Source organism: Williamsia maris, assembly GCF_024171815.1.
Lineage (GTDB): Bacteria > Actinomycetota > Actinomycetes > Mycobacteriales > Mycobacteriaceae > Williamsia_A > Williamsia_A maris.
On the sequence record NZ_JAMTCJ010000001.1, the window covers coordinates 1,261,124 to 1,317,927 of the forward strand.

Genomic DNA, 56,804 nt, shown 5'->3' on the forward strand with positions numbered 1-56,804 from the left:
TGTGAGCCTGCGACGCGCGTGGACCGGCCAGTGCCAACGCGAACTCCTCGCCACCCCATCGCGAGAACAACGCACCGGTGCCCGCCACCTCCGACGCCGCCGTCGCGAACTCCACCAGCAGCTGATCGCCGGCGGGGTGCCCGTGGGAGTCGTTGTACGCCTTGAACTGGTCGAGATCGAGGATGGCCAGCACCAGCGGCGAGTCGGTGCGCGACGACGGCGCGTCGAGCTCGGTCAGGCGCTCGAGCCACCCCCGTCGGTTGAGCAGACCGGTCAGCGGATCGGTGACCGCGGCGGCGAGCAGACGGTCCTCGGCCAGGCGGCGCTCGGTGGTGTCGTGGATGACCGCCATCGTCCAGGCTCGTCCACCCGGCCCCGACACCGCGCTCACCGAGACCCACCCCCAGCGAACGGTGCCGTCGGGGTGGACGTACCGCTTCTCGATCCGTAGGTCGTCACCCCTAGCGCGCGCCTGGGCCATCAACCCCTCGACCGCCGCGTGTTGGTCGAGATCGTCGGGGTGGGTGAACTCGCGCGACGACCGGCCCGCGATCTGCGGCCACGACCGCCCGACCATCGCGCAGTAGGCCGCGTTGGCGGCCCGCAGCAGGCCGTCCTCGTCGGCGAGTCCGATGGGGACGGTGCTGGCGTCGAACATGACCCGGAACCATCCGTCATCGACCCCGTCGAAGGTGGTGGCATCGATCACGTGTTCATTGTCCACCGCCGGCGAGAACGCGGTCACCGGAACGCGTCGCCCACAGCGATCGGCGCAGTCACTCCATCGGGTACGGGTGCTCGGCGTCGGATTCGTAGCAGATGGCGAACGGCTTGTTGGTGATGAAGAGAAACGTGACGTCGTTGTCGGCGGTGGCCCCGTGTTCCATCCACCCGCCCTCCGGGAACCAGACGAAGTTCCCGGGGCCGTATTCGCCCTCGTGGGTTTTGAGGACGCCGTCGAGAACGAACATCCCGTGCGCACAGGGATGGGTGTGCCAGGTGTTGGTGAATCCGGCCGCATAGCGGAGCATCATCACCTGCATGCCTGTGTCGGAATCGGCGAACAGCGACTTGAACGGTATCTGCGCGCCGATCTGCTCGACGGCCAAGGTCTCCCACGCCATCCTGCTGGTGTCGGCGACCTCGAGGGTCACGAGATTGGACGGGACTGTCATGGCGGTCTCCTCGATGTCGGGATGTCTCGACAACGTTATGCTGCAATCCATTTCGGACTGGTTGCCGCGAGAATACGACTGAGTTGCACGCCGATCGGGACGGGCACGGTGTGTGTCCGTCCCGATCGCGTGTGCGACGTGCGTCAGGTCAGCTTGTAGACCGTCTGACCGCCGACCGTCGTCGCGGTGTAGTTCGCCGCGACCCAGGTGGAGATCTCCGAGGCGCTCGAGCTCGAGCTGCCCGGCCCACCGCCCTGTCCGCCACCGATGTAGTAGCCGATCTTGCCGTCCTGCACGTACTGGATGAACTGCGCCAGCGTCGGGGTGGGGTCGCCACTCCACCCGCCGATCGCCATCACCGACGTGCCGCTGGCGATCTCGATCCCCGAGGCCGACTGCGAACCGTTGGTCGCCGCCGCCCACTTCGTGGTGGTCGCCTTGAGCAACGCGGTCAGCTCACTGCTGGTGGACTGGCCGCCCATGCCGCCGCCACCGCCGGTGCGGGCCGTGGCCTGACCGGAGGTCGACGTCGATGCCTGACCGGGGGTACCGGTCGGAGCCGTTCCGCCCGTGGGAGCAGTGCCGGTCGGAGCCGTTGCACCCGTGGGGGCCGTGCCGGTCGAGGTCGAGCCCTGCGCGCCTGCGGTTCCGCCGGGACGGTTGCCACCCATGCCGCCGCCGGGTCCGCCGCCCATCCCCATGCCGCCCGAGGAGTCGGACGTCTGGACCGCGGTCGGGATCGACCCGGTGTGCGCGGTGGCGGAGGTGGCGATGCCGAAGGCTGCGGTGGAGCCGAATCCGGCCAGTGCGCCGACGATCACGGCGGCGGCGACGGCCTTGCGGAAACCGAGACGTCCGCCGACGAGGATCACCAGGATGGCGAGGACGGCCACCGCACCGATCAGCCAGCGGGTCCACACGGGACCGAAGTCGGCGCGGTTCAGCAGGACGATCGACCAGCCCACGGCCAGCGCGATCATCGCGCTCATCCCGATCCGTCCGTCCCAGCGGTGCCGCAGGTTCCAGGCGAACACCGATCCGAGACCGACGAGCGCTGCGATGGCCGGGGCCAGGGCGACGGTGTAGTACGGGTGGATCGTGCCGCTCATGAAGCTGAAGATCAGCCCGGTGACGATGAGCCAGCCGGCCCACATCAGCAGTCCGGCCTTCTCGACGCGGCCCAGACGCTCGGTCTCACGGACCCGGATGAACTGTCGGACAACGAGGTACAGGCCGAAGACGATCACGAACAGTGCGACCGGGAGCAGCCAGGAGATCTCGTAACCCATCTCCGAACCGAACAGGCGGTTCAGACCGGTGGCGCCACCGAAGCTCGAGCCGGCGGCACCGTTGCCACCCATGCCGCCGCCTCCGCCACCACCGGTGTTGCCGAGGATGCGGCCGAGGCCGTTGTAGCCGAGGACCAGGTCCATGACGGTGTTGTCGGTGGAGCCGCCGATGTAGGGCCGCGATCCGGCCGGCCACAGTGCGACCACGAGGACCCACCATCCGGCACCGACGATCAGTGACGCCGCGGCGATGAGGAGGTGGCCGATCCGCTTGAGCCAGCCTGTGTTGGCCAGCAGCAGGTAGACGAGTGCGAACGCGGGCAGGACGAGCAGTCCCTGGAGCATCTTGGTGAGGAACGCGAAGCCGAGGGCGACACCGACGAGGGCGAGCCACTTCCACGACGCGGTCGGGACCGCACGGACCAGGCAGTAGGCCGCAGCGACCATCAGCAGCACCAGCAGAGCGTCCGGGTTGTTGAACCGGAACATCAGGGCGGCGGCCGGGGTGAAGGCCAGCACCGCGCCCGCGATCAGCCCGGCGGCGACACCACGCCGCGGATCGGAAACGCTACGACGGATCAGCGCGTAGAGCAGGGCGACGGCGGCCACACCCATCAGGGCCTGCGGCATCATCACCGCCCAGCTGTTCATCCCGAAGATCCGCACCGACAGCCCGGTCACCCACAGCGACGCCGGTGGCTTGTCGACAGTGATGAAGTTCTGCGCGTCGAGTGAGCCGAAGAACCAGGCCTTCCAGCTGGTGCCGCCGGCCTGCGCAGCCGCGGCGTAGAAGCTGTTGCCGTACCCGTTGATCGACAGGTTCCAGATGTAGAGGATTGCGGTGACGATCAACAGCACCGGCAGCGGTGCCTTCGTCAGCAGCCGCGACCGCATCGACGGTGTCGTGGATCCGTCCCGATGGCGACCACCGTCGGGGGCCGGATCGGCGCCCGCGGGTGCGGGAGCGAAAAGGGTGGTCATGATGCCTCCGTGTGAGCGTGGCGGTCGGCGGTTGTCCGACCGTGATGCTCATACGATGCGTCGACTTGCTCTTCTCACCCTGGGCAGAAGCTGGGAGAACCCTGGGAACGATTTGTTCGGTCGGTCCTGTCCACAACTGTCACCACTGGGGTCCGCCGCGTGGACTATCCACACCTCGAGCCGTGGCGGTGTCAGTGGTGGACGGCGTGGACGCCAGGCGGCGGGTCAGCTGTCGGCGATGGCGGCCTGGCCGCCCACACCGCTGACCGTGGTGCGCAGCGCGGCTGCGGTGACCGCGTACATGGACGACTTGATCTCGCCGATCGTCCGACCACGGGTGTTCTGATGCGTGCGGGCGTACTCCAGTGCCGCGGGCAGCACCTCGTCGAGCGTGACCGCGTTGTCGATGATGCCGAGCTCGTTCGCCTGCGCGCCGCCATAGCGACGGCCGGTCACGAGCATCTCGTGATTGACCCGCGCCGGGACCTTGTCGGCGACCAACATGACGCTGCCGGGTGCATAGCTGGCGCCGATGGTGACGCCGGGCATGCACAAATAGCCACGGTCGGAACGCATCACGACGTGGTCATGGGCGAGCGCGAACAGCGCCCCGCCACCGAACGCGTGGCCGGTGACCGCCGCGACCGTGGGCATCGGGAACGTCAGGATCCGGGCCAGCAGGATCTGCACGCTCTCCACATAGGGGTCGACGTCGTCGACGTTGGCCAGCACCCACGCGGTGTCGAGGCCGGTCGAGTAGAACTTCCCGAGCGCGGTGGTCACCAGCGCGGTCGGGCCGTCGCTCGCCTCCACCTCGTCGAGAAGTTCGTTGATCTTCGCGACCTGCGTCGGACCGAACACGTTCTCGTCGTCGCTCGCCCCCTCGTCGTTGAGGTGCAGGACGAAGATGCTGTCATCGCGTGTGAGGTGAGGCACTCCCGCACCATATGTCAGCGCAGAACCGCGTCGACCACCAACTCCGCCACTTGCTCGTCGGTCATCGAGCTCCCGGGGATCAACATGTGCGAATACACGATGCGCACCATGAACTCTGACGCTGCGCGCGCGTTGGGTCGCAGGGCGGCCGCGAGTTCCGGCTGGGCGTCGAGGTCGGGTAGGCACCGGGTGACGATCACGTCGACCAGAGTGGTGTCGGTGGTCCGGTCGTCGCCGCTGGCCACCAGCGTCGACACCAGTTCCGCGGGCTCGTTGCGCAGCAGATACTGCAACGCCTCGTGGTCCCGGATGTATCCGAGCACCCGCACGATCAGGGTGGTGATCTTCTCCCGCGGGTCGTCGACCGTGCCGATCCACGTGTCGATCTTGTCGTGCAGCACCGACACCTCGCGGTCGACGATGGCGGCCAGCAGTTCGTCGCGGCCGCCGAACACGCGGTAGGCCGTGGCCCGGCCGACCCCGGCGTGACGTGCGACCGACGTCAGGTTCAGTGCCTGCGCACCGAAGCGCGACACCACCGACACGGCGACGTCGACCAGACGTTCACGCTCCATGCGACGACGGTAGGCGATCGTCGCCGATCAGCCCGACACGGGCGAACTATCCAGGTCGACGACGGGTGTGGGCGCGACCTTCGGTCGGCGCCTGCTCCATGCGACGCCGCCCAGGCACAGCGCTCCGCCGACGAGGCCGATCGCGGTGGGCACCTCCCCGAGCGTGGCCCACGACAGCAGGATCGCGATGGCAGGGACCACCAGCGTCGTCGCCGCCATCTTCCCGGCGTCGGTCCGCGTGAGCGCATACGCCCAGGTGGTGAATGCGATCGCCGTCGGGCCGACACCGAGGAAGACGACACCGACGATCGCGCCCACGGGCGCATCGACGACCTCGCGCGCGGCCTGCGGCGCGAACGGGATGGTCGCGACGAGGCCGGCCAGGCACCCCACCCAGGTGGCGGTGACCGCGTCGACCGTCTTGAGCGCCACCTTCTGCATCAGCACACCCGCCGCGTAGAGCACCGCGGTGATCAGGCCGAGCACGACGCCGAGCATGTCGTTGGACCCGCCTCCGCTGCCCCCGAACGCGATGAGCAGGACGCCGGCGAAGGCGACCACCATGCCGATCACGAGCGGACGCGGAAAACCCTCACCCATGAACAGTCCGGCGAAGACGGCGACGAGGATCGGCGCGAAATTGACCAGGAGAGCGGCGGTTCCGGCGTCGAGATGTCGTTCGGCCCAGTTGAGCAGCACGGTGTAGGCGCCGAACCACAGCAGGCCGTAGCCGATCACCAATCCGAGCGCGCGTCCGCGCGGCAGTGGCCTGCGGAAGCGGAGCGCGATCACGGCGAGCCCGATGAACCCGACCAGCAGTCGGCCGAAGGCCAGCGCACCGGGCGAGAAGTGCTCGCCGACCGACCGGATCACGACGAACGACGATGCCCACAGCAGCACGGTGGTCAGCGCGGCCAGAAGAGCGAGGTTCACACGGTCGGTCACGCGCTGCATGATGCCCTTTCGTCGGTGTTCGTCGATCACAGCATCCCGCCCCTGACCGCAGTGGATCCGGCGGCTTTCGGACATGAGGCTGCCTGCACCGTGAGATAAGCACAAGCTGTTTGTTCTTGATGATGATTAAGTGCAGCTGTAGCGTCTGTCGGCATGATCGATGTGCACCGCCTCCGCGTGTTCCGGGCCGTGGTCGCCGACGGGTCGATCGCCGGCGCCGCCTCCGGACTCGGCTACACCTCGTCGGCCATCAGCCAACACGTCACCGCTCTTCAACGCGAGACCGGCCTGACGCTGCTCGAACGGCGGGGCCGCGGCCTCGTGCCCACGGAGGCCGGTCGCATCCTCGCCGAGCGCAGTGCGGTGGTGTTCGAGCGTCTGGCCGACGTCGAGGCGTTGATCGGCGATCTCCGACACGGCCGGGTCGGGACGTTGTCGGTGAGCTACTTCTCGTCTGCGGGCGCCGCATGGATCCCACCGATCGTCGCGGCACTCACCCGTGAGTTCCCGAAGCTCCGGCTGGACCTGCGATTGATCGAACTGCGCACCGAGGGCGCCGATCCTCCCGACGTCGAGATCGTCGTCGACGGGCCGGAGTCGTCTGATGTCACCGGTTACCGGACGTATCCGCTGCTGTCGGACCCCTACTTTGCGGTCGTCCCGCGGACGAACCCATTGGCCGGCCGAGCGTCGGTCGAGCTCGGCGAGCTCCGCGACGAGGCGTGGGTCGACAACGACGTGGCCCGCGGCCCGTGTCGTCAGGTGTTGCTCGACGCCTGTGCCGCAGCCGGTTTCACCCCGAGCTTCGGGGTCGAGACGCAGGACTATCCGACCGCGATCCGCTTCGTCGCCGAGGGGGTGGGCATCACGGTGCTCGCCGAACTCGGCCTCGGCACGCTCCCCGACGCCGTCGTCGCGATCCCGGTCACCGATCCCACGCCGACGCGTCGGATCTCGGTGCGTGTGCGCGAGGTGGTCGCCGACAACCCGGCGGTGGTGCGAGCACTCGAACTGCTGCGCGCACGGGCCGACGTCGGCCGCTCGGAAGCCGTCAGCTCGGGATGATGTTGCTCGACGTCAGGTCGGGGACAGTCGCGTATTCGTGCGACTCGTCGTCCCGGGTGACGAGGAACGCGGTCAACATGACCATCGACCACGTCGACAGCACGAAGGCTTGGATGATGACGAGCAACGGAACGATCGACATGGGTACTCCCGGGGGACGCGGGGCACGAGGCCCCAGGGATCCACACTGACCCACGAACGGTACGAAGCTCCCACCGTAGGTGTGCCGGACAGCCCGTGTCGACCAGACGTACCCCCGGTGTGAGCAGGTCGACAGTGCCCCTGAGCAGGTGCTCAGGGGCGGTCGACGACCGGACAGGTCAGACCGAGAGCTTGCGCAGACGCGGCTCGAGGTCGGACTGGAAGTTGGTGAGGAAGCGCTGCTGGTCGTGTCCGGGGGCGTGGAACACGAGGTGGTTCAGGCCGGCGTCGGTGTACTGCTTGACCGCCTCGACGGCCTCGTCCGGGTCGGAGGCGACGATCCAGCGCTTGGCGACCTGCTCGATCGGCAGCTCGTCGGCGAGACGTTCCATCTCCGTCGAGCTGTTCACGCTGTGCTTCTGCTCCTGCGTCAACGACAGCGGCGCCCAGAACCTGGTGTTCTCCAGGGCGAGGTCCGGGTCCGGATCGTAGGAGATCTTGATCTCGATCATCTTGTCGATCTCGGCGACGTCGCGCTCGGCCTTCTCGGCGCCCTCGGCGACCGCGGGCAGCAGTTTGTCGGTGTAGAGCTCCATGCCCTTGCCGGAGGTGCAGATGAAGCCGTCACCGGAGCGACCGGCGTAGCGGGCGACCACCGGGCCACCGGCCGCGACGTACACCGGGACTGGCTTTGCGGGGATGTCGTACATGTAGGCGCCCTGGGTCGTGTAGTACTCGCCCTCGAAGTCGACCTGCTCGCCGGTCCACAGTTCACGCATCAGCTTGATGGCCTCGCGCAGCCGGGCGAAACGCTCCTTGAACTCGGGCCATTCGCCCTGGAATCCGGTGGCGTACTCGTTGAGCGCCTCGCCGGTCCCGACGCCGAGCATGATCCGCTCGGGGTAGAGGCAGCTCATCGACGCGAACGCCTGCGCGATCACCGCGGGGTTGTAGCGGAAGGTCGGGGTCATCACCGACGTACCGATCTGGACGCGCTTGGTGCGCTCACCGACAGCCGCCATCCAGGTCAGCGAGAAGGGGGCGTGACCACCGTTGTGCCGCCAGGGCTGGAAGTGGTCGCTGACCGCGACCGAGTCCATACCGTGCTCCTCGGCCGATACCGCGATCTCCACCAGCTCACGCGGATCGAACTGCTCCGCCGACGCCTTGTATCCGAGTTTCAGTTGCTGTGCCACTGCTCTTCTCCTACCCAGGTAGATCGCGCTTGGGGTGATCTGTCTCGCTCTACTTCCAACCTAGCGCCGTGTGTCGGCGCCGATCAGACCGGTAGTGGGAGATCGAGTCGGAAGACGGCGCCGAACGGTCCGACACCGCGCTGCGCGGTGTCGACCAGGACCAGGTCGCCGCCGTGCGATCGGGCGAGGCCCCGCGCGACCGCGAGGCCGAGACCTGATCCTCCCGACCGCCGATCACGTGAGTCGTCCAGGCGGACCATCCGCTCGAAGATCCGCTCGCGATCGGCCGTGGCGACACCGGGGCCGGTGTCGGCGACCTCCAGGTGCGCCCAGCCCGGTGTCGAGTACACCGACGCGGCGACGCTGCCGCCGGATGGAGCTGCCTGACAGGCGTTGTCGACGAGGTTGGCCACCACCTGGCTGATGCGACCGGCGTCGGCGACGAGGGGTACCGGATCGCCCCGGACGGTGACCTCGATGTCGGGATGGATCACCGCTACCCGCGCGACCTGATCGGCGACCAACGACAGCAGTTCGGTGGGCGATGGACTGAGCGTCAACCCGGCGTCGATACGGGCCATGTCGACCATGTCGTCGACGAGCCGCCCGGCGCGTCGGGTCTCCTGGACGAGCAGCACACACAGCTGTTCTCGCTCGTCGATCGGTGTGTCGCGATCCTGCTGGAGCAGTGTCTCGGCGATGGCCTGCACCCCGGTGATGGGGGTACGCAGTTCGTGCGCGGCGTCGGCAACGAAGCGCCGCACCGACTGCTGCGCCGAACGCTCGCGCGCTTCTGCGCCTTCCAGGGAGTCGAGCATGTCGTCGAACGCCACTGCGGTGCGGCCCAACTCGGTGTCGCGACGTTGCGGCGACAAGCGCTCACCGCGGTGGCCGCCTGCGATCGACCGGGCCAGGGCGGTCATCGCGTCGAGGGGCGCCAACGCATAGCGGACACCGACGAGCAACAGCACCGCGGTGACCACGAGGGCACACAGTCCGGTGATGGCCATCCCCCACAGCAACCGGCTCTGCACACTGTCGAGTAGGCGGTTGTCCACCGAGAGAGTCACTTCCGCGCCCCGCGCCCACGCACGGGTTCCACGGAGTGTGATCACTCGCCGCGCCTCGCTCTCCGACGGCGGCAGCGGTTTGCCCACCACGGTGCCGTCAGCCAGGGTCAGCTGGGCGCGCACGGAACGTCCGTCGATTCGCGCGATGAACCCCTCGGGAGTGGCCGCGGTGCGTGCGAGTTGGCGGGCGTAGGTGGCGCGGTCGGCGAGGAGGTTGTCGACATCGCGGTGTGCGGCCACGGTGAACAACGTTCCGGCGATGGCGATCACGGCCATCAGGACAACGGTGAGAACGGCAACGGCGATCACCGTGACCCGCGTACGCAGTGACCGGGTCCTGAGATGTGCCGACGGCGTGCTCATGACGGCACATCCGTGGGCCGCGCACTGTCGAGGGTGTAGCCGAGTCCACGTTCGGTGTGCAGCAGACGAGGTCCGTGCTCCTCGAGTTTGCGGCGCAGAGCACTGACGTGGACCTCGACGAGGTTGGGATCGTAGTGCTCGTACCCCCATACCGCCGTGAGGATCTGGGTCTTGGTCAGAACCCGACTCCGACGCTGGGCCAAGAAGCAGAGCATCCGGAACTCGGTTGCCGTCACCGAGATCGAGACGCCTGCCCGCCGTACCACCGCCGCGTCCGGATCGATGATCAGATCGTCGATGTGCATGGTCGACGCGGAGCGTCCCCGCCGACGCAGGACGGCGTTGACCCGCGCCACCAGCTCGGCCATCTCGAACGGTTTGACGATGTAGTCGTCGGCCCCCTCGGTGAGACCGTGTAGGCGATCGGCGACGGCATCGCGCGCGGTGACCATCAGGATTCCGGCGTCGCTGCGGCGACGGACGACCTCCAGGAGGGCGAACCCGTCGGATCCGGGGAGCATGACGTCGAGCAGTACTGCGTCGGGTCGGAACTCGGCGATGTCGAGTTCCAGACGATCACCGTCGTCGCGCGACAGCACCGAGTGCCCGGCGCCGGTCAGGGCTGCGGCGATGGCAACGCGGATCGATGTCGAGTCCTCGATGACCAGGATCGAAGAGCCCATGGGTCGAGTGTGCCAGTGGGACCGGCGCGATCAGCCCGGCTGCGTCGTCGCGCTCGGCGTCGGGCTCGCAGGGGCGCCCGATCCGCCGGTGTTCGCGGCACGCTTGGCGACGCGAGAGGCGGAGATCGTCCCCGACTCGTTCTTCCCGACCACCGCGATGCGGTCTCCGACGACGAAATCCGACTGCTGCTGGGGCTTCTTCACGGTTCCGAAACGCGTGTTCTGCCCGACGGTGACCGTCACCGTCGTGCCGTTGCGCGCGGCGACCGTCCAGGAGGGTCCGTTCTCCGCGGTGATGGTTCCGATGGTGGCACCACGCGCTCGTCGCTGGGCGCCGTTCCGGCCCCTGTTCTGGTGCTTCTGGCCGCCGTCGGCGGAATGGACCTGACGGGAGTGGGCCGTCGTCGAGCGACCCTGGTCATCGTTGCCGGTGGCGGCCCAGCCGATGCTCCCGCCGACCACGCCGCCGATGACCAGCCCGGCGACGCCGGCGATGATCCCGGTGCGACGGGATCCGGAGAACCAGGTGCGCGATCCGCCGGTGGGGGGCGGCGGGGCGGTGTCAGCGGGTCGGGTGAAGCTCTCGGTCGGTTGCCGGTCGCTGTCCTGTGGTTCGTTCGGATGTCCCATGTCGGAGACGCTAATCGGCGTCGACACGTCGAGACTGAAGAAGCTCTGAAGGTGGAACCCCGGGCCCGCCGAGACGATATTCCCGATTCACGGCGTTTCCCCTGTCCGCGAACAGGGCTTTCTTTCGTTGACTTCAAGTTCGCTTGATGTCTTACGCTCGAACCCATGAGCATGGAATCCGTCGCGTACAACTCGCTGTACCGCACGATGAGCCGGTCGGAGAAGAAGTCGCGGCTGTCGCGTGCCGAGCGCCGCGAGACGATGCGCCGGATCGGACGGTTCGCCGCGCCGCATCGGATGCGGATCGCGATCTTCCTGGTCTTCAGCATCGTCACCGCGATCCTCACCGTCGCCACCCCGATCCTCGCGGGTCGGGTGGTCAACCAGATCACCGGGAACGGGGCGACGTCGACGATCGTCTGGCTGTCGGTGCTCATCGCGATCATCGCCCTGGTCGAGGCCGGTGTCGGACTGCTGGTGCGGTGGCTGTCGGCCACCATCGGTGAGGGCCTCATCCTCGATCTGCGGCGCAAGGTCTTCGACCATGTCCAGACGATGCCGATCGCGTTCTTCATGCGCACGCGCACCGGCGCCCTGGTCAGCCGGCTCAACAACGACGTGATCGGGGCGCAGCGCGCCTTCAGCGACACCCTGTCGGGAGTGGTGTCGAACTTCGTGACGCTGATCCTGACGATGACGGTGATGCTGTTCATCTCCTGGCAGATCACCCTCCTGGCCCTGGTGCTGTTGCCGCTCTTCGTCATCCCGGCCCGACGGATGGGCAACCGGATGGCGGCGCTGTCGCGGGAGGCCGCGGAGTACAACGCGCAGATGTCGACGCAGATGACCGAGAGGTTCTCCGCACCCGGCGCCACCCTGGTCAAGCTGTTCGGCCGCCCCGACGAGGAGTCCCGCGAGTTCGCCGCGCGCGCGGCCAATGTGCGCAGCATCGGCGTGCGCCGCGCGGTCCTGCAGTCGGTGTTCGTCACCGCGTTGACACTCGTCTCGGCGCTCGCGTTGGCGTTGGTCTACGGACTCGGCGGCTACCTCGCCGTACACGGCAACCTCAACGCCGGCGCCGTGGTGTCGCTGGCGCTGTTGCTGACCCGGATGTACGCACCACTGACCGCGCTGGCCAACGCGCGGGTCGAGATCATGAGTGCCCTGGTGAGTTTCGAGCGCGTCTTCGAGGTCACCGACCTCGTGCCGCTGATCGCCGACAAGCCCGACGCCGGCGAGGTCCCGCCCGGCCCGATCACCATGCGCTTCGACAACGTTCGCTTCGCGTACCCGTCGGCGGACAAGGTGTCGCTGGCGTCACTCGAAGAGGTCGCCCAGCTCGACAACCGCGGCGGCGTCGAGGTGATCCACGACGTCTCGTTCGAGGTCGCGGCCGGATCGATGGTCGCCCTGGTCGGCAGCTCCGGCGCGGGCAAGTCGACCATCGCCCAACTCGCGACGCGCCTCTACGACGTGGACGAGGGGTCGGTGTCGGTGAACGGTGTCGACGTCCGTGACGTCACGTCGGCGTCGCTGCACCGCAGCATCGGTCTGGTCACCCAGGACGGGCACCTCTTCCACGAGACGGTGCGCTCAAACCTGTTGCTGGCCAACCCGTCCGCCACCGAGGACGACATCTGGGCGGCGCTGCGACGCGCCCGTCTCGAGGACCTGGTGATGTCGTTGCCCGACCGTCTCGACACCGTCGTCGGCGAGCGCGGCTACCGACTCTCCGGCGGCGAGCGTCAGCGACTGACCATCGCGCGGCTGCTGCTCGCCGCACCGTCGGTGGTCATCCTCGACGAGGCGACCGCCCATCTCGACTCGACGTCGGAGGCGGCGGTGCAGGAGGCGTTGGCCGAGGCCCTGACCGGGCGGACCTCGATCGTCATCGCACACCGGTTGTCGACGGTCCGTGCGGCGCAGGAGATCCTGGTCATCGAGGACGGTCGCGTCGCCGAACGCGGCACGCACCTGACCCTGCTCGCCGCGGGCGGACGCTACTCCGAGCTGTACCGAACCCAGTTCGCCGACCAGCGTGAGGTCGCGGTCGACGCCTCGGTCACGGCCTGAGTTCGCTAGTTCGGCTTGACCAGCAGTAGTTCGACGTTGTGGTCGACCGAGGTGCCGAGACGTTTCGGGTCGTATCCGGTGTCGTTGTAGGAGAACTCGCGGTACATCGACCCCAGTCCGGTGACCGAGTGGTCGGAGTAGGCGACCTCGTACGGCGCCGCGGACTCGATCAGCGTGCAGAACACCGACAGCGTTCCGTCTTTGTTGTCGTTCACCTCGATCACCCGCGCGTTCTGCGGGAAGTCGATGTGCGACGCGGTGTTGATCTCCCAGAAGCTCTGTGCCGCAGTCCGTCCACGATGCGGGGTGATCTTGTTCTCGTGGGTGTGCCCGTTGACCCAGGCGACGACGTTCGGGAACCGGTGGAAGAAGTCGAGCAGCTGCGCGCCGGTGTTGCGGCGCTCGAACGGGTGCTCCGGATCGGGGATGGGCAGACCCATGGTGTCGCTGGTGTGGTGACTGAACGCGACGAACAGCGTGTCGTCGGCCTCGTGGGTGACGAGCTTGCCCGAACGGTCGTGGTATTTCCGCGACCCGGCGATGATCAGCTTCTCCATCCAGTCGAGCTGGACCTGGCCTATCGACCCGTCGGTGAGGCCGGCGTGGTTGGTGGTGTCCATCGAGATGCCGATGACACCGGGCGCGATCTGGAACGAGTAATAGGTGATGCCCGACTGCGGTGCGTGCGAGGCGAATCCGTGTCCGACGGGGCCGGGTCCGGTGTAGCGCGGTCGGAAGTGCTCGGCCATGTACTGCCGCGGGGTGAACGGCGCACGCCGCGCGTCGGGGGTGACGCGACGGATCGGACCGGTCTGCACCTGCTCGGCCAACACCTTCGCCACCGACCCCGGGGCCGTGTTGTACGCGGTCGCGACGCGATCGATGGCGGCCTGATTCTTCGGGACGTCGAGTTTGATGTTCCCGGTGTAGAGCGCGTCGATGAACCCGATCCCGCTGGGGACGACCCCCGAGACGCTGTCGTCGTGGTTGCCGAAGACGCTGAACCAGCGCGTGTCGAGGCCGGGACTGCTGATCGGCTTGATGCTCGACGACAGCAGGCCGGGGATCTGCGGGAAGCCCTTCTGCTTGTAGATGTCGTCGACCGACGACTCCGGCTGCCAGTACAGCGTCGATCCCCAGACCTGCACGCCCTCATAGCGGTTCAGGTCGCCGGTGGACTGCTGCAGCGACCCACCGCTGAACAGGGTCAGGAACCAGTCCAGCTCCGCGAACTCGTGGTTGTCGGTGTTGTCGCCCGTCGACACGACGCAGTCGAACGCGCGCCCGTTGAACGGGGCCGATCCTAGGGCGTTGATCCGCTCGATCAGGGTCACCGTCGCGGCAGCGCCGAGCTTCTCGTGCGGACGGAACGCCGACCCGTTCTGCGGGTGGATGAACTCGAGGCGCACCGGGCTCTCCGCGTCCACCATGTGGATGTCGGTGGTCTGCACGATCGACGCGAGTCCGATGCGGCGGTCGTCCCGGCCCGCCTTTGCCGCCGCGAGCTCGGAGCGGACGATGAGCGGCCAGCCGGCGCCTGCGGTCAGACGGCGGTACTGCCGGACACCGGTCGACGCGGGCGTACCGACGGCCTCCAGCGTGGTCCCGGCGATCGACACCGCCCGTGCACCGACCGCGGGGTCGGCGTAGGCGAGCGGCGCGGCCTTCGAGGTGGCGGCGCCCACGGCGGCAGCGGCGCCCAGGGCACCCGCGCCCTTGAACAGGGTCCGACGGTCGAACTCGGTCATCTCGGGTCTCCATCGCCGTGCAGACGGCCTCGCCTGCGTCACCACACGAACTCGTGCGCTACGAATCTTGCCTCAGTCCCGCGTCCCGGCCGCACACATCATCAACAATTCATCATCGGCAACGACCGGTCACGGGGTCTTCGCGACGCCCAGACCGGCGATGAGGACGTCGACCATGCGGAGCGGGTCGTACCGCGGATCGCTGCTCCCGCCGATACAGAGGTTGCCGACGGCCCGCATCAGCTCGAGGGGGCGCACGTCGGATCGGATCTCCTCGGCCCGCACGGCCGCGTCGAGGATGTCGGCGCACACCGGGACGAGGTTGTCGAGGAAGTAGGAGTGCAGGGTCTCGAAGGTCGGGTCGGTGGACTGCAGTGCCTCGGCCAGCCCGTGCTTGGTCACCAGGAAGTCGACGAACAGGTCGATCCAGGACGCCAGCGCCGCGTGCGGCGAGGTGTGCTGCGCCAGCAGGACCGGGCCGGCCTGTGCGCAGGCGTCCACCTGGTGCCGGTAGACGGCGACGATGAGGTCGGCGCGCGTCGGGAAGTGCCGGTAGATGGTGCCCACTCCCACCCCGGCGGCGGCGGCGATCTCGCGGACCGGCACCGCGACGCCCGAGGTGACGAAGGCCGCGGCCGCCGCGTCGAGAAGGGTCTCGGCATTGCGCCGCGCGTCGGCCCGTTTACGCGGGGTCGGGAGATCAGCATCGCCCACGGCCGCACTCTCCTCTCGACAAGCGGAACGCTGTTCCGTATGTTGGATACCGGAACAGCGTTCCGCTTCACTCACGGTATCCCAGGGAGGACCCCACATGAAGTACCGCACTCTCGGCCGCACCGGCGTCCAGGTCAGCACCCTCGCGCTCGGCGCCATGAACTTCGGAGCCATCGGCCGCACCACCCAGGACGACGCCACCGCGATCGTCGACGCCGCGCTCGACGGTGGCATCAACATCATCGACACCGCGGACATGTACAGCGGGGGCGAGTCCGAGGAGATGGTCGGCAAGGCCATCGCGGGCCGCCGCGACGACATCGTGTTGGCCACGAAGGTCTTCAACCCGATGAGCGACGAGCGCAACCACCAGGGCAGCTCGCGCCGCTGGATCGTCACCGAACTCGAGAACAGCCTGCGCCGACTCGGCGTCGACCACGTCGATCTCTATCAGATCCACCGGTGGGATCCGAGGACCAGCGACGAGGAGACCCTCTCGGCGCTGACCGACCTGCAGCGGGCGGGCAAGATCCGCTACTTCGGCTCGTCGACGTACCCCGCCTACCGCATCGTGCAGGCGGAGTGGGCCGCGCGCGAGAACCACCTGAGCCGCTTCGTCACCGAACAGCCGCCGTACTCGATCCTGCAGCGCGGCATCGAGTCCCACGTACTGCCGGTCACCGAGCAGTACGGCATGGGCGTGCTGGTGTGGAGCCCGCTGGCCGGCGGGTTCCTCTCGGGTGCGATCCGCGCGGGACAGGAGAACACCTCCAACCGCGCGACGCTGATGCCGGAGCGATTCGGTCCGGACGCCCCGGCGAACAAGGCCAAGATCGAGGCCGTCGAGAAGCTCGTCACCCTGGCCGACGAGTCCGGGCTCACCCTGATCCAGCTCGCGCTCGGGTTCGTCACCGCCCATCCCGGCGTGACGAGCGCGATCATCGGACCGCGCACGCTCGAGCACCTGCACTCCCAGATCGCCGCCGGCGACACCGAGTTGTCGGCGGACGTCCTCGACGCCATCGACGAGATCGTCGCCCCCGGAGTCGATCTGGCCCCCGAGGAGAAGTTCGACACCCCGCCCGCACTGCTCGACGCCTCGCTGCGACGGCGCTGAGATCCACGCGTCCGACGTGAACGCGCGTTCACCGTTCCGACGCGCGCCCAGATTGACGCGCGCCTGAACGGAAGACGCGCGTTCACGCCGCTAGGAGCTGATGCGCGCCTGGGCCACGAGTTCGGCGGCCTTGGCCAGCGTCAGCCCCTTGTCGGCACGTCGGAGCGTGCGGATCTGGGTGAGCTCACCGTGGATCGGTTCGATGACCGCACGCACCTCGTCGACGGTCCAGTCGCGCGGCTTGGGCGTCGGCTTGAGTCGGACGAACACGACCCCCAGGTTCACCGCGATGACGATGATGCCGATGGCGAGCCACGCCCACCGCTTCTCGTCCCACCAGCCGACCATCAGATAACCGACGCAGCCGATCAGGATGATCGACCCGATCAGGGTCAGGATCTTCGAGAACGTGCGCATGCCCTGCTCCATGGGCGCCAGCTTAACGAATGCCGTTTTGTCCGATGCTCAGCGGAAGGCGTCGCGACCGGTCAGCGCCTTGCCGACGGTCAGCTGGTGCATCTCGCTGGTGCCCTCGTACGTGAGCACCGACTCCAGGTTGTTGATGTGGCGGATCACCGGGTAGTCCAGGGTGATGCCGTTGGCGCCCAACAGGGTCCGACACTCGCGGGCGATCTGGATGGATTCGCGCACGTTGTTGAGCTTGCCGAGACTGATCTGCTCGGGGCGCAGCGAGCCGGCGTCCTTGATCCGGCCCAGGTGCAGCGCGAGCAGCTGTCCCTTGCCGAGCTCGAGCGCCATGTCGGCGAGCTTGGCCTGCGTGAGCTGGTAGCCCGAGAGCGGCTTGTCGAACACCTCGCGCTCGGCGGTGTAGGAGATCGCGGTCTCCAGGCAGTCGCGGGCGGCGCCGAGCGAACCGAACACGATGCCGAACCGCGCCTCGTTGAGGCAGCTCAGCGGCCCCTTGAGTCCCTGCACACCGGGCAGCATGGCCGACTCGGGCAAGCGGACGTCCTCGAGGACGAGTTCGGAGGTGACCGATGCGCGCAGCGACAACTTCCGCTTGATCTCCGGCGCGCTGAACCCGGGGGTGTCGGTGGGGATGACGAAGCCACGGATGCCGCGGGCACCCTCGTCGAGGTCGGTGCGCGCCCACACCACGGCGACGTCGGCGACCGATCCGTTGGTGATCCACATCTTCGACCCGTTGAGCACCCAGTCGTCGCCGTCGCGCTTGGCGCCGGTCCGCATGCCACCGGGGTTGGAGCCGTAGTCGGCCTCGGTGAGACCGAAGCAACCGATGGCCTCGCCCGCGGCCATCTTCGGAAGCCATTCGTTCTTGTGATCCTCGCTGCCGAACGCGTGGATGGCGAACATCGCCAGCGATCCCTGCACGGAGACGAAGCTGCGCAGGCCGCTGTCGACGGCCTCGAGTTCCAGGCAGGCCAGACCGTAGGTGGTCGCCGACGTGCCCGCGCAGCCGTAGCCCTCGAGGTGCATGCCGAACAGACCGAGCGCTCCGAGTTCCGGGGCCAGTTCCCGGACCGGGAAGTTCGCGTCCTCGAACCACTCGGACACCTGCGGCCGCAACCGCTCGTCACCGAATTTGCGCACGGTGTCGCGGATCTCGCGTTCCTCGCTGTCGAGCAGACCGTCGAGAGCGAACAGTTCGGACACCGATTGGCTGGCCATGTACGTGACTCCTTCACTTGTGCGACAGATGCGTCGCGTCGCGTTCTCCACACTATCCCCGGCGGGAAGGGAGGACGATGGACATGGTGAACCGACAATCGAACCCCGGCGATCGCGAATCCAAGCCCTGCGAGGTGTGCGGACGTCCCTTCACCAACCGCAAGCGGTGGAGCGGTCGCGGTCAGTGGGACGAGGTCCGCTACTGCTCACAGAGGTGCCGCGGCGAGGCCCGCCGGATCCGACGGGCCGCCGAGCGCGGGTGAACGCTCAGCCGGTCCTGCCGTGGAGCGCCTCGGCGTCGAGGTCGTCGTCCTTGGCCGCCTGCAGCGCCGACTTCACGAACCGACTGGCCAAGGCGATGGCCTCGAGCGTCTCGGGGTGCTTGCCCGAGATCGCCGGGAACGCGTGGATCTGCCAGGCGAAGCTGTGCGCGACCGCGGTGCCACCGTGCGCGTCGATCGACTCGACGAGCTCGATGATGTCGGGCTCGAGCATCTCGTCCTGCGCGCTGGTGAACAGTGCGGGCGGGAAGGTCCTCGGCGGCATCTCGGCGATGCGACGTACGCCGTCCAGCTCGATGGGGCCCTGGTCGAACAGCGGCGCCAGCTCGGCCATCTTCGACATCGGCAGGTAGGCGTCGCTCCGACTGCTGCGGTCCGGGTTGGCGGCGAGGTCGAGGTCGAGCAACGGCGAGAACCCGACGTAGGCCGCCGGCGGTGTCAGGTCGTCGCGCAGCGCGTACTCGGTGATCTTCGCGGCGAGGAAGCCACCTGCCGAGTCGCCGGCGACCACGACGTGCCGGTAGCCGCGCTCGAGGAGCAGCTCACGGTAGGCGTAGTACGCGTCGTGGACCGACGTGCCGACACCCGCCTCGGGCAGCTGACGGTACGCCTGCGAGAACACCGGGAGGCCCGTTCCACGCGACATCCGCGCGGCGACGAGTCGATGGGTCGCGAGACCGCAGGTGATGAAAGCGCCCCCGTGGAGATAGAGGACGGCGGTGTCGGAGTCGCGGCGGCTGGGTCCCGCGGGGACGGCGAGTTCCACCGGCCGGCCCGCCAGCTCGATCTGCTCGCGGACGACCCCCCGGGGCTTGGGTCCGCGGGCGGCGGCGCGGTCGACGAGGTACAGCAACTTCATCCCGGACGGGGACAGTGGCCAAACCTTGAGCAACGGCCTGATGAACAGTCGGGAACCGAACCACATCGGTCGCGATCCACGGCTCGGGCGGTTGTGCGTGATCACCGGCATCGAATACCTCCTCCGGTGCTTTGTCGACTGGGGTGCGACCGCCGGTTTCTTGTCGGTACGCGCCACGTCGGACGGCAGGTCCTGGCGATGAAGTGCGCCATTGGTTGATGGACCTACATCGAATGTAAAGGAAACTTACTTCACAGTCTCGCCCCCGATCCGCGTTTTGCTCCATCCGAAGGGGGCCTTCGGTGGGCGACCTCACCACCTGTGCGCAGTCGAGAGCTGCAACACTGACACCGTCCAAATGCCGCATGATCGCTTCTCGTCCGCCGTCGAACCGCGCGGAGAAAGGACGTCGGTGACCACCCCGATTCCGCCGCAGTACCTCCTGTCCTCGCAGGCTGGAGCACCGCGAACGCTCATCGACATCCTCGCCGAGACCGCGCAGAGGCACCCCCAGGCACCGGCGATCGACGACGGCGACGTCGCGTTGAGTTATTCCGAGCTGTCCGAGGCGGTCGTCGAGGGTGGTCGGTGGCTGACCGGTCAGAAGATCGGTCGCGGCGACCGGGTCGGCATCCGGATGCCGTCGGGCTCTCGCGAGCTCTATCTCGCGATCCTCTCGGTGCTCTCCGCGGGTGCGGCCTACGTCCCGGTCGATGTGGACGACCCCGACGAGCGTGCCGATCTGGTGTTCGGCGAGGCGCAGGTCGCCGCCGTCATCGACGCGACCGGACTGCACCGGACGCCTGCGGTCCGCGAGCGCGACGCCGACGACACCGCGCAGACCCCCACCCCCGACGACGACGCGTGGATCATCTTCACCTCCGGGTCCACCGGCACACCCAAGGGCGTCGCGGTCACCCATCGCAACGCGGCGGCGTTCGTCGACGCCGAGGCCGACCTGTTCCTGCTCGACGAGCCGATCGGGCCCGGCGACCGCGTGCTGGCCGGGTTGTCGGTCGCCTTCGACGCCTCGTGCGAGGAGATGTGGCTCGCCTGGCGCCACGGCGGCTGCCTCGTCCCCGCGCCCCGAGCGCTCGTCCGCAGCGGCATGGACCTCGGTCCGTGGTTGGTCTCGCGCGACATCACGGTCGTCTCGACGGTCCCGACTCTGGCGTCGCTGTGGCCGGCCGAGGCACTCGAGGCGGTCCGTCTGCTCATCTTCGGCGGCGAGGCCTGCCCGCCCGAACTCGGCGAACGCCTCTCCGTGCCCGGGCGCGAGGTGTGGAACACCTACGGACCCACCGAGGCCACCGTCGTCGCGTGCGCGGCGTTGCTGACCGGCGAGTCCCCCGTCCGCATCGGCCTACCGCTCAAGGGCTGGGACCTGGCGGTCGTCGATCCCGCGGGCAACCCCGTCGCAGAGGGCGAGACCGGGGAGCTCGTGATCGGCGGCGTCGGACTGGCCCGTTACCTCGACCCGGCCAAGGACGCCGAGAAGTACTCGGCGATGCCGACTCTCGGCTGGGACCGCGCCTACCGCAGCGGTGACCTCGTCCGCCTCGACGCGGCGGGTCTGGTGTTCGCCGGCCGTGCCGACGACCAGGTCAAGGTCGGTGGCCGTCGCATCGAACTCGGCGAGATCGACAACGCGCTGCAGAACCTCGCCGGCGTGGGCGGGGCCGCGGCCGCGGTCCGCAAGACCGCGGCGGGCAACTCGGTGCTCGTCGGATACCTCGTGTCCACCGACCCCGCGTTCGACATCGCCGCCGCGCACGCCGCCCTCGTCGCACAGCTGCCCGCGGCGCTCGTCCCGCGCCTCGCACTCGTCGACGAACTGCCCGCGAAGGTCTCGGGCAAGGTCGACCGCAACGCGCTGCCGTGGCCGCTGCCGGGGTCGACCGGCGACGGCGAACCGAATGATCTCGGCGCCACCGAGCAATGGGTGGCCGACAAGTGGACCGCGGTACTCGGGGTGACCATCGTCGACCCGGACGCCGACTTCTTCAGCGAGGGCGGGAGTTCGCTCGGCGCAGCACAACTGGTGACCGGTCTGCGGGAGCGCTATCCCGAGGTGACCGTCGCTGATCTCTACGACCACCCCCGCCTGGGGTCTCTGGCGCAGATGCTCGACGACCTCAACCCGGGCATCATCGCCGAACCCCGCGAGGTGGCCCCGACACCGCGCCTCGCCGGCCTCATCCAGGTCGCGCTCGCCGTGCCGCTGACCACGCTGACCGGACTGCAGTGGGCCACCTGGCTCGGGGTCGCCAACAACATCGCCGCGACGTTCTCCGACGCACCCTGGCTCATCACGGTGAACTGGTGGATCCTGCTCGCCGCGTTCGTCGTCTTCATCACCCCGCCCGGACGCATGGTGATCGCCGCCGTGGGATGTCGGACGTTGCTCGGCGGGGTCTCCCCCGGCAGCTACCCGCGCGGCGGCTCGGTGCACCTGCGGCTGTGGTTGGCCGAACGTCTCACCGAGGCCAGTGGTGCCGCCAACCTCGCCGGCGCGCCCTGGATGATCTACTTCGCGCGCTCCCTGGGCGCCGACATCGGCCACGGCGTCGACCTGCACACATTGCCGCCGGTCACCGGCATGATCTCGCTGGGCGACCAGTGTTCGGTGGAGCCCGAGGTGGATCTCGCGGGCTGGTGGATCGACGGCGACGTCGTGCACATCGGCGACATCGAGATCGCCGAGCGCGCCACCATCGGCGCCCGCTCGACACTGCTGCCCGGCGCCCGCGTCGGTCGTGACGCCGTCGTGGCCCCGGGGTCGGCCGTCATGGGACGGGTCAAGGCGCGCCAGCACTGGGCGGGTTCACCGGCGGTCAAGACCGGTAAGGCGACCACGCCGTGGCCCGCCGAACGCCCGCCGCGACGCAGCCGGTGGGTGCCCATCTACGGCATCACCTCCATCGCCCTCGCCGGGATCCCGCTGGTGTCGCTGGCGGCCGGGCTGGCCGTGATCGGGTCGTGGGCTGCCGACGCCGACCGACTGCGGTCGGTGGCCCTGCGCTCGCTCGCCCTGCTGCCCGCGGCGACGGTCGTCTCGCTGGTCGTCTTCGCCGCCATCACCGCGATCGGCGTCCGACTGCTGTCGCTCGGGATGGTCCAGGGCTACCACCCGGTCCGTTCCCGCGTGGGCTGGCAGATCTGGGCGACCGAGCGGCTGATGGACTCCGCACGCACCTTCCTGTTCCCGCTGTATGCGAGCCTGCTGACGCCGGGGTGGTTCCGACTGCTCGGCGCCGACATCGGCAAGGGCACCGAGATCAGCACCGCGCTCGTGATCCCGAAGTTCACCTCGGTGGGCGACGGCGCGTTCCTCGCCGACGACACCATGGTCGGTTCCTACGAACTCGGCGGCGGCTGGATGCACATCGACGAGGCGAAGATCGGCAAGCGCGCGTTCCTCGGCAACTCGGGGATGACCGGTCCCGGCCGCAAGGTCCCGAAGAACAGCCTCGTCGCCGTCCTCTCGGCCACGCCGAGCAAGGCCAAGGCCGGGTCGAGCTGGTTGGGCAGCCCGCCGGTACGTCTGCGCCGTACCGCCGCCAACTCCGACACCACCCGAACCTTCGACCCGCCGACGAGGTTGAAAGTCGCCCGTGCGGTCGTGGAGACGATGCGCCTGATCCCGGTGATGATCACCTTCGGCCTGGGCCTGTTCGTGCTGATCGGTCTGCAGTACATCGCGTCGCGTTCGCAGTACTGGGTGGCGGCGCTGGTGAGCGGGCTGGTCCTGCTGGTGGCCGGTGCCATCGCCTGTTGCGTGGCCGCGGCGGCGAAGTGGTTGGTGGTGGGACGCATCGAGGTGGGCGAGCACCCGCTGTGGAGTTCGTTCATCTGGCGCAACGAGCTGTCGGATGCGTTCGTCGAGACCGTCGCCGCGCCGTGGTTCGCCAACGCCGCGACCGGCACCCCGATCCTCAACGTGTGGCTGCGGCTGCTCGGTGCACGGATCGGCAAGGGCGTCTGGTGTGAGACCTACTGGCTCCCCGAGGCCGACCTCGTCACCCTCGGCGACGGCGCGACCGTGCAGCGCGGGTGCGTGGTGCAGACCCATCTGTTCCACGACCGAGTGATGGCCATGGACCGGGTCACCCTCGGCGCGGGCGCGACCCTCGGACCGCACTGCGTCGCGCTCCCGGCGGCCGGCCTCGGCGAGGCGGCGACCGTCGGGCCCGCGTCACTGGTCATGCGTGGCGATGTCGTCCCGGACTACACCCGGTGGCAGGGCAACCCGATCGCGCCGTGGACGCGCACCGACGCGTGAGGTCAGACCTCGCGCCTACCGCGTCGTCGGCCGGTCACGAAGCCGTCCACACCTGTCCGTCCGGTGTCGGCCAGGCCCACCGCGACCAAGGCCGCGATCAGTGCGAGCGGGAACTCGTAGCCGCCGTCGAAGTTCCAGAAGCCCTTGTCGGCGTGGACGGTGACGATCGCACCGATCATGTCGATGATGAGCAGGATCGACACCAGCGGCGTCAGGATGCCCACGATCAGCAGGATGCCGCCGACGAACTCGACCCAGGTCGCGTAGTGGGCGCTGAACTCCGGGAACGGCACGTCCATGGCGCGAAAACCCGCCTCGGTCTTGTCGATACCGTTCGTGTGCAGCTTCTGCCATCCGTGCATGATGAAGATGAACCCGAGGATCACTCGCGCCACCAACGACGTGAAACTTCTCGATGTACCCATGAGGTGTCCTTCCCGACGACTGCGCCCGACATGTCCGGTCCGCTCGAACGCTACCGGCTGCGCCGCCGGGTGACGCCGAACCCGGCCGATCCGCGGGCCGGTGGTCCGGCGGGTAACCTCGTACCACCACAATCGAACCGACGAGATGACGTGCGCGACTGGAGGATGGGTGCCGAGTAGGACTGGCAAAGGTGCGCGCGATTCGGACACCGGGACGGGTCCCCTGCTCGGCGACCCCGACGACGGTCTCGATCCGTACCTGCCGAAGAACGGCAACCTCGGTTATCGCGTGAGCCGCTATGACCTCGACCTCGAGTACAAGGTGGCCAGCAACCGGTTGGCGGGCACGGCCACCATCACCGCCACCGCGATCAACACGCTGGGTCGGTTCAGCCTCGACCTCGCGACGTCGCTGTCGGTGTCGCGGGTGTCGGTCAACGGCAAGCGGGCCTCCCGCTACAGCCAGCGCACCAACAAACTCTCCGTCACCCCGGCCGACTCACTGCCCCCGGGCGGGGCGATGACCGTCGTCGTGAAGTACTCCGGGTCGCCCAAGCCGATCCGCGGACCGTGGGGCGAGGTCGGGTGGGAGGAACTCACCGAGGGTGCGCTATGCGCCAGCCAGCCCAACGGCGCCGCGTCGTGGTTCCCCTGCGACGATCACCCCAGCTCCAAGGCGAGCTACCGCATCGCGATCACCACCGAGTCGCCGTATCTGGCGGTGGCCAACGGAACGCTGCAGCGCAAACGCACCAAGGCCGGTTCGACGACGTGGATCTACGAGCAGGTCGAACCGATGGCCACCTACCTGGCGACCATCCAGATCGGCCCCTACGTGCAGACGACGCTCGCGACCCGGCCGGTCAAGATCAAAGCCGTTCTGCCCGAACGACTCAAGACCAACTTCGCCTCCGATTTCGCCCGCCAGAAGGACATGGTGTCGGCGTTCAGCGAGATGTTCGGTCCCTACCCGTTCCCGGCGTACACGGTCGTCGTCACCGACGACAACCTCGAGATCCCCATCGAGGCCCAGGGCCTGTCCACGTTCGGCGCCAACCACTGCGACGGCACCGGCCGCTCCGAACGTCTCGTCGCCCACGAGTTGGCCCACCAGTGGTTCGGCAACTCGCTCACGCTGGCACGGTGGGCCGACATCTGGCTGCACGAGGGCTTCGCCTGCTACAGCGAGTGGCTGTGGTCGGAGCACTCCGGCGGACAGTCAGCGGACTCACTCGCCCGCTACCACCATCGCCAGTTGTCCAGTGCACGACAGGATCTCGAGGTCGGCGATCCGGGCCCGGACTCGATGTTCGACGACCGGGTCTACAAGCGCGGCGCACTCACTCTGCACGCACTACGGGTGAGCGTCGGCGACGACGAGTTCTTCGAGCTCCTCAAGGAATGGACACGCGAGTACCGCTACAGCTCGGTGTCGACCGACGACTTCACCGCGCTGGCCGCTCGGCACAGCGAGGAATCGCTCAACCGGCTGTGGCAGCAGTGGCTCCACGAGAAGCCGCTGCCGCCCTTCCCCGTGGCCGGCTGAGCGAGTCGTCCCTGGGTCAGGCGCGCTCGTCGGGGACGACGTGCACGGCGGCCTCCTCGGCCGACGCCGCGGCACCGTCGAATCCGATGTCCTCGGCCGTCTCCTGGCTCGACAGGTGCGCATCGACGCCCTCGTCGGGTGCGAGCAACCGGCCGGACCGTTCGTCGCCGACCTCGTTGTCGTACTCATCGATGTCGTCGGGGACACCGTCGGGGTCGGGCGCCGGCGGATCGTCGTGCAGGTTGATCTGCGCGGCCGGGTCCGGCTCCTCCTCGGCGAGGTGCTCGTCGAGCGATTCACCCTCGCGCTGGTCCTCGGCCGTCACGCCGTATCGCATTGCCTTGCTGGGCTTCTCCGGCGGGGAGTAGCCCTCGTCGAGGACGTCTTCCACCCCTCGATCGTCGAGCGTGTCCCCAGGCTGCAGTTGGTCGTCGGAGTCGAGGCTGTACTCGCCGTCCGAACCTTCGGGTGTGCTGTCGACGTCGTCACTCATCTCTCCACCCTAACCATGACGGTCGGGGGCGGTTGCCTGCGGCGGGGCAGGGCGCAATAGTCGACCCATGGCGACCTCACCGGCACTGCTCGACCTCATCACCGCACACGACCAGGGCGTACTCGCGACGATCCGCCGCGACGGCCGTCCGCAGCTGTCGACGGTGAACTACGCCTACGACGAGGGGGCACGGCTGCTCCGCGTCTCGATCACCGACGGACGCGCGAAGACCGCCAACCTCCGCCGGGACCCTCGCGCGGCGTTGCACGTCAGCAGTCCCGACGGGTGGTCGTACGCGGTCGCCGACGGGGCCGCCGACCTGAGCGCGGTGGCCACCGCCCCCGACGACGACGCCGTCGCGGAGTTGATCGAGCTGTACCGCGCCATCGGCGGTGAGCACGACGACTGGGACGACTACCGCCGCGCGATGATCGCCGACGGCCGCCTGGTCCTGCGCCTGCACGTCGACCACCTCTACGGCCAGGCCCGCTGACCCGCCAGTTGGGCACGTAACACCCGCAGTTGGGCACCTAACGACCGCAGTTGGGCACGTAACACTCGCAGTTGGGCACCTGCAACGTCCTCCGGGGGCACAAGTGCCCAACTGACCAAGCTACGTGCCCAACCGGCGTCGTTACGTGCCCAACTGGCGTCGTTAGGTGCCCAACTGACGGGTGTCAGGCGTCGCGCGCGGCGAGGCCCGAGAGGTAGCGATCGACGTCGTCGAGGTGCGGCAGCAACCCGCTTGCGACAGCCTCGTCCAGCGACGGGGCGGCAGTGTCCTTGTCCGACAACGACACCTCGAGCGGGCTCCCGTCGCGGCCGACGACGGGCCAGTCGATGCCGATGGTCGGATCGAGCGGATGGATGCCGTGTTCGCCGCCCGGGTTGTATCCGGTGGAGCAGAAGTAGGCGACGGTGGAGTCGTCGGCCAGCGACAGGAACGCGTGACCGAGTCCCTCGGACAGGTAGATGGCCCGTCGATCGACGTCGTCGAGCACGACGCTGTCCCACTGCCCGAACGTCGGCGAGCCGACGCGGATGTCGACGACGACGTCGAGAACGGCGCCACGCGAACAGGTCACGTACTTCGCCTGCCCCGGTGGGGTGTCGGCGAAGTGGACTCCACGCAGCACGCCGGCCGCCGACACCGAGATGTTGACCTGGGCGAGCGAGAACTCGTGACCGATCAGCTCACCGAGAACGGGCGCCTTGAACGCCTCGAGGAACACCCCCCGCGGATCGGGGTGCTGCACCGGGGTGATCTCCCACGAGCCGGCGATCGACAGCGGACGGACGCGCATGCCTCACAACCCCCGCTCGAGGATGCCGAGGAGGTAATCCCCGTAGCCGGACTTGGTCAGCTTCTCCGCCCGGGCCCGCAGTTCGTCGTCGCCGATGTAGCCGCGTCGCCACGCGATCTCCTCGGGGACCGCGATCTTGAGGCCCTGACGCTGTTCGACCGTTCGCACGAAATTCCCGGCGTCCTGCAGCGAGTCGAACGTGCCGGTGTCGAGCCATGCGGTTCCCCGCGGCAGGACGTGGACCTGCAGTCGGCCCGCGTCCAGGTAGGTCCGGTTGATGTCGGTGATCTCGTATTCGCCGCGGGCGCTCGGGGTGAGCCCGCGCGCGATCTCGACCACGTCGTTGTCATAGAAGTACAACCCCGGGACGGCGTAGTTCGACCGCGGGTTGTCCGGCTTCTCCTGCAGCGCAATGGCCGTGCCCGAGGCGTCGAAGTCGACGACGCCGTACGCACTGGGATCGGCGACCCAGTACGCGAACACCGCTCCCCCGTCGACATCGGAGAACCGCATCAGCTGGTTACCCAGCCCCGGACCATAGAAGATGTTGTCGCCCAACACCAGTGCGACGGTGTCGCCCCCGATGTGATCGGCCCCGAGGACGAACGCCTGCGCGAGACCGTCCGGGGACGGCTGCACCGCGTAGGTGATCGAGATGCCGAACTGCTCGCCGTTGCCCAACAGATGCGAAAACGATTCCGCATCACCGGGTGTGGTGATGACCAGGATGTCGGTGATGCCCGCGAGCATCAGTGTCGACAGCGGGTAGTAGATCATCGGTTTGTCGTAGACCGGGACGAGCTGCTTGCTCACCCCGAGGGTGATCGGATGCAGCCGCGAACCGGTCCCACCGGCCAGAATGATTCCCCGCATGGCGACACACTATGCCCCGGTGAGGTGACCGGCTCAACCCCGCGAGCGGCAGGTGTGGGCCGGTAGGCTCGCATCCGTTGCACCGACAACCGGAAGGATGTGCGATGCGCGCACTGGTCACGGGAGGTGCCGGATTCATCGGCGCCAACTTCGTACTCAGCACGGTGGCGAGCCGTCCCGACGTCGACATCACCGTCCTGGACAAGCTCACCTACGCAGCCAATCCGTCCACGCTGGACTCGGTCGCCGACCGCATCGAGATCGTCGAGGGCGACATCGCCGACGCCGACCTCGTCGACCGTCTCGTCGCCCAGACCGACATCGTCATCCACTTCGCCGCGGAATCGCACAACGACAACTCCCTGGCCGACCCGTCGGCGTTCGTGCAGACGAACCTGGTCGGTACCTACACACTGCTCGAGGCGGTGCGCAGGCACCGAACCCGTCTGCACCACATCAGCACCGATGAGGTGTACGGCGATCTCGCACTCGACGACCCGAGCCGTTTCACCGAGACAACTCCCTACAACCCGTCGAGCCCCTACAGCTCCACGAAGGCCGGCAGTGACCTGCTCGTCCGCGCGTGGGTCCGATCGTTCGGGATCCACGCAACCCTCTCGAACTGTTCCAACAACTACGGGCCGTACCAGCACGTCGAGAAGTTCATCCCGCGCCAGATCACCAACGTGCTCACCGGCGCCCGGCCCCGGCTCTACGGCACCGGGACCAACGTCCGCGACTGGATCCACGTCGACGACCACAACGACGCCGTCTGGACCATCATCGACACCGGTGTCGTCGGCGAGACGTACCTGATCGGCGCCGACGGTGAGACCGACAACCGGACCGTCGTCGAGACGATCCTCGAGATCCTCGGGAAACCCACCGACGCATACGATCTCGTCACCGACCGGCCCGGACACGACATGCGCTACGCCATCGACTCGACCCGACTGCGCACCGAACTGGGGTGGTCACCGAGGTACACCGACTTCCGCGCCGGACTCGAGGCGACCGTCGACTGGTACCGCGAGAACGAGAACTGGTGGCGTCCGGTCAAAGATGGTGTCGAACGCGGATACGCGCGCACCGAGAAGATCGTCGGCTAGACCGATCCGGACGTTCTCGCGTCGGCCCCCAGCATCCGCAGCACGATGTCGATCACGTCGGTCATCGGCGGGATGCCGGTGGAGTGGCCGAAGAGCTTGGGTTGCGCCGACCGCAGGAACGTCGCGCTGACCATCAGGTAGGCCGCGGCATCGGTGTCGACGTCGGCCTCGATCAGACCGGCGTCTCGGAGGGCCCCGAAGTACGCACCCACGGCGGCGACACCCCGATGCGGCCCGAAATCGTTGGCCGTGACCACGTCACCGACCTCGTCGCGCAGGCCGGCGTCCCCATGCGCCGCGACCAGGACGTCGAGGCCGTCGTCGAGAAACGTGTGCACCGCGCCGACGTACTGCTCGAGCACCGGACGGACGTCGGACAGCGCGCGAACCACGGTCGGGTCCATGTCGTTCTTGAACGCGAACAGCGGACGCAGCGCCTCGTGGAACACCGCGGTGAGCAGGGCCTGCCGATCACCGAAGTGATAGAAGATCGACCCCTCGGAAACGCCTGCGCGGGAAGCGACCTCGCGAGTCGTCAGCCGTGCGACACCCCGCTCCCGGAGCACCGCGAGGGCGGACGACAACAGCTCGTCGCGTCCGATCGCCGGGGGCCTTCCTCGTCGCGCCATGGCGGCCACACTACCCAACGCATGTCAATTGTTGAGTGTTCACTCAGAATGTGCAACGATTTTCTGAGTCCGCACTCAACCTGGAGGCACCATGGCCCGCAAGTGGCTCACCCTGACCGCCGTCTGCACCGGCGTGTTCATGCTCCTGCTCGACGTGACCATCGTGAACGTCGCGCTCCCCGACATCCAGACCGATCTCGGATCCGACCTCTCCGACCTGCAGTGGGTGATCGACGCCTACGCGCTCGCTCTGGCGGCGCTGCTGCTCACCTCGGGCACCATCGCCGACATCGTCGGCCGCAAGAAGGTCTTCGCGATCGGCATCGTGGTGTTCACGGTCGGGTCGCTGGCCTGTGGCCTGGCCCCCAACATCACCACCCTGGTCGTCTCGCGCGTCGCCCAGGGCGTCGGCGGGGCCATCATGTTCGCGACGTCGCTGGCGTTGCTCGCACAGGCCTTCGCTCCCCGCGAGCGCGGTGTCGCCTTCGGTGTCTTCGGTGCGGTCACCGGCGTCTCGGTCGCAGTCGGACCGGTGCTCGGCGGCATCCTCACCAGTGGGTTGTCCTGGCACTGGATCTTCTTCGTCAACATCCCGGTCGGCATCTTCGCGCTGGTCATGACGATCATCGGTGTCGACGAGTCGAAGGCCCCCGGGCAGCATCGCATCGACTGGCTCGGCTGCGTCACCTTCAGCGCCGCACTCGCCTTCCTCGTCTTCGGTCTCATCCGCAGCCACGCCGACGGATGGGGCTCGCTCGAGGTGGCCGGCTCGCTCATCGCCGCGGCCGTGCTGCTGACCGCGTTCGTCGTCGTCGAGCGGATGTCCGACCAGCCGATGGTCGACGGGTCGCTGTTCCGCGTGCCCACGTTCACCGGCGGACTCATCGCCGCCTGGGCCATCTCCGCGTCGATGTTCTCCCTGTTGACCTACATCGTGATCTACCTCCAGAACACGATGGGCTACTCCGCGCTGCAGGCCGGGCTCTACTTCCTGCCGTTCTCCGGACTGGTCTTCGTCGCCGCGGCGGTCGCCGGGCGCCTCTCTGACAAGATCCCGGCCCGCTGGTTGATCACGCCGGGATTCGTGTTGGTGGCGGCCGGACTACTGCTGATGCGCGGCAGCGACCCGACCGGCGGCTGGACCCAGTTCATTCCGGGGTTCATCGTCGCAGGCATCGGAACCGGCCTGATCAACGTCCCGCTGGCGTCGACCGCGGTGGGTGTCGTCGAACAGTCCCGCGCCGGCATGGCCTCGGGCATGAACTCGACGTTCCGCCAGATCGGCATCGCCACGGGCGTCGCCCTGCTGGGCAGTCTGTTGTCGTCGCGGTTGAGCAACAACATCTCCGACTCCCTCGCCGGCACCCCCATCGCCGACAAGGGACGTGAGATCGGCGACGCGGTCGCCAACGGCGGCGCGGCGCAGGTCATCTCGTCGGTGCCGGCGCAGCTGCGCGAGATGGTCACCGCGAGTGCGGGGCGGGGGTACGCGAACGCCCTGGACCTCATCCTGTTGATCGCGGCGTGCATCGCGACGGTGGCCGCGATCTCGACCGTCTTCCTCATCCGCTCGAAGGACTTCCACGCCAATCGCGTCGAGGCCGAGCAGAAGGCCGACGAGGACCTGGCACCCACGGGGTCGTGACCAGCCTGAGCTAGCCCGCGATCCGTGCCGGCTCGGGAAGTGGGGCCTCGACGACCTCGTCGAACCCCGGCCGCGCGGTACCGACGAACGACCGCACCCAGGCGACGACCGCCCTGGCCCGGTTGCCCATGCCTGCCAGGTAGTACAGGTGCACTCCGAGCCAGGCGACGAAGGCGAGCAGGCCGCGGAAGGTGATGCGCTCGGTCAGCTTCGCGACGGCCCGTCCGCGGCTGATGATCGACATCGACCCCTTGTCGAGGTATCGGAAGACGCTGCCCGGGGCTCGCTTCCGGGTGATGATGTCGACCGCGTGCCGACCCTGCTGCATGGCGACCGGGCTCTGTCCCGGGTAGTCGCGCAGCGACGTCATGTCGCCGATCGCGTAGATGTTCGCGACACCGCCGACGGTCAGGTCGTCGTTGATCAGGAGGCGTCCGGCGCGGTCGGTGTCGCAGCCGGTCGCCTCGGCCAGCACGCCGGCGAAGCCGCTCGCCGAGACCCCGGCCGACCACACGACGGTGTCGGTGGCGATCTTGCGGGTGGCCGCCCCGTCGTTGACGTTCACGGTGACGACGCCGTCGGCGATGTCGGTGACCATCGAGCCGGTGAGCACCTCGACGCCCGCCTTCTCCAGCGCACCCCTCGAGTACTCACTCAGACCCCCGCCGAACGCGGGCAGCACCTCGCCGAGGCCTTCGACCAGGGTGATCGCGACCTCGCGACGTTCGTGGCGGCGGGCCAGCTCGGCGATCTGGCCGGCGACCTCGACCCCGGTCGCACCGGCACCGACCACGACGAACGTGGTCGCGGACGCGTCATCGACAGGCGCGTCGAAGCAGGCGCGGAGATGGGCGCGCAGTCGGGTCGCGTCGTCGATGGTCTTGAGGGCGAAGGTGCGATCGGCGTACTCGTCGCGGCCGAAGTAGCTCTGTGCGGCGCCGGTCGCGGCGATCAGCGAGCCGTAGTGGACGCGGTGGTCACGACCGTCGGCGCGGTAGGTGAGCATCGCGGGCATCGCATCGACCGCGGTCACGACGCCCTCGACCACCTCGACGTCGCGGTGGCGACGCAGGAGGTTGTCGGTGCGGGGCGCGATGTCGTCGCGGGCCAGGACGCCGGTGGCCACCTGATAGAGCAGCGGTTGGAAGAGGTGTTCCGGGGTGCTCGAGATCAGCAGGGCGGTCTTGCCCCGACCACGCAGGCGGCGCGCGGCGGCCAGCCCGCCGAATCCGGAACCGACGATCACCACGTCGTAGTAGGTCGCGTCATCTGTGCGCATGTCGATCTCCTTTCGCTACTCATGAACAACACCCATGGTCCTGGTTTGTGCTCCCGCCGTCACGCGCGTTTTCCAGATGCTATTGATCTGGATCGCTCATGAGTGGCCGGTATGCTCGGTGACCTGCGAGAGGGATGACATGGAACTGCGACAGCTGACGTACTTCGTGGCGGTGTGCGACGAACTGAGTTTCAGCCGCGCCGCCGAGCGAACCTTCATCTCGCAATCGGCGATCAGCCATCAGGTCGCCCGCCTCGAACGCGACCTCGGCGCGGCCCTCTTCGAGCGGTCCACCCGCACGGTGACCATCACCGAGGCCGGTGAGCGTCTGCTGCCCGTCGCCCGGCAGATGATCGATCTGGAGAAGCACGCGTACGCGGCCGTGCGCGATCCCGGATCGCGGGTCCGACTCGCTGCCAACATGTCGTTCGCCCGGCGGTCGTTGTCCGCGATCGCCGAGGTCCGCGAGCGACATCCCGACGTCGAGATCGAGTTCGTCATCAAGAACTTCCAGCAGCGGGTGGACGCCGTCGTCTCCGGTGACGTCGACATCGCACTGATCCGCGGCACGGTCAGCGACCCCCGGTTGCGGGTCGAACAGCTGTGGGTCGAGGAGCTCGTGGTGGCGGTCTCGGAGAAGCACCCGCTGGCCGGCGCCTCGGAGGTCGACCTGCGCGAGCTCGCGTCCCACCCGCTGATCCTGCCGCCGCAGAAGCAACAGGTGTTGCTGCACAGCGTCATCCGGCAGGCCTTCGCCGACGTCGATGCCGTGCCACGGTACGGATCACCCATCGCGGCCGATCACACCGCGGCGCTCGAGTTGATCAACCACCCCACCACCTGGACGGTCCTGTACGACGATCAGCCCGGACCGGCCATCGCGCTGTTGCGGGAGCGCAACGGGCGCCTGCGCGTCCCGGTGAGTGCGGTCGTGCGGACCCACGCACTGCAGGAATCCGGCGCCGGGGAGCGTGTTGCGATCATCCGAGACCTGATGGCCAGGCTGGGTGCGGGGACGGGGGTCACGCCGTGATGGAGTGGCCGCGACACATCCCGACCCTCACCGACGGGGTGATCACACTGCGCGCCCTGGAGCCGTCCGACATCGACGACGTGCTCGAGACCGCGGCCGATCCGGCGTCGGAGGCGTTCACCACGGTCCCCAGCCCGTACACGCGACAGGACGCGGTGGAGTTCGTCGAGACGAACGCGGCCAAGGTGTGGCCGGGGTTCGAGGTCGCGATCACCGATTCCGACGACCGTCTCGTCGGCACCTGCGGACTGCGCATCCGCGACGAGGACAGCGGCGTCACCGAGGTCGGGTACATGGTCGCACCGCGGGCACGCGGCCAGGGGATCGCGACGCGGGCGACCCGTCTGCTCGTCGACTACTCGTGGACGATCGGGGCCGCGCGGGTGGCGCTCGACGCGTTCGCCGGCAACGCGGCGTCTCGTGCGGTGGCACTGCGGTGCGGGTTCGTCGAGGAGGGGACGCTCCGGTCGGCACACCTCGGAAACGGCGACATCCGGCACGACGTGGTGGTCCACGGCATCCTCCGGACCGACACCGACCCTCCGACGACCGCAGGCTAGCCCCGAGCGGACCCACATCCCGTACGAACGAACGGGATGTCATGTCGCGCATCACATTTCTTCCCGTTGACTTCGACATTCCTTTAGTTAGTCTGAGCAAGAGAATACATGGGTGGGAGGCCTGCGTTCTCCGACGGCATGGGGCCGGCGACGTCCACCGTTTGGTCATCTTCGTCAGCGAGCAGGTAGCCGTGTCCTCGATTTCGCACGCCGTCCGACATCTCTCCGCACCGTCATCGATGCGTGCCATCCGCAACACCGGGCGTCGTGTACGGCGACCAGCCCGGGTCGCGACCGCCTGCCTCATGATCGCCGGGATGATGGTGACCGGCGGGTGCGCGGTGCCGTCCCTGTTCGACCACGCACGCGCGACGGCGTCCGGAGCGATGGTCGCCGAGCCGGGGAGCATCGTCGCGATCGACCACCTGTCGGATTCGGATGCGCGGCAACCCGTTCCGGGCGGCCACGGCGCTCTGGTCCACTATCGCTCGACCGACGCGCACACCGGCAAGTCCAGGACGGCGTCCGGGATGGTGTTCGTACCGCCCGGTGTCGCACCGCGGGGCGGTTGGCCGGTACTGGCGTTCGCCTCGGCGTCACCGGGGACCGAGACGGCCTGCCCCGCTCCGACCGCACCCGCGGTGGAGCCCGAACCCACGGTGGTGCAGTACCTCTCACACGGTTATGCGGTGGCGGTGAGCACCGGCAGCGCGGCCTCGGCGATGCCCGGCGTGCCCGACAGCGCCACCGCCGGTCTCGCCCTCATCGACTCCGTCCGTGCGCTGCGCAGGGCCTACCCGAATGTGTCCACGCACTGGGCCGCGATAGGCGTCGCGCAGGGCGGGGCCGGCGTGTGGGATGCCGACACTCTCGCTCATCGATACGCTCCCGACCTGCAACTGCTGGGTGCGGTGGCGCTGTCGCCGACGGCGGACATGACCGGCCTCGTGTCCCGCGCACAACGCGGGACACTGTCCAACGACCAGGCCCGCCTGGTCCAACAGACCCAGATCGCGCACGGCCGACACCCCCTCGACCTCGACACCCGCCGCACCGACGACGTCGACCAGAACCGCGCGGCGCAGTCGACGTGTGGCGGCGCCTCGAGACCGCTGATCGCCGACGTCGCACGGATGAGTGGTCCGCTCGACGTCGTGGAACCGACCACTGCCGCCGTCGAGCCGCTGCGTGCATCCCTGGCCGCGGCCGCGGTGAGCGCCGGCCCCCTGTCCGCTCCGCTCTCGGTCGTCTACGGAACCGACGACACCGTGGTCGATCCCGCATGGACCACCGACGTACTCCGGCGCGAATGCGCCGCCGGGGGCACCCTCACCTGGCAGCTCGAGTCGGGAACCGGCCGCACCGATACCGACCACACCCGCCAGATCGACTGGGTCACCGACCGGTTCGGCGGCCGACCCGCGCAGAGCAGCTGCCAGACCACCTCGGTCGACGCCGAGGGTGCAGGCGCCGTCGTGGCCGCCGCGCCCGTTCCCACGGTGGCCTCGGCGCTGCCCCCGGGAAGTCACGCCGCGCGCGTGCTCTATCGCTCGACCGAGGGCGACACCGGTCTGCCGACGGTCGTGTCGGGCACGGTCTTCTCCCCCGCGGGCACCCCACCGCCGGGCGGGTGGCCGGTGATCGCCTACGGCCACGGAACCACCGGCATCGACACCGACTGCGGGCTGTCCGGGTCGCCGACCCTGCAGGGTCAGGCCGCTCTGGTCTCGTCGTTCCTGTCGTTCGGTTACGCGGTATCGCTGCCGGACTATCAGGGGTTAGGCGGCCCCGGACCGCACCCCTACCTCGACGCGCGCACCGCCGGACTGAACGTGATCGACTCGGTGCGGGCCCTGCGGGCGACCTTTCCCGACATCTCCACGCGCTGGGGCGCCCTGGGTCACTCGCAGGGCGGCGCGGCGGTGTGGTCGGCCGACGAGCAGGCCGGCACCTACGCACCGGAACTCGCGTTCGTCGGCGCGGTCGCGCTGGCCCCCGCGGCGTCGGTGACCGGCATCGTCGACAAGTCGGACCGCCGGACGCTCACCACCGACCAGATCCCCGCGTTCGCGCTGATCGTGACCTCGTTGCAGCGACTGCATCCCGAGCTCGACCTCGACGAGTACCGCCACGGCGTGGCGGCCGAGCACTGGTCGGCCATCGCCGCCTGCGCCGGTCCGCTGCTGGGCGAACGGGCCGCGGCACTCGCCCGGATCCGGTCCGCCGACGTCGCGCCCGACACCGCCGTGGCGTCGGATCGGGTGCACCGACTCCTCGCGCGGTGGGCGCTGCCGCAGCGACCGGCGTCGGCCCCGATGTCGGTCCTCTACGGGTCGGCCGATCAGCTCGTCGACGCGGGGTGGACCACCAACGCCCTGCACCGGGCGTGCGCGATGGGCGACACCATCGAGTTCGACGAACAGGCCGGGGGCACCCATTCCGATCTCGACCTGACCGGCCAACTCCCCTGGCTACGAGACCGTTTCGCCGGTCAGCCCGCCCCCGACAACTGCCGGTGACCCGCCGCGGCCGACCTCAGTCCGGGAGCGTCGGCGGAGCCAGACGGTAGGTCGGCGGCGTCACCGACATCCCGATCGGGTTGCGCACCGTCGGGGTCGGTGTCCCGGGGATCTGCGCCGCGGGGTCGACACCGAGGCGCCGCGCGAGGTCGAAGGCCTCGGCGACGTCGTTGATCGGCCCGGCGGGAACCCCTGCGGCGGCGAGGATCTCGAACCAGTGGTCGGCACCGTGCGGTCGCAGGGCGGCGGCGATGTCGGCGACGAGGGCGTCCCGGTTCGTGATGCGCGCGGTGTTGGTCGAGAAGCGGTCGTCCGTCGCGAGTCCGGGGTTCCCGATCGCGTCGGCCATGCGGGCGAACAGCTTGTCGTTGCCCACCGCCACCGCGAGCGGGCGGTCCGCGGTCGAGAACACCTGATAGGGAACGACGCTGGGATGCCGGTTGCCCATCGCCACGGGAACGACGTCGGCGGCGAGATAGCCCGCGGTCTGGTTGACCATCGACGACAGCGCGACCGAGAGCAGATCGAGATCCACCCGCTGGCCGATGCCGGTGCGGTCGCGATGTCGCAGGGCGGCCAGGATGCCGGCGACCGCGTGGACCCCGGTGAGCACGTCGATCACCGCGACGCCGACCTTCGACGGCGCATCTTCGGGCCCGGTGACGCTCATCAGGCCGCTCATCGCCTGGATGAGCAGGTCGTAGCCCGGCATGGACGCGCCACCGTCGCGCCCGAAACCCGTTATCGCGCAGTAGATGAGATCGGGTTGATCGGCGACGAGGGTGTCGTATCCGAGGCCGAGGCGTTCCATCGTCCCGGCGCGGAAGTTCTCGATGACGACGTCAGACCGCTCGACCAAGGTCCGGGCCGCCCGTCGTCCGTCGTCGGTCTGCAGATCGACGGCCAGCGACGTCTTGTTGCGGTTCACCGAGGTGAAGTAGGTGGCCATGGGCTCGACGCCGTCCGGGGCGTCCTTCTCGTACGGCGGCCCCCAGGAACGGGTGTCGTCCCCGGCGCCCGGTCGTTCGACCTTGACCACCTCGGCACCGAGGTCGGCCATCAGCATCGTCGCGTACGGGCCGGCGAGGACCCGACTGAAGTCGGCGACGACGATGCCGTCGAGCGCGCCGGTCATGGTGCTCCGTTCGGGTCGGGGGTCGGACCTGTCCAACGTAGCCACCGAGACCGCGCGTGAGCCACGCCACAGGCCGGATCGCTTGCGTGGTTAACAGTTGTAGTTTCACAATGGTCCCGTGGAAACCGAGACCTACAGCGCGCGGCGCAAATGGATCATCCTGTGCACCTGCTGCCTGAGCCTGCTGATCGTGTCGATGGACGCGACCATCGTCAACGTCGCGCTCCCCGCCATCCGTCGGGATCTCGGCGCCTCGGTCTCCGGACTGCAATGGGTCATCGACATCTACACGCTGGTCCTGGCCAGCCTGCTCCTGCTGTCGGGGGCGATGGCCGACCGCATCGGCCGTCGGCGGATCTTCCAGATCGGTCTGGTCGTGTTCGCGTTGGGGTCGCTGCTGTGCAGCCTGTCGACCAGCGTCGAGATGCTCATCGCGGCACGATTCGTGCAGGCCATCGGCGGTTCCATGCTCAACCCCGTCGCGATGTCGATCATCACCCAGGTGTTCACCGGTCGCGCCGAGCGTGCCCGCGCGATCGGCGTCTGGGGTGCCGTCGTCGGCATCTCGATGGCGCTGGGGCCGATGGTCGGCGGCGTCCTGATCGACCTGCTGGACTGGAAGGCCGTCTTCTGGATCAACCTTCCCATCTGCGCCGCAGCGATCGTCCTCGCCGCGATCTTCGTGCCGGAGTCCCGCTCGGCCACCCTCCGCAAACTCGACCCACTCGGCCAGGGACTCGGCATCCTGTTCATGGCGTCGCTCATCTCCGGCCTGATCGAGGGACCGAACCTCGGGTGGGGCGATCCACGCACGCTCGGCATCTTCGCGCTCGCCCTGATCGGGCTGGTCGGGTTCATCCGCCACGAGGGACGGCACGCCTCCCCCTTCATCGACCTGCGGTTCTTCCGGAGCGTGCCGTTCGCGACGGCGACCGTGATCGGGATCCTCGCGTTCTCCGCGTACGGCGGGTTCCTGTTCCTGATGTCGAACTACCTGCAGAACGTCCGCGGCTACTCGGCCGTGCACACCGGCCTGATCTATCTGCCCATCGCGGTCGGCACGCTGATCTTCTCGCCCATCTCGGGGCGCCTGGTCGGCCGGTACGGGACACGACCGTCGCTCATCGCCTCCGGCCTGTTGCTCGCCGTCGCGTCGGTCCTGCTCACGACGTTCACCCCGACCACCCCGGTCTGGCTGCTGATCATCACCTTCGGTCTGTTCGGTGTCGGATTCGGTCTGGTCAACGCCCCGATCACGACGTCGGCGGTCAGCGGTATGCCGCGTGACCGGGCCGGCGCCGCCTCGGCGGTCGCGTCGACCAGCCGCCAACTCGGCGTCAGTCTGGGCGTCGCGATCAGCGGATCCATCGCCGGTGCCGCGGTCACCGCGTCCGACGGCGCCTTCACCGACGCCGTTCAACCACTGTGGTGGATCACGACCGGCCTCGCACTGTCGATCACCGCGCTCGGCATCATCAGCACCACCGGATGGGCCAAGAGCACCGTCGAGAAGACGGCGTTCCTGTTCGTCTCACCGAGCGAGCCGAAGGCACCCGCGCATGTCTGAGGGTCGGACCACCGCGCAGACACGCGACGCCGCACGGGCCTGGCAGTTGATGGCGCACTTCGTGATCGACCACCGTGGCCCGTGGCGCAAGGCGATGATGGCGCGGACGGGTCTGCCGTTCAACCACTTCCGGTTGTTGCGGCGCATCGGCTCCGGCGCGGTCACCATCGGCGATCTCGCGGCCGCGGCGACCATCGACGCCCCCGCGGCCACCGTCGGCGTCAACGAGTTGGAGAAGCGCGGCCTCGCCGAGCGGACCGTCGACCCGACCAACCGTCGCCGCAAGCTGGTGTCGCTGACCGATTCCGGCCATGCGGTACTCGCCGACGCGATGACGACCGACGACCCGGCACCCTCGGCGTTCGACGCCCTCGACGACGACGAGATCGCCGAACTCGTCCGCCTGATCGCCAAGCTCGACACGACCGCGCACGGCTGAGGTCAGGTCGGTCCGCTCGAATCCTGGGCGGTGAGAACACGGTTGGCCTCCCGCACGGCCGCAGCGTTCGACTTCCCCTGACGCGAGCCCGCCAGTTTGGCGGCGATGTGGTCGCGCACCGTGATCGGTTCGTAGGCCATGCCGTCGGCCGCGTCGAGGTGGCCGGGCAGGGTCGCGATGACCGCCTCGGGGTTGCCGTCGTGGAAGAACGCCGCCGAACGACGTCGCCGGATGGTCCCGTCCACGATCGGCGGCTTCACCCGGTGCAGCGTCGAGAGCCACCGGTCGTTCGTCAGCCGGGCGGTGAGGTCGCCGAGGTTCACCAGCAGCGCGCCGTCGACCGGGGACACGTCGTGCCACCGACGGTCCGACCTCAGCACCTGCAGGCCGGCGACCTGATCGGCCCACAACACGGTCACGATGCCGAAGTCGGAGTGCTCGCCCATCCCCGTCAGTTCCCCGTCGAGTGACACGGTGCCCTCGGAGAGGGCGTAGTTGTTCATCCGCAGCACGTCGATGGAGTGGTCGGTGATGCCGTCGAAGAAGTCGTCGGCGACCCCGAGCGCCGCCGCGAAGATCGTGGTCAGGGTCCGCGCGACCCGTGCGGCCGCGTCGAAGTAGGCCTGCACGCCCTCGGCGAACCCGTTCACGTCCGGCCAGACGTTGATGCCGTAGTCGTCCTCGGAGAGGTCGAGTCCGGGGAACGACCGCCCCTCGACGCCTACGTTGAACGCCTCGAAGAAGTCGTTCATGCGTGTGGCGGCCTCGACCCCGAGACTCAGACTGAGCGATTCACTCTTCGGCGGGCTGTAGCCGCGGTTGGCGCCGGTGACCCGATACGACTTGCGGACCTCCAGTGGCTGGGCGAAGAACCCGTCCATCGCCCGGGTCAAACCGTCGACGACGCCGTCATCGATGCCGTGGCCGCGGATCTGCATGAAGCCGACGGTCCGGCAGGCCTCGTCCACCGCGGTCACCACGTCGGCGATCTCGACCGCCGAGCCACCGCGCACCACCGGCCCGATGTCGATCACCGGGACACGGAACGTTTCGGTCATCTCTCACCTCTGATGCCCTGCGCCCTCGCGGGTTGCCGACGCCGCAGCCATTGTCGGACGACAGCGGCCCGTGCGCACCTCGGAGAGCGGACCTCAGTCGACGCTGGTTGCCGCGTCAACCAATGGGGCGGACGGGCGCTTGCCCGCGACGGCAGCCGAGCGCGACATCTCGACCATGTGGGCATGCATCTCGAGATAGGCGCTGCCGATCCGATCGACATCGCGCGGACTCAACACGTCGAAGACATTCGACCGCACCGCCGCGACATGGCCGGGGCTCGCGGCGGCAAGCTTCGCCGCGCCCGCCTCGGTGAGTTCGGCCAGCGCACCACGTCGATCGTCCGGACAGGGCACCCGTCGCACCCACCCCGCCTCCACCAGGCGATTGATCGCTCTGGTCACGCCACTCTTGGTCGCGGTCACCGCGTCAGCCAGGGGCCGCATCCGCATCTGATGATCCGGCGCCTCCGACAGCTGCACCAACAGTTCGTAGTCGGTCAGCGAGATGTCGGCGTCGCGGGCCAGCTGCTGGTCGAGGCGTTGCAGCAGCAAACGGGTGGCGTTGAGATATGCACGCCACGTGCGCTGCTCGTCCGCGCTGAGCCACTGAACCTGTTCCATGCGGTCGATCATAGAGGAAATGGTTGACAACGCAACGACATCAGCTAGGGTCGTCAGTAGTTGATCGCGCAACGACACGTGCGCGCACACCACGACGAAGGGTTGCCCCCATGACCAAGCTCGCCATCCTCTACTACTCGGCCACCGGACACGGGACGGCCATGGCCGACCGGCTCAAGACCGCCGCCGAGGCGGCAGGCGCCGAGGTACGCGTCCGCCACATCGCCGAGACCACCGACCCGTCGGTGTTCGCCGAGAACCCGGCCTGGACCGCCAACTACGAGGCGACCAAGGACCTGCCCGCCGCCACCGGTGACGACATCGTGTGGGCCGACGGCGTGATCCTCGGTTCGCCGACCCGCTTCGGCAACACCGCCGCGCCGTTCCAGGCGTTCGTCGACACCCTCGGCGGACTCTGGGCCCAGGGCAAGCTGGCCGACAAGGCCTACGCCGGGTTCACCTCGAGCCAGACCGCGCACGGTGGCCAGGAGGCGACTCTGCTGGCGCTCTACACCTCGGTCATGCACTGGGGCGGCGTCGTGGTCGCCCCCGGCTACACCGACGGCATCAAGTTCGCCGACGGCAACCCCTACGGCGTCGGCCACGTGACCGGCGCGAACAACACCGACGAGCTGAACAGCGCCACCCTCGACGCGCTCGATCACCTCGCGACCCGCGTCGTCACCGTCGCGGGCAAGCTGGCCTGACCGGCCCTTCGTAGCACCCACCGCACTCGAGTCAGGTTCACCATGAGCACAGCGATCGCACCCGAGCTCGACGTCCGGCGTTCCGATGATCGGGACAAGACCCGCATCGGGTGGCTGGACTCGAAACACTCGTTCTCGTTCGGGGGCAATTACGATCCCGCGAACACCCACCACGGGGTGCTCATGGTGAACAACGACGACATCGTCACGCCCGGAATGGGATTCGACACCCATCCGCACCGTGACATGGAGATCATCACCTGGGTGCTGCAGGGTGCGCTGGTACACCAGGACTCGATGGGGCACTCCGGGATCATCTACCCGGGCCTGGCCCAGCGGATGAGCGCGGGCACCGGGATCCTGCACTCGGAGAAGAACGACTCGTGGCGCCTAGGTCCCGCCGACGGAGGTGACGGGGCGAAGCACGACAACCCCGTGCACTTCGTGCAGATGTGGGTCGTCCCGGACGAGGCCGGCATCACGCCGGGCTACGAGCAACTCGAGATCGACCACGAGTTGCTCGCCGGCGGGCTGGTCCCCGTCGCGTCGGGGATGCCCGGGCACGCAGAGCATTCCGCCATCCGCATCAAGAACAAGTACGCGGCGATGCACGTCTCCCGCATGCAACCCGGCCAGTCGCCGATCACGCTGCCGGACGCACCGTTCCTGCACGTCTTCGTCGCGCGCGGGGAGGCGTCACTCGAGGGTGTCGGGGTCCTGCACGAGGGCGACGCAGTCCGCGTACGTGGCGGCGGCGGTCAGACGATGTCGACCACGGTCGGTGCCGAGGTCATCGTGTGGGAGATGCACGCGACGATCGCCGGCTGACCCTACAGCGGCAGTGCGTCGAGCATCGGCACGATGACACCGTCGGCCCGCCGGAACGACTCGATGCCGAACGCCTTCGCCAGTGCCTCGGTCGGCATCTCGAGAAACGGCCCGAAGTCGCCGATCTGCGTCGCGTGGGCGACCATGGCAGCGCGCTTGACCTCGATCAGATCGCTCACGTCGACCTCCATGGTGATCTCTGACGCAGGCACACCGAACGTCTCGATGTCCAGTGGCGAATCCTCGCCGTTCCATTGCGGATTGGACTCGACGAGTAGTCGGAACCGGTCGCGATTGACGACGTTCTCGAAGGTGTGTGGGGTGCCCGCGATCTCGGCTGCGCGTCGTCCCACGTGGTGCACCTGAATGTGGTCGGGATGTCCGTACCCGCCGTTGCTGTCGTAGAACGTCAGCACGTCGGCGTGCTCCTCGACCAGGATGTCGGCCAACCGCTGTGCGGCGTCCTCGACCGGCACGTTGGTGAAGGCCTCGGGGTTGTCGTTGTCGGACGTCCCCGCCATGCCGGAGTCGGGGTAGTCGAGCATCACCAGGCGATGCACGCCCAGGATCTCCGCCGAGTTCGACAACTCCATCCGGCGGCGCGACAGCAGCGATTCGCCTTCGGCGAGCAGGTCGTCCGGGAACTCACCGACCGCGCCGTCGGTGGCGGTCACCAACACCACGCGATGACCGGCGTCGGCCGCCCGGCGCATCGTGCCGCCGGTGCTGAACACCTCGTCGTCGGGATGGGCGTGAAAACACACGAGAACACTCACTGATTGCCTGTCGCTCGAAGTCCGGGCCCCGTCGGGCGAGATCTGAAGTCTAATGCTGCTCTGGCGTCACACGCCCGCCGCGGTGACGCCGGAGCGGGCCGCCGCGGTCGTACGCCGGTGGAGTGCGAACACCACCAGCCCACCCAGGGCCGAGATCAGGGCCGTCACAACGGCCGCGACATTCCACCCGGCGACGAGATCCTCGGCCGCGCTCCCCGGCCCGGGTCGGGCCGCGATCACGGCCACAATCGTGACCCCGACGGCCGAACCGAGGTAGCGCGCGGTGTTGTTCGCGCCGCTGCCCATGCCGCCGCGTCCGGCGGGCACGCTGGCCACGGCCTCGCGGCCGAGGTTGGCGTTGACCATCCCCGTCGCGACCCCGGCGAACAGCAGACCGGGCAGGAACCGCACCCATCCGGAGTTCTCGTCGATGCCGGTCAGCGCCGCGAGTCCGATCGCGACACCGAGGAGGCCGACGGCGAGCTGGACCCGACCGGAGACACTCGCCGGGATCCGGCGTGCAAGCAGCGCGGTGACGACCGACGTCCCCGACCACGCGAAGAGCAACAGGGCCGAGCCGATCGCGGAGATGCCCAACGCTGCTCCGAGGAACCCGGCCATGTACGACATCAACGCGATCGCACCGGCACCGATCGCGACCGCGGCCAGGGTGGCGGCACCAAAAGCCGGTGAGCGCAGCAGCGACAGATCGAGCATCGACGTCGCGCTGCGGGACTCGGTGACCACGAACGCCGCGAGCAGCACCACCGACACCACGAACAGCACGATGACCACGGGCTGCGTCCACCCCTGCCTGCCCTCGACCAGTCCGGCGAGCAGTGTCGCGATGCCGCCGGCGAACAGCAGCGCGCCGGGGAGGTCGAGTCCGCGCGGATGTTCCGAGCGCGACTCCGGCACGAGTCGCTCGGCGACGATCGCCAACAGGACCGATGCCGCCGCGAGGGCCCAGTACGCGTCGTGCCAGCTGTCGGCCTTCTCCAGCAGCGCCGAGAGCAGCGGGCCGATCGCGATGCCCGCGCCGACGCTGGCGCCCCAGACACCGCTGGCCGCGGCACGCTGCGGGCCCGGCGGGAAGGTGTGGGCGATGATCCCCAGGCTCGACGCGATGACCGCGGCGCCGCCCACGCCCACCACCACGCGGGTGAGCACGAACACCAGCACGTCCGGGACCAGCACCCCCACCACCGATCCGACGGCGATGACCAGGAGTCCGATGGCCAGCGTGCGGCGTCGACCGAAGTCGTCGGAGATCGTGCCCGCCGACAGCAGTGCCGCGGCGAGGCCGATGCTCATCGAGCTGAGGATCCAGGTGCGGCCGGAGACATCGGCGTCGAGCGCGGTCGCGGTGACGTTCAAGGTCGACAGCGGCGCGGTGAACGCGACCAGGACGAGCAGGGTGCCCAGGGCCGAGACCGTCAGGGTGGTGCGCGCCGAACCGACGGGTCCGGCGTCGGGCTGCGTCGTCACAGCTGGCCACCGATCGAGAAGAGGACCTTGCCGGTGCGATCGCGCCGCGCGGCGTGTGTCAGGGCCGCGTCGAAGTCGTCGAGGGGATAGGTCGCATCGATCGTCGCGTGCAGGGTCTCGTCGGCGACCAGGGCGGCCAGCTCGCGGTAGTGCTGTGCCACCGTCTCCGGCGGCAGCGACTCCTGCCAGTGCTTGAGCCAGAACCCGCGGACGACGAGGCCGCGGAAGATCAGGTCGGGGATGTCGATGCTGACGGGCCGGCCGCCGCGCGAGCTGTAGCTGATGATGGTGCCGCCCAACGACATCCGCGACGCGAGCGCGGTCGTCGTCGGGCCGCCCACCCCGTCGATCAGCAGGTCGATGGTGTCGCGGCCGAGCGCCGCTTTCACCTCGGCCGCGATGTCCGGTCCGTCGACGAGCACGACGTCGGCACCGGAATCACGTAGGGCCGTAACCGATTCGGGTCGGCGCACGATGTCGAGGAGTCGGAACCCGGCACGCCGCGCGAGCGCTCGGACGTACCCGGCGGTGGCCGACGTCGCCCCGGTCTGGGCGACCCACGCACCGGGTTCGAGGTCGGTGAACCCGTGCAGCATCGCCCACGCGGTCATCGGGTTGATGCCGAGCATGGCGAGCTGCGCCGGATCGCCGTCGACCGCGATGGCGGTGGTCGCGGCGATGACCGTCTGTTCGCGCCAGGTGGTGTCGGTGAGCGTGGGCAGGACGAGGACCTGCTCGCCGATCCGGCCGGCGTCCACGCCGGCACCGACCGCCACGATGCGCCCCACACCCTCCGCTCCGAGGATGGTCGGCAGCGTCGGGCGATAGCCGTAGTGCCCGGCGATGAGCAGCAGATCCGACGGGTTGATCGGCGCGACGTCCATCGCGACCGCCACCTGACCGTCGTCGGGATCGGTGGCGGGGACGTCGACGAGCTCGATGTTCTCCGACGTGGCGGCGCCGTAGGTGGTCAGTTGCAACGCTTTCATGGCGCGGTCCCGTCGTGAACATGCGCGATGACGACCGTCATCGATCTGGTCACGCTAGCAGACGATGACGACTGTCATAATTCGTGGCTAGACTTCGAGCATGTCCCCGATCGACCCACCCGAACCGCCCCGGGCGCGCATGGTCCGCAGTGCCGCGCGGATGATCCGCGAGCGCGGGGTCACCGGGGTCGGGTTGCGGCAGATCGCCGCGGACGCCGACGGTCCGCGCGGGTCGTTGCAGCGGTACTTCCCCGGCGGCAAGACCCAGGTGTTGCTCGAGGCGATCGACCTGGCGGTGGACGATTTCGCGGTCGGGACCCGCGCGGCCGCCGTCGAGGCGGAGACCCTGCCCGATGCCGTCCGGATGATCGTCTCGTCCTGGCGGGAGGTGTTGGTCGACAGCGACTTCTCCGTCGGCTGCCCGATCGCGTCGTTCGTGGTCGACGTGTCGTCGGTCGATCCGCTACGCGAGCGGGCCGATGAGCGGTTCACCCACTGGCGCAAGGGGATCGCGGCGATCTACCGCCGCTTCGGTTACGACCGCACGGCGGCGTGGGACGAGGCGATCCTGGTCATCTCGTCCCTCGAGGGGGCAGCGCTGGTCGCCCGCGCCGCACGCGACATCGAGGCGATCGACGCGGTCGAGAAACTCCTGATGGATCGCTTGACCTCAAGCGCTTGAGGTCTGCTGTCATGGGGACATGACAATCTTGACCATCGGTGATGTGTCGCGGCAGAGCGGACTGAGCGAGCCGACCCTGCGGTACTACGAGGAGGTCGGGCTCATCGGCCCGATCACGCGCGATATGGGCAGCGGACACCGTCGCTACGACGAACACGACCTCGACGACGTCCAGATCCTCGCGTGTCTGCGGGGCATGGGCGTCGGGATCGAGGACATGCGCACCTACCAGGCGAACCGCGCGTTGGGACATGCTGCCGCCGGCGAGCAGCGCGATCTTCTCCTGCGGCACGCGACCCGCGTCGAGCAGGAGATCGAGACGCTTCGCGTCCACCTCGACTATCTGCAGTTCAAGGCCGCGCTGTGGGATGCCCGCGATCGAGGGGACTCCGCCGACGAAGCCGAGGCCGCCTTGCGCGTCAACGCGATAACCCCGAAGCTGCAGGACGTGATCCGATGAGCAGGGTCCTCGTCACCGGGGCCTCGGGATACCTGGGCACTCGACTGATCGCCGACCTCCTCCACTCGGGCGTGCAGGTGCGCGGCACCCTGCGATCACGGGCCGCCGAGGCCGACGTACGCGCGGCCGTTCGCCGAGGTGGGGCCGACGATGCGGAGCTCGAACTCGTCGTCGCGAGCCTCACCCACGACGACGGTTGGGCAGCGGCCGCCGCCGGTGTCGACGGCGTGTATCACGTTGCATCGCCGATGATCCAGACATCAGAGGTCGACGAGGTCGTCATCCCCGCGCGGGACGGCACCCTCCGCGTACTCCACGCCGCGCGGGATGCCGCGGTGCCGCGCGTGGTGCTGACATCGTCATTCGCGGCGGTCGGCTACTCCCCCAAGCCCGTCCGCGACTACGACGAATCCGACTGGACCGACCCCACCACGCCCGGACTCCCGGCCTACCCGTTGTCCAAGGCGGTGGCCGAACGCGCGGCCTGGGACTTCATCGACACCGAGGGCGCCGGAACCGAACTCGTGGTGATCAACCCGACGTGGATCGCAGGTCCCACGCTGACCACGGCGGCGCGCTCGTCGCTGCAGCTGTTCGTCGCGATGCTCGAAGGTTCTATGGCGGCCGTCCCGAAGCAGTTGTTCGGAATCGCCGATGTCCGCGATGTGGCACAACTCCACATCGCCGCGATGTCGACGCCCGAGGCGGCAGGTCGGCGCTATCTCGCGCTCGCCGATGGACCGACCCTGAGCTTCCTCGATGTCGCCGGCGTTCTCCGTGACCGACTGGGCGCGCTCGGCGCTCGGGTCCCGACCCAGGAGATGCCGGGCGACGACCCCACGCCGTTGGTCATCCACAACGACAGGGCCAAGCGCGAACTCGGCTTCCGACCACGGCCGGCCGAGACGACCATCGTGGAGACAGCCGAGAGTGTGCGCGACCTCGAGATGGTGTCGTCAGAAGACCGCCGGCAACCGTGAGCCGTCAGTTCGTGACCGGGTCGAGGGTGATGCTGATCGACATGCGGCCCTTGGGGTCGTACACGGTCACGGCGTGGCCGGGACTTGCGACACCGGCGATCTCGACCATCACACGGCCGCCGTCGCCATCGAAGTTGCGCCACCAGTTCTTCTTGTCCGGCATCAGCACCGCGACCGCGATGGTGTCGCCGTCGCGCTTGTAGGAGACCGGCAGGCTGAAGGACTTTCCGGACTTACGACCGGTGTAGGTGATGAGCGCCGTCGACTTGCCCAGGACCTTCTCGAGAACCGGCGCCTTCATCAGGGTCACGAACAACTTGTTCCAGACCGCAGCAGATTTCTGAAAGGTGTTCATGGGTCTGCCTCCGGGTCGTCGTCGTCCGGGTGGTGCTGGAGCCGCCTGCGAGAATCGAACTCGCGACCTTTTCATTACGAGTGAAGCGCTCTACCGACTGAGCTAAGGCGGCGTGCCGCCCGAAGGCAGCGTCGACCAGTCTATCGACCGGGCCGGTCCGGCCACAAACCGCCGTCTCAGTGACGCAGGGCGGTGGACACCTTGGCGACCATCGCGTCGACCGCGAAGCGGGGTTTGACGTTGTAGTCGAGCACCTCGCGGCACTCCAGAACCGCCTCGACGCACTGCAGCAGTTCCTCGGGCCGGGCGTAGCCGGCCATCTTCACCGTCTGATCCGCCATGTCGGGGTGCATCGACGCCACCGGCGAGGCGTACGACGCGACCAGCGCGTCGCGGAACAACGCCGCCAGGTCGACCAGGGCGCGGTCGAGGACGTCGCGCTTGAGGCGGGTCGTGCGCGACTTCTGTTGCTGTTCGAGGGCTTTGAGGACCCCGGCGGATCCGCGCATCGCACCGCCCGACCCCTTGCCGGTCCCGCCTGCACCGAGCGCGGTCCGCATCTCCTCGGTCTCGGCCTCGTCGAGCGGCGTGGCGATCGCCTTGGCCACGGTCTCGGCCGACCGCACCAGGTCCTCGGCGGACGCGTACGCGGTCGTCTCGCGGGTCGCCGCGCGCGCCAACCCGAGAGCGCGCGTGCGCTGATCCCGCGCATCGGCGTCGGTGGCCAGCCGTCGGGCGCGCCCGACGTGTCCGCCGCACACCGACGCCGCCCAGCGGGCCATCTCCGGTTCGATCCCGTCGGCGATCAGCACCTCGGCGATCGAGACGACCGACGGCATCGTCAGCGGCACGTGCCTGCACCGCGACTTCAACGTCACCGAGATGTCCTCGGGGTCGATCGACGGCGCGCACAGCAGGATCACCGTCCGCGGTGGCGGCTCCTCCACGACCTTGAGCAGCGCGTTGGCGGCACCCTCACTGAGACGGTCGGCGTCCTCGATGACCACGATCTGCCAACGGCCGGTGCTCGGACGACGCGAGGCGATCTGGACCGTGTCGCGGATGAGCTTCACGCCGATGCTCAGGCCCTCGGGCACGATCCGGCGCACATCGCCGTGTGTTCCCGCCATCACCGTCGTGCAGGCGTGGCAGTGGCCGCAGCCGATCTCCCCCGGTGTCTCGCACTGCAGGGCGGCGGCGAAGCACTGGGCGGCCACCGAGCGGCCGCTGCCGGGCGGGCCGGTGAACAGCCACGCGTGGGTCATCGAGTTGCGGGGGGCGACCACGTCGTCGTCGCCGAGCAACGACATCGCGCCCGTCGCGGCCTCGTGCAGACGCGTCGCGGCAGCGGTCGCCGAGCGCGCCGCACCGACGAGTTCGTCCACCACGGCCTGCTGACCGACCAGCCGATCGAATACCGACGTCACGATGAGAAGGGTAACCGGGCCACCCGACAGCGCAGGACCATGAGACCGGGGAACAACATATGGCTGGGCCAAACGGACCGCTACCGTATGAACGTGGTCCAGCGGCAGACGAGATACCAGCGGGTCGTGCACCTGTTGCGATGGCTCGCGCACACGCCGTGGCCGATCCTCGCCCTCGACCTGCTCCGGGCGAACGTCATCGGCGCCCTGTTCACCTTCGCGTTCCTGCGCTTCGGGATGCCGTACGAGTACACGGTCAAACTCGACGAGATCAGCACGGCGAACCAGGCGGTGTTCATCGCCTACCTCGTCCTCGCGATGGTCGTGGGCGCGTACATCAGCATCTGGCTCACGCTGCCGGTCCTCGTGTGGCACCGCCGGCGCAGTCGACTCGACAACGAGATGGCCCGCAACCGCGCACTGCGCCTGCCGGTCCTGCTGACCGGGGTGAACCTGGTCCTCTGGGCCGTGGGCGGCGTGGTGTTCGCCCTGCTCAACCTGCCGGCGTCGGGGACGACGGCCCTGATCGTCTACGTCGCCTCGGTCATCGGCGGCTTCGTCTCGTGCGCACTCGGCTACATGCAGTCCGAGAAAGTGCTGCGACCGATCACTGTCTCGGCGATGGCCAACGACCCCACGACCGCGGTCGCTCCCAGTGTGACCGTGCGCATCACCCTGTTCTGGTGCATCAGCGTCGTCGTGCCGCTGCTCGCGATGGTGGCCCTGGTCCTCGGGCAGCAGAACGGTCTCGTCAACACCGACGCCGAGGGCCTGCAGCGACCGCTGCTGTGGCTGGCGGTGGCGGCCCTGACGTTCGGCTTGATCGGTCTGGTCCGGCTCGTGAGCGCCATCGCCGACCCGATCACCCAGCTGCGGCGCGCCCAGCACCAGGTCCGCAACGGCAACTACAACACCTCGGTCCGCATCTACGACGGCAGCGACCTGGGCCTGCTGCAGGCCGGGTTCAACGAGATGGTCGGCGACCTGCGCGAACGCGAGCAGCTGCGCAACCTGTTCGGCCGCTACGTCGGCGAGGACGTCGCCCGCCGCGCCATCGAGACCGGCACCGAGCTCGGCGGCGAGGAACGGTACGTCGGCGTGCTGTTCGTCGACATCGTCGGGTCGACGCGATTGGCCGTGAACCGGCCCCCACGCGAGGTCGTCGATCTGCTCAACGAATTCTTCCGGGTCGTCGTCGAGACCGTCGGACGCCACGGCGGTTTCGTCAACAAGTTCCAGGGTGACGCCGCCCTGGCCATCTTCGGGGCGCCGCTCGACCTCGACGACTTCGCAGGCCACACCCTCGCCGCGGCCCGCGAACTGCGGATCGAACTCGAGGCTGCCCTCGGTGAGACCGACGTGGGCATCGGGGTGTCGGCGGGCAAGGCCATCGCCGGACACATCGGGACCCAGCAGCGGCTGGAGTACACCGTGATCGGCGACCCGGTCAACGAGGCGGCGCGTCTGACCGAGATGGCCAAGGACGAACCCACCCGAGTGCTCGGATCCGCCCGTGCGGTCTACCTCGCCTCCGACGAGGAGGCCGAGTGCTGGCACATCGGCGAGGGCGTCGAACTGCGCGGCCGCGGCATCGAGACCCGACTGGCCCGACCGAAGTTCGCGCTGGTGGTCGAGGAGGACGACCTCGTCAGCGATCCCTCCGACAGCGTCCCGGAGGGCCCCGTCGGCGCGTCACACACCGGTGGCGGCGACTCCGCCGATGACGACGAGGAGCGCTCGGCGGTCTGACCGCCGAGCTCGCTACTCCGTCGTCTTCTTGGCCGGGGCCTTCTTCGCCGCGGTCTTCTTGGCCGCCGTCTTCTTCGCCGGGGCCTTCTTCGCCGCGGTCTTCTTCGCCGTCGTCTTCTTCGCCGCGGTCTTGGTTGCGGTCGACTTCTTGGCCGGGGCCTTCTTCGCCTTCTTCTTCACCGGGCCGCGTGCGCGGCGGTCGGCGAGGAGCTCCATCGCCCGCTCGTCGGTGATCGAGGCGACCTCGTCGTCCTTGCGCAGGCTGGCGTTGGTCTCACCGTCGGTCACGTACGGACCGAAGCGACCGTCCTTGATGACCATCGGCTGCTCGCTGACCGAGTCCTTGCCGAGCTCACGCAGCGGCGGTGCCGCAGCCGCGCGACCGCGACGCTTGGGCTCGGAGTAGATCTTCAGCGCCTCCTCGAGCGTGATGCCGAAGATCTGGTCCTCGGCGCTCAGCGACCGGGAGTCGGTGCCCTTCTTCAGATACGGGCCATAGCGGCCGTTCTGCGCGGTGATCTCCTCGCCGCTCTCCGGGTCGGCGCCGACGACCCGCGGCAGCGACAGCAGCATGAGCGCGTCCTCGAGCGTGATCGAGGCGATCTCCATCGACTTGAACAGCGAACCCGTGCGCGGCTTGGGGCCGGCCTTCTTCGCGGCGGTCTTCTTGGTCGCCTTCTTGGCCGCGGTCTTCGTGGTCGCGCCGGCCTTCGTGGCCACCGCGGTCCCACCGCTGCCCGACGACGACGCAGCCGCGCCGTCACCGTCGAGAGGTGTCGGACCGGGCGGAACCGTCAGTGCCGGAACCGATCCCCCGCCCTCGCCGTCGGAGTCACCCTTCGGCTCGTCCTCCTCGGGGTCCGGGAGGATCTCGGTGACGTAGGGCCCGAAACGGCCCTCCTTGGCCACGATCTCGTGCCCGGAGACCGGGTCGACACCGAGGGTGCGGCCCTCCTGCGGGGTGGCGAACAGGTGCTCGGCGACCTCGAGGGTGAGCTCGTCGGGGGTCATGTCGTCGGGCAGGTTCGCGCGCTGCGACTCCGGTTCGGCGTCGGGTGCGGCGACGTTGCGCTCGAGGTACGGGCCGAAGCGGCCGACGCGCACGTAGACCGGACGGCCCTCCGCGTCGTCGAACAGCTTGATCGAGTTGACCGACCGGGCGTCGATTTCCTCGAGGTTCACGCCGACGAGCTTCTTGAGCCCGCCGTGCGCGGCGATGTCGCTGCCCTGCCCGGCGGCGTCGCCGTCACTGGGGCTGCCCCCGTCCGGGAGCGGCGTCGCGCCGTCGGCGCCGTCGCCGAAGTAGAAGCGTGACAGCCAGTGGGTGCGGTTCTCCCGACCCGAGGCGATCTGGTCGAGGTCGTCCTCGAGCGATGCCGTGAAGTCGTAGTCCACCAGGCTGCCGAAGTAGGCCTCGAGCAGGCCGACCACGGCGAACGCGACCCACGACGGGACCAGTGCGCTGCCCTTCTTGTGGACGTAGCCGCGGTCCTGGATGGTGCCGATGATCGACGCGTAGGTCGACGGGCGCCCGATCCCCAACTCCTCGAGGATCTTCACCAGCGACGCCTCGGTGAAGCGGGCCGGCGGGTTGGTGGTGTGGCCGGCCGCGTCGAGATCGGCGGCGGTCAGACGCTGACCCTCCACCAGGGTGGGCAGCCGGATCTCGTCGTTGTCGGCCTGGCCGCCCGCCTGCTCGTCGACGGTCTCGACGTAGGCGGACAGGAAGCCGGGGAACGTGATGGTGCGACCGGAGGCGGCGAACGTGCACACCTCACCCGAGCGCGCGGCGCCGGAGATCCGCAGGCTCATCGTGGTGCCGCGGGCGTCGGCCATCTGCGAGGCGACGGTGCGCTGCCAGATCAGCTCGTACAGACGGAACTCGTCGGACTGCAGCGCGGATGCGACCTGGCCGGGGGTGCGGAAGCTCTCGCCGGCCGGGCGGATCGCCTCGTGTGCCTCCTGGGCGTTCTTGACCTTGCGGGTGTACTGCCGCGGGGTCGGGTGCACGAAGTCGGCGCCGTAGAGGTCGCGGGCCTGGTTACGTGCCGCCGTGATCGCCGACTCCGACAGCGTCGTGGAGTCGGTACGCATGTAGGTGATGTAGCCGTTCTCGTACAGCCGCTGCGCGATACGCATCGTCCGGTCCGAGGTGAAGCGCAGCTTGCGGCCGGCCTCCTGCTGCAGCGTCGACGTCATGAACGGTGCGTAGGGCTTGCGGGTGTACGGCTTCTCCTCGACCGAGGCGACGGTCAGGTCGGCGCCCTGCAGGCCGGCGGCCAGAGCCGTGGCCCGGGCCTCGTCGAGCACGACGATGCCGTCGGTCTTCTTCATCGAGCCGGTGGCGTCGAAGTCACGGCCCGAGGCGACACGGTCGGAGTCGACGTTGACGAGCTTGGCCTTGAAACGGCGCGGCGTGACGTCCTCGCCGGCGTCGAGGGTGGCCTCGATGTCCCAGTACGACGCGGACACGAACGCCATGCGCTCACGTTCGCGCTCGACGATGATGCGGGTGGCCACCGACTGCACGCGGCCCGCCGACAGCTTCGGCATGACCTTCTTCCACAGGACCGGCGACACCTCGTAGCCGTACAGGCGGTCGAGGATGCGACGGGTCTCCTGCGCGTCGACCAGGTCGACGTCGAGATCGCGGGGGCTGGCGGCGGCGGCCTGGATGGCCGACTGGGTGATCTCGTGGAACACCATGCGCTTGACGGGCACGGTGGGTCGCAGCGTCTCGAGGAGATGCCAGGCGATGGCCTCACCCTCACGGTCACCGTCCGTCGCGAGGTAGAGCTCGTCGACGCCCTTCAGCAGCGACTTGAGCTCGGTGACGGTCGACTTCTTGTCCGGGGAGACGACGTAGAGGGGCTCGAAGTTCTCGTCGACGTTGACGCCGAGTCGGGCCCAGGCCTGTCCCTTGTACTTGGCGGGGACATCGGCAGCGCCGCGCGGGAGGTCACGGATGTGGCCGCGCGAGGACTCCACGACATAGTTCGACCCCAGGTATCCGGCGATCTTGCGAGCCTTGGTCGGTGACTCGACGATCACCAGCCGGCGCACGTTCTCGCCCGATGTGGGGGACGCAGTGTCGCTATCAGCCACTGTCTGTGCCTGCACCTTTCCTCGGCCCCATATATAAGGCCTCTGTGGTCGTCCGCAGCTGCTGCCACGTTCGCAGTACTCCGGCCTGTTCTACCCCATATAACAGCCTCTTGGCATAACGCTGTGTGACCGACCGGGGTCGATGACCGCGCGGCGCGGGTCCCGACGCCACTATGAGGCGGGATGAATGCCCAGCTCAGGGGGCCGATCGGCCGTGTCGTGGACAGACTGCGTCACAGTGTCGGCCAGAATGCGACGGCGTCGAGGTCGTCGGGCGGTGCGCCGATGTTCTCGACCAACCGCGACATCCGGCGTCGACCGGCGATCCGGAGCGCCGGACTGCTGCCACGGGTGCCCACCAGGGTGGGGGCGATGCCCGCCCGCATGAGCGCGGTGGCCAACGGTGAGTGGGTCTCGGGGGCGTGCGGGTCGAGGCCGAGCAGGTAGCGGTCCTCGTCGGGCCGACCGGCCGCGATCGTCCACAGACGCATCGCACGATTCGACGGGACCCAGTCGGCGGGCATGGTCTTGATCGCGCCCTTGAGCCAGGTCCGGTTGAGGGTGTCGAGGAGCTTGGAGGTCTCGGTGCGCGCCATCGCCGACCCCTCGTCGGACGTCGCGACGTGGGCGCGGACGCCGCATCGATCGATCTCGGCGACGAGGGCATCGGCACGCCACTGCGCGTCGACGACGATGGACACACGGCTACCCGCGGGGGAGATCATCGACTGTCCGTGGGCCGCAAAGAGTCCCGACAGATCCTCGAGTGAGGGCTCGTCGGTCTCCGCGGAGAAAAAGGACAGTTGACCCACGGGGGCAGCTTACTCCGGGCATGAACAACGCCCCCGGCGATCCGCTGCTGCGGGGCCGGGGGCGCTGTCGTGCAATCGTGAGGAAGAGCAGATCAGACGGCGCGGACGCCGGTGGCCTGCGGGCCCTTCGTGCCCTGTCCCACCTCGAACTCCACCCGCTGGTTCTCTTCCAGAGTGCGGAAACCGGATCCCTGGATCTCGGAGTAGTGGACAAACACGTCGTCCGGTCCATCATCGGGCGCGATGAAGCCGAAGCCCTTTTCCGCGTTGAACCACTTCACAGTTCCCTGTGCCATCAGCTTGAATCCTTTACATACTCACCGGAAGCGACACGGTGTGTCACCGCGCCGGGCCCGTTCCGACCGCCATACCGACTGGCGACGTTTGCGGACCAGCCGCGCACTAACCTTCAGTACCACGCTCGCAACA

Annotated in this window: 53 protein-coding genes and 1 tRNA gene (1 of these 54 cut by a window edge); 20 read left to right on the forward strand and 34 right to left on the reverse strand. The window is 68.6% G+C overall.

Annotated elements, in window-relative coordinates:
• The 6 genes from LX13_RS06015 to LX13_RS06040 all read right to left on the reverse strand — a co-directional run.
• Positions 1-709: the 5' portion of a GGDEF domain-containing protein gene (locus LX13_RS06015; RefSeq protein WP_253660361.1), read on the reverse strand. The gene continues 170 nt to the left of window position 1, outside the view; 709 of the gene's 879 nt are visible here — the first part of the coding sequence; its start codon is at positions 707-709; its stop codon lies beyond the left edge, outside the window.
• A 67-nt stretch (positions 710-776) separates the two neighbouring features.
• Complete coding sequence (locus tag LX13_RS06020; RefSeq protein WP_253660362.1) at positions 777-1,175, reverse strand: cupin domain-containing protein; 399 nt, start codon at positions 1,173-1,175, stop codon at positions 777-779.
• Between the two features lie 143 nt (positions 1,176-1,318).
• The gene (locus LX13_RS06025) at positions 1,319-3,445 is read right to left on the reverse strand and encodes a glycosyltransferase family 39 protein (protein WP_372499838.1); all 2,127 of its coding nucleotides are present in this window, start codon (positions 3,443-3,445) and stop codon (positions 1,319-1,321) included.
• 225 nt (positions 3,446-3,670) lie between these two features.
• Positions 3,671-4,381, reverse strand: coding sequence for an enoyl-CoA hydratase/isomerase family protein (locus LX13_RS06030; RefSeq protein WP_253660363.1), 711 nt, complete (start codon positions 4,379-4,381; stop codon positions 3,671-3,673).
• Between the two features lie 14 nt (positions 4,382-4,395).
• Positions 4,396-4,956, reverse strand: a complete 561-nt coding sequence (locus tag LX13_RS06035) for a TetR/AcrR family transcriptional regulator (protein WP_253660364.1) — start codon at positions 4,954-4,956, stop codon at positions 4,396-4,398.
• A gap of 27 nt (positions 4,957-4,983) precedes the next feature.
• Complete coding sequence (locus tag LX13_RS06040) at positions 4,984-5,901, reverse strand: DMT family transporter (protein WP_253660365.1); 918 nt, start codon at positions 5,899-5,901, stop codon at positions 4,984-4,986.
• Positions 5,902-6,063: 162 nt separating this feature from the next.
• Here LX13_RS06040 and LX13_RS06045 point away from each other — a divergent pair, with 162 nt between their 5' ends.
• On the forward strand, positions 6,064-6,975 hold the full coding sequence (locus LX13_RS06045) for a LysR family transcriptional regulator (RefSeq protein WP_253660366.1): 912 nt from the start codon (positions 6,064-6,066) through the stop codon (positions 6,973-6,975).
• On the opposite strand, the gene LX13_RS06050 is transcribed toward LX13_RS06045, so the two are convergent.
• From LX13_RS06050 to LX13_RS06070, 5 genes are all read right to left on the reverse strand, one after another.
• Positions 6,962-7,117 carry a hypothetical protein gene (locus tag LX13_RS06050; protein ID WP_253660367.1) on the reverse strand — a complete coding sequence of 52 codons (156 nt, stop codon included), beginning with the start codon at positions 7,115-7,117 and terminating at the stop codon, positions 6,962-6,964. The two genes, LX13_RS06045 and LX13_RS06050, sit on opposite strands and share 14 nt — an antisense overlap.
• 178 nt (positions 7,118-7,295) lie before the next feature.
• On the reverse strand, positions 7,296-8,312 hold the full coding sequence (gene fgd, locus LX13_RS06055) for a glucose-6-phosphate dehydrogenase (coenzyme-F420) (protein WP_253660368.1): 1,017 nt from the start codon (positions 8,310-8,312) through the stop codon (positions 7,296-7,298).
• Between the two features lie 83 nt (positions 8,313-8,395).
• The gene (locus LX13_RS06060; RefSeq protein WP_253660369.1) at positions 8,396-9,745 is read right to left on the reverse strand and encodes a sensor histidine kinase; all 1,350 of its coding nucleotides are present in this window, start codon (positions 9,743-9,745) and stop codon (positions 8,396-8,398) included.
• Entirely contained in the window at positions 9,742-10,428 is a 687-nt protein-coding gene (locus LX13_RS06065) for a response regulator transcription factor (protein ID WP_253660370.1), read from the reverse strand. The genes LX13_RS06060 and LX13_RS06065 overlap by 4 nt, the downstream gene beginning before the upstream one ends.
• 30 nt (positions 10,429-10,458) lie before the next feature.
• On the reverse strand, positions 10,459-11,058 hold the full coding sequence (locus LX13_RS06070; RefSeq protein ID WP_253660371.1) for a hypothetical protein: 600 nt from the start codon (positions 11,056-11,058) through the stop codon (positions 10,459-10,461).
• Positions 11,059-11,223: 165 nt separating this feature from the next.
• On the opposite strand from LX13_RS06070, the gene LX13_RS06075 reads away from it, so the two are divergent.
• Positions 11,224-13,131 (forward strand): ABC transporter ATP-binding protein, encoded by a 1,908-nt coding sequence (locus tag LX13_RS06075; RefSeq protein ID WP_253660372.1) that lies wholly within the window; start codon positions 11,224-11,226, stop codon positions 13,129-13,131.
• A 5-nt stretch (positions 13,132-13,136) separates the two neighbouring features.
• On the opposite strand, the gene LX13_RS06080 is transcribed toward LX13_RS06075, so the two are convergent.
• Both LX13_RS06080 and LX13_RS06085 read right to left on the reverse strand, forming a co-directional pair.
• Positions 13,137-14,879: a TIGR03767 family metallophosphoesterase gene (locus tag LX13_RS06080; RefSeq protein ID WP_253660373.1), complete on the reverse strand. Its 1,743-nt coding sequence runs from the start codon at positions 14,877-14,879 to the stop codon at positions 13,137-13,139.
• Positions 14,880-15,008: 129 nt separating this feature from the next.
• The gene (locus LX13_RS06085; RefSeq protein WP_253660374.1) at positions 15,009-15,593 is read right to left on the reverse strand and encodes a TetR/AcrR family transcriptional regulator; all 585 of its coding nucleotides are present in this window, start codon (positions 15,591-15,593) and stop codon (positions 15,009-15,011) included.
• Positions 15,594-15,690: 97 nt separating this feature from the next.
• On the opposite strand from LX13_RS06085, the gene LX13_RS06090 reads away from it, so the two are divergent.
• Positions 15,691-16,710, forward strand: coding sequence for an aldo/keto reductase (locus LX13_RS06090; RefSeq protein ID WP_253660375.1), 1,020 nt, complete (start codon positions 15,691-15,693; stop codon positions 16,708-16,710).
• Positions 16,711-16,800: 90 nt separating this feature from the next.
• Here the strand turns inward: LX13_RS06090 and LX13_RS06095 are convergent, their stop codons facing one another.
• Positions 16,801-17,127 (reverse strand): hypothetical protein, encoded by a 327-nt coding sequence (locus LX13_RS06095; RefSeq protein ID WP_253660376.1) that lies wholly within the window; start codon positions 17,125-17,127, stop codon positions 16,801-16,803.
• Positions 17,128-17,175: 48 nt separating this feature from the next.
• A complete protein-coding gene (locus LX13_RS06100) occupies positions 17,176-18,360 on the reverse strand; it encodes an acyl-CoA dehydrogenase family protein (RefSeq protein WP_253660377.1) in 1,185 nt (394 codons plus the stop codon).
• 83 nt (positions 18,361-18,443) lie between these two features.
• Here LX13_RS06100 and LX13_RS06105 point away from each other — a divergent pair, with 83 nt between their 5' ends.
• On the forward strand, positions 18,444-18,623 hold the full coding sequence (locus LX13_RS06105) for a DUF2256 domain-containing protein (RefSeq protein ID WP_253660378.1): 180 nt from the start codon (positions 18,444-18,446) through the stop codon (positions 18,621-18,623).
• A gap of 4 nt (positions 18,624-18,627) precedes the next feature.
• On the opposite strand, the gene LX13_RS06110 is transcribed toward LX13_RS06105, so the two are convergent.
• Positions 18,628-19,611 (reverse strand): alpha/beta hydrolase, encoded by a 984-nt coding sequence (locus LX13_RS06110; protein ID WP_253660379.1) that lies wholly within the window; start codon positions 19,609-19,611, stop codon positions 18,628-18,630.
• Between the two features lie 247 nt (positions 19,612-19,858).
• On the opposite strand from LX13_RS06110, the gene LX13_RS06115 reads away from it, so the two are divergent.
• A complete protein-coding gene (locus LX13_RS06115; RefSeq protein ID WP_253660380.1) occupies positions 19,859-23,782 on the forward strand; it encodes a Pls/PosA family non-ribosomal peptide synthetase in 3,924 nt (1,307 codons plus the stop codon).
• Positions 23,783-23,784: 2 nt separating this feature from the next.
• Here the strand turns inward: LX13_RS06115 and LX13_RS06120 are convergent, their stop codons facing one another.
• On the reverse strand, positions 23,785-24,207 hold the full coding sequence (locus LX13_RS06120) for a DoxX family protein (protein ID WP_253660381.1): 423 nt from the start codon (positions 24,205-24,207) through the stop codon (positions 23,785-23,787).
• A 169-nt stretch (positions 24,208-24,376) separates the two neighbouring features.
• Between LX13_RS06120 and LX13_RS06125 the strand changes: the two genes are divergently transcribed.
• Positions 24,377-25,753: a M1 family metallopeptidase gene (locus LX13_RS06125; protein ID WP_253660382.1), complete on the forward strand. Its 1,377-nt coding sequence runs from the start codon at positions 24,377-24,379 to the stop codon at positions 25,751-25,753.
• 16 nt (positions 25,754-25,769) lie between these two features.
• On the opposite strand, the gene LX13_RS06130 is transcribed toward LX13_RS06125, so the two are convergent.
• Positions 25,770-26,246 carry a DUF5709 domain-containing protein gene (locus LX13_RS06130; RefSeq protein WP_253660383.1) on the reverse strand — a complete coding sequence of 159 codons (477 nt, stop codon included), beginning with the start codon at positions 26,244-26,246 and terminating at the stop codon, positions 25,770-25,772.
• A gap of 67 nt (positions 26,247-26,313) precedes the next feature.
• Here LX13_RS06130 and LX13_RS06135 point away from each other — a divergent pair, with 67 nt between their 5' ends.
• Positions 26,314-26,739 (forward strand): PPOX class F420-dependent oxidoreductase, encoded by a 426-nt coding sequence (locus LX13_RS06135; protein WP_253660384.1) that lies wholly within the window; start codon positions 26,314-26,316, stop codon positions 26,737-26,739.
• A gap of 184 nt (positions 26,740-26,923) precedes the next feature.
• Here LX13_RS06135 and LX13_RS06140 read toward each other — a convergent pair whose 3' ends face one another.
• Both LX13_RS06140 and rfbA read right to left on the reverse strand, forming a co-directional pair.
• A complete protein-coding gene (locus tag LX13_RS06140) occupies positions 26,924-27,550 on the reverse strand; it encodes a dTDP-4-dehydrorhamnose 3,5-epimerase family protein (protein WP_253660385.1) in 627 nt (208 codons plus the stop codon).
• Between the two features lie 3 nt (positions 27,551-27,553).
• The gene (gene rfbA, locus LX13_RS06145; RefSeq protein ID WP_253660386.1) at positions 27,554-28,423 is read right to left on the reverse strand and encodes a glucose-1-phosphate thymidylyltransferase RfbA; all 870 of its coding nucleotides are present in this window, start codon (positions 28,421-28,423) and stop codon (positions 27,554-27,556) included.
• 104 nt (positions 28,424-28,527) lie between these two features.
• Between rfbA and rfbB the strand changes: the two genes are divergently transcribed.
• Positions 28,528-29,532 carry a dTDP-glucose 4,6-dehydratase gene (gene rfbB / locus LX13_RS06150; RefSeq protein ID WP_253660387.1) on the forward strand — a complete coding sequence of 335 codons (1,005 nt, stop codon included), beginning with the start codon at positions 28,528-28,530 and terminating at the stop codon, positions 29,530-29,532.
• Here the strand turns inward: rfbB and LX13_RS06155 are convergent.
• Positions 29,529-30,161, reverse strand: coding sequence for a TetR/AcrR family transcriptional regulator (locus tag LX13_RS06155; RefSeq protein WP_253660388.1), 633 nt, complete (start codon positions 30,159-30,161; stop codon positions 29,529-29,531). The genes rfbB and LX13_RS06155 overlap by 4 nt on opposite strands.
• Positions 30,162-30,252: 91 nt before the next feature.
• On the opposite strand from LX13_RS06155, the gene LX13_RS06160 reads away from it, so the two are divergent.
• On the forward strand, positions 30,253-31,806 hold the full coding sequence (locus LX13_RS06160; protein ID WP_253660389.1) for an MFS transporter: 1,554 nt from the start codon (positions 30,253-30,255) through the stop codon (positions 31,804-31,806).
• 10 nt (positions 31,807-31,816) lie between these two features.
• On the opposite strand, the gene LX13_RS06165 is transcribed toward LX13_RS06160, so the two are convergent.
• On the reverse strand, positions 31,817-33,085 hold the full coding sequence (locus LX13_RS06165) for an NAD(P)/FAD-dependent oxidoreductase (protein ID WP_253660390.1): 1,269 nt from the start codon (positions 33,083-33,085) through the stop codon (positions 31,817-31,819).
• A 139-nt stretch (positions 33,086-33,224) separates the two neighbouring features.
• On the opposite strand from LX13_RS06165, the gene LX13_RS06170 reads away from it, so the two are divergent.
• The 3 genes from LX13_RS06170 to LX13_RS06180 all read left to right on the forward strand — a co-directional run bounded on the left by LX13_RS06170 (position 33,225) and on the right by LX13_RS06180 (position 37,197).
• A complete protein-coding gene (locus LX13_RS06170) occupies positions 33,225-34,118 on the forward strand; it encodes a LysR family transcriptional regulator (RefSeq protein ID WP_253660391.1) in 894 nt (297 codons plus the stop codon).
• The gene (locus LX13_RS06175; protein ID WP_253660585.1) at positions 34,118-34,678 is read left to right on the forward strand and encodes a GNAT family N-acetyltransferase; all 561 of its coding nucleotides are present in this window, start codon (positions 34,118-34,120) and stop codon (positions 34,676-34,678) included. The genes LX13_RS06170 and LX13_RS06175 overlap by 1 nt, the downstream gene beginning before the upstream one ends.
• Before the next feature lie 191 nt (positions 34,679-34,869).
• A complete protein-coding gene (locus LX13_RS06180; protein ID WP_253660392.1) occupies positions 34,870-37,197 on the forward strand; it encodes a lipase family protein in 2,328 nt (775 codons plus the stop codon).
• Between the two features lie 16 nt (positions 37,198-37,213).
• On the opposite strand, the gene LX13_RS06185 is transcribed toward LX13_RS06180, so the two are convergent.
• Entirely contained in the window at positions 37,214-38,332 is a 1,119-nt protein-coding gene (locus LX13_RS06185; protein WP_253660393.1) for a CaiB/BaiF CoA transferase family protein, read from the reverse strand.
• Positions 38,333-38,450: 118 nt separating this feature from the next.
• Between LX13_RS06185 and LX13_RS06190 the strand changes: the two genes are divergently transcribed.
• Together LX13_RS06190 and LX13_RS06195 are read left to right on the forward strand one after the other, a co-directional pair.
• The gene (locus LX13_RS06190; RefSeq protein WP_253660394.1) at positions 38,451-39,899 is read left to right on the forward strand and encodes an MFS transporter; all 1,449 of its coding nucleotides are present in this window, start codon (positions 38,451-38,453) and stop codon (positions 39,897-39,899) included.
• Positions 39,892-40,338: a MarR family winged helix-turn-helix transcriptional regulator gene (locus LX13_RS06195; protein ID WP_253660395.1), complete on the forward strand. Its 447-nt coding sequence runs from the start codon at positions 39,892-39,894 to the stop codon at positions 40,336-40,338. Before LX13_RS06190 ends, LX13_RS06195 begins: the two co-directional genes overlap by 8 nt.
• 2 nt (positions 40,339-40,340) lie before the next feature.
• On the opposite strand, the gene LX13_RS06200 is transcribed toward LX13_RS06195, so the two are convergent.
• Both LX13_RS06200 and LX13_RS06205 read right to left on the reverse strand, forming a co-directional pair.
• Positions 40,341-41,396 carry an isopenicillin N synthase family dioxygenase gene (locus LX13_RS06200; protein WP_253660396.1) on the reverse strand — a complete coding sequence of 352 codons (1,056 nt, stop codon included), beginning with the start codon at positions 41,394-41,396 and terminating at the stop codon, positions 40,341-40,343.
• A 93-nt stretch (positions 41,397-41,489) separates the two neighbouring features.
• Positions 41,490-42,017: a MarR family winged helix-turn-helix transcriptional regulator gene (locus LX13_RS06205; protein WP_253660586.1), complete on the reverse strand. Its 528-nt coding sequence runs from the start codon at positions 42,015-42,017 to the stop codon at positions 41,490-41,492.
• A gap of 110 nt (positions 42,018-42,127) precedes the next feature.
• Between LX13_RS06205 and LX13_RS06210 the strand changes: the two genes are divergently transcribed.
• Together LX13_RS06210 and LX13_RS06215 are read left to right on the forward strand one after the other, a co-directional pair.
• Positions 42,128-42,724 carry a flavodoxin family protein gene (locus tag LX13_RS06210; RefSeq protein WP_188486234.1) on the forward strand — a complete coding sequence of 199 codons (597 nt, stop codon included), beginning with the start codon at positions 42,128-42,130 and terminating at the stop codon, positions 42,722-42,724.
• A 42-nt stretch (positions 42,725-42,766) separates the two neighbouring features.
• A complete protein-coding gene (locus LX13_RS06215) occupies positions 42,767-43,552 on the forward strand; it encodes a pirin family protein (protein ID WP_253660397.1) in 786 nt (261 codons plus the stop codon).
• Positions 43,553-43,554: 2 nt separating this feature from the next.
• Here the strand turns inward: LX13_RS06215 and LX13_RS06220 are convergent, their stop codons facing one another.
• The 3 genes from LX13_RS06220 to LX13_RS06230 all read right to left on the reverse strand — a co-directional run bounded on the left by LX13_RS06220 (position 43,555) and on the right by LX13_RS06230 (position 46,805).
• Positions 43,555-44,328 (reverse strand): PIG-L deacetylase family protein, encoded by a 774-nt coding sequence (locus tag LX13_RS06220; RefSeq protein WP_253660398.1) that lies wholly within the window; start codon positions 44,326-44,328, stop codon positions 43,555-43,557.
• A gap of 66 nt (positions 44,329-44,394) precedes the next feature.
• Entirely contained in the window at positions 44,395-45,816 is a 1,422-nt protein-coding gene (locus LX13_RS06225; RefSeq protein ID WP_253660399.1) for an MFS transporter, read from the reverse strand.
• The gene (locus tag LX13_RS06230) at positions 45,813-46,805 is read right to left on the reverse strand and encodes a zinc-dependent alcohol dehydrogenase family protein (RefSeq protein WP_253660400.1); all 993 of its coding nucleotides are present in this window, start codon (positions 46,803-46,805) and stop codon (positions 45,813-45,815) included. Before LX13_RS06230 ends, LX13_RS06225 begins: the two co-directional genes overlap by 4 nt.
• Positions 46,806-46,905: 100 nt before the next feature.
• Here LX13_RS06230 and LX13_RS06235 point away from each other — a divergent pair, with 100 nt between their 5' ends.
• The 3 genes from LX13_RS06235 to LX13_RS06245 are packed head-to-tail and all read left to right on the forward strand — an operon-like array spanning position 46,906 to position 48,927.
• Complete coding sequence (locus LX13_RS06235) at positions 46,906-47,487, forward strand: TetR/AcrR family transcriptional regulator (RefSeq protein ID WP_253660401.1); 582 nt, start codon at positions 46,906-46,908, stop codon at positions 47,485-47,487.
• A 19-nt stretch (positions 47,488-47,506) separates the two neighbouring features.
• Positions 47,507-47,947, forward strand: a complete 441-nt coding sequence (locus tag LX13_RS06240; protein ID WP_253660402.1) for a MerR family transcriptional regulator — start codon at positions 47,507-47,509, stop codon at positions 47,945-47,947.
• On the forward strand, positions 47,944-48,927 hold the full coding sequence (locus LX13_RS06245) for an NAD-dependent epimerase/dehydratase family protein (RefSeq protein WP_253660403.1): 984 nt from the start codon (positions 47,944-47,946) through the stop codon (positions 48,925-48,927). The genes LX13_RS06240 and LX13_RS06245 overlap by 4 nt, the downstream gene beginning before the upstream one ends.
• A gap of 4 nt (positions 48,928-48,931) precedes the next feature.
• Here LX13_RS06245 and LX13_RS06250 read toward each other — a convergent pair whose 3' ends face one another.
• From LX13_RS06250 to LX13_RS06260, 3 genes are all read right to left on the reverse strand, one after another.
• Entirely contained in the window at positions 48,932-49,282 is a 351-nt protein-coding gene (locus tag LX13_RS06250) for a nitroreductase/quinone reductase family protein (protein WP_253660404.1), read from the reverse strand.
• Positions 49,283-49,318: 36 nt separating this feature from the next.
• Positions 49,319-49,394, reverse strand: a tRNA-Thr gene (locus tag LX13_RS06255).
• Positions 49,395-49,458: 64 nt separating this feature from the next.
• Positions 49,459-50,709, reverse strand: coding sequence for a DNA polymerase III subunit delta' (locus LX13_RS06260; RefSeq protein WP_253660405.1), 1,251 nt, complete (start codon positions 50,707-50,709; stop codon positions 49,459-49,461).
• 87 nt (positions 50,710-50,796) lie between these two features.
• Between LX13_RS06260 and LX13_RS06265 the strand changes: the two genes are divergently transcribed.
• A complete protein-coding gene (locus LX13_RS06265) occupies positions 50,797-52,458 on the forward strand; it encodes an adenylate/guanylate cyclase domain-containing protein (protein ID WP_253660406.1) in 1,662 nt (553 codons plus the stop codon).
• A 12-nt stretch (positions 52,459-52,470) separates the two neighbouring features.
• Here the strand turns inward: LX13_RS06265 and topA are convergent, their stop codons facing one another.
• The 3 genes from topA to LX13_RS06280 form a co-directional block, all read right to left on the reverse strand.
• Complete coding sequence (gene topA, locus LX13_RS06270; protein WP_253660407.1) at positions 52,471-55,563, reverse strand: type I DNA topoisomerase; 3,093 nt, start codon at positions 55,561-55,563, stop codon at positions 52,471-52,473.
• Between the two features lie 233 nt (positions 55,564-55,796).
• On the reverse strand, positions 55,797-56,375 hold the full coding sequence (locus LX13_RS06275; RefSeq protein ID WP_188486258.1) for a hypothetical protein: 579 nt from the start codon (positions 56,373-56,375) through the stop codon (positions 55,797-55,799).
• 92 nt (positions 56,376-56,467) lie between these two features.
• Positions 56,468-56,671, reverse strand: coding sequence for a cold-shock protein (locus LX13_RS06280; protein ID WP_045821523.1), 204 nt, complete (start codon positions 56,669-56,671; stop codon positions 56,468-56,470).
• Between the last annotated feature and the right edge of the window lie 133 nt (positions 56,672-56,804).

Excerpts from the sequence above, each read along its gene's own strand:
- LX13_RS06245 (WP_253660403.1), top strand. The coding sequence starts at position 47,944 with ATGAGCAGGGTCCTCGTCACCGGGGCCTCGGGATACCTGGGCACTCGA.
- LX13_RS06200 (WP_253660396.1), bottom strand. The coding sequence starts at position 41,396 with ATGACCGAAACGTTCCGTGTCCCGGTGATCGACATCGGGCCGGTGGTG.
- LX13_RS06160 (WP_253660389.1), top strand. The coding sequence starts at position 30,253 with ATGGCCCGCAAGTGGCTCACCCTGACCGCCGTCTGCACCGGCGTGTTC.
- LX13_RS06175 (WP_253660585.1), top strand. The coding sequence starts at position 34,118 with ATGGAGTGGCCGCGACACATCCCGACCCTCACCGACGGGGTGATCACA.
- LX13_RS06080 (WP_253660373.1), bottom strand. The coding sequence starts at position 14,879 with ATGACCGAGTTCGACCGTCGGACCCTGTTCAAGGGCGCGGGTGCCCTG.
- LX13_RS06240 (WP_253660402.1), top strand. The coding sequence starts at position 47,507 with ATGACAATCTTGACCATCGGTGATGTGTCGCGGCAGAGCGGACTGAGC.
- LX13_RS06105 (WP_253660378.1), top strand. The coding sequence starts at position 18,444 with ATGGTGAACCGACAATCGAACCCCGGCGATCGCGAATCCAAGCCCTGC.
- LX13_RS06140 (WP_253660385.1), bottom strand. The coding sequence starts at position 27,550 with ATGCGCGTCCGTCCGCTGTCGATCGCCGGCTCGTGGGAGATCACCCCG.
- LX13_RS06115 (WP_253660380.1), top strand. The coding sequence starts at position 19,859 with ATGCCGCATGATCGCTTCTCGTCCGCCGTCGAACCGCGCGGAGAAAGG.
- rfbA (WP_253660386.1), bottom strand. The coding sequence starts at position 28,423 with ATGCGGGGAATCATTCTGGCCGGTGGGACCGGTTCGCGGCTGCATCCG.
- LX13_RS06280 (WP_045821523.1), bottom strand. The coding sequence starts at position 56,671 with ATGGCACAGGGAACTGTGAAGTGGTTCAACGCGGAAAAGGGCTTCGGC.
- LX13_RS06025 (WP_372499838.1), bottom strand. The coding sequence starts at position 3,445 with ATGACCACCCTTTTCGCTCCCGCACCCGCGGGCGCCGATCCGGCCCCC.
- LX13_RS06205 (WP_253660586.1), bottom strand. The coding sequence starts at position 42,017 with ATGGAACAGGTTCAGTGGCTCAGCGCGGACGAGCAGCGCACGTGGCGT.
- LX13_RS06050 (WP_253660367.1), bottom strand. The coding sequence starts at position 7,117 with ATGTCGATCGTTCCGTTGCTCGTCATCATCCAAGCCTTCGTGCTGTCG.
- LX13_RS06165 (WP_253660390.1), bottom strand. The coding sequence starts at position 33,085 with ATGCGCACAGATGACGCGACCTACTACGACGTGGTGATCGTCGGTTCC.
- LX13_RS06155 (WP_253660388.1), bottom strand. The coding sequence starts at position 30,161 with ATGGCGCGACGAGGAAGGCCCCCGGCGATCGGACGCGACGAGCTGTTG.
- LX13_RS06195 (WP_253660395.1), top strand. The coding sequence starts at position 39,892 with ATGTCTGAGGGTCGGACCACCGCGCAGACACGCGACGCCGCACGGGCC.
- LX13_RS06135 (WP_253660384.1), top strand. The coding sequence starts at position 26,314 with ATGGCGACCTCACCGGCACTGCTCGACCTCATCACCGCACACGACCAG.
- LX13_RS06045 (WP_253660366.1), top strand. The coding sequence starts at position 6,064 with ATGATCGATGTGCACCGCCTCCGCGTGTTCCGGGCCGTGGTCGCCGAC.
- LX13_RS06095 (WP_253660376.1), bottom strand. The coding sequence starts at position 17,127 with ATGCGCACGTTCTCGAAGATCCTGACCCTGATCGGGTCGATCATCCTG.
- LX13_RS06250 (WP_253660404.1), bottom strand. The coding sequence starts at position 49,282 with ATGAACACCTTTCAGAAATCTGCTGCGGTCTGGAACAAGTTGTTCGTG.
- LX13_RS06060 (WP_253660369.1), bottom strand. The coding sequence starts at position 9,745 with ATGAGCACGCCGTCGGCACATCTCAGGACCCGGTCACTGCGTACGCGG.
- LX13_RS06265 (WP_253660406.1), top strand. The coding sequence starts at position 50,797 with ATGAACGTGGTCCAGCGGCAGACGAGATACCAGCGGGTCGTGCACCTG.
- LX13_RS06130 (WP_253660383.1), bottom strand. The coding sequence starts at position 26,246 with ATGAGTGACGACGTCGACAGCACACCCGAAGGTTCGGACGGCGAGTAC.
- LX13_RS06065 (WP_253660370.1), bottom strand. The coding sequence starts at position 10,428 with ATGGGCTCTTCGATCCTGGTCATCGAGGACTCGACATCGATCCGCGTT.
- LX13_RS06070 (WP_253660371.1), bottom strand. The coding sequence starts at position 11,058 with ATGGGACATCCGAACGAACCACAGGACAGCGACCGGCAACCGACCGAG.
- LX13_RS06090 (WP_253660375.1), top strand. The coding sequence starts at position 15,691 with ATGAAGTACCGCACTCTCGGCCGCACCGGCGTCCAGGTCAGCACCCTC.
- LX13_RS06210 (WP_188486234.1), top strand. The coding sequence starts at position 42,128 with ATGACCAAGCTCGCCATCCTCTACTACTCGGCCACCGGACACGGGACG.
- LX13_RS06235 (WP_253660401.1), top strand. The coding sequence starts at position 46,906 with ATGTCCCCGATCGACCCACCCGAACCGCCCCGGGCGCGCATGGTCCGC.
- LX13_RS06075 (WP_253660372.1), top strand. The coding sequence starts at position 11,224 with ATGAGCATGGAATCCGTCGCGTACAACTCGCTGTACCGCACGATGAGC.
- LX13_RS06020 (WP_253660362.1), bottom strand. The coding sequence starts at position 1,175 with ATGACAGTCCCGTCCAATCTCGTGACCCTCGAGGTCGCCGACACCAGC.
- LX13_RS06185 (WP_253660393.1), bottom strand. The coding sequence starts at position 38,332 with ATGACCGGCGCGCTCGACGGCATCGTCGTCGCCGACTTCAGTCGGGTC.
- LX13_RS06215 (WP_253660397.1), top strand. The coding sequence starts at position 42,767 with ATGAGCACAGCGATCGCACCCGAGCTCGACGTCCGGCGTTCCGATGAT.
- LX13_RS06120 (WP_253660381.1), bottom strand. The coding sequence starts at position 24,207 with ATGGGTACATCGAGAAGTTTCACGTCGTTGGTGGCGCGAGTGATCCTC.
- LX13_RS06170 (WP_253660391.1), top strand. The coding sequence starts at position 33,225 with ATGGAACTGCGACAGCTGACGTACTTCGTGGCGGTGTGCGACGAACTG.
- LX13_RS06230 (WP_253660400.1), bottom strand. The coding sequence starts at position 46,805 with ATGAAAGCGTTGCAACTGACCACCTACGGCGCCGCCACGTCGGAGAAC.
- LX13_RS06110 (WP_253660379.1), bottom strand. The coding sequence starts at position 19,611 with ATGCCGGTGATCACGCACAACCGCCCGAGCCGTGGATCGCGACCGATG.
- LX13_RS06035 (WP_253660364.1), bottom strand. The coding sequence starts at position 4,956 with ATGGAGCGTGAACGTCTGGTCGACGTCGCCGTGTCGGTGGTGTCGCGC.
- rfbB (WP_253660387.1), top strand. The coding sequence starts at position 28,528 with ATGCGCGCACTGGTCACGGGAGGTGCCGGATTCATCGGCGCCAACTTC.
- LX13_RS06100 (WP_253660377.1), bottom strand. The coding sequence starts at position 18,360 with ATGGCCAGCCAATCGGTGTCCGAACTGTTCGCTCTCGACGGTCTGCTC.